The sequence below is a fragment of the Devosia sp. Z6_126 genome, assembly GCF_058133495.1.
The window spans coordinates 730879-787247 of the sequence record NZ_JBYUNO010000003.1; the positions used below are offsets into that span (position 1 = coordinate 730879).

Consider the following 56369-nt stretch of genomic DNA (forward strand, 5'->3'; position numbering starts at 1 on the left):
GTCGGTTCCCGAACGCGCCAAGCTCGACGGGCTCTATGAGTGCATCCTTTGCGCCTGCTGCTCGACCTCGTGCCCAAGCTACTGGTGGAACGGGGAAAAGTATCTGGGACCGGCGGCGCTGCTGCAGGCCTATCGCTGGCTCATCGACTCGCGCGACGAAACCACCCAGGAGCGGCTCGACGACCTCGAGGATCCGTTCAAGCTGTATCGCTGCCACACCATCATGAACTGCGCCAAGGTCTGCCCCAAGGGGCTGAACCCGGCCAAGGCCATTGCCGAAATCAAGAAGATGATGGTCGAGCGCCGCGCGGCGTGACGCATGGCACTGGAATGAGAAAACGGCGGGTCATGGACCCGCCGTTTTGCATTTGAAAGAACCTAGTTCGGCTCCACCAGCGCCACGGAGCCGGCTTCAAAGGCGGCCTTGCAATCGACGCTGTCATGCATGGCATGTTCTTCGAACCGGTTCAGCGCCGCCCCCGGCCCTTCAAAGCGCGGATCGTCGCATTCGTCGTCATTGGCGTATTCGGACGTGTTGTCGCCAAAATCGATGCCATCGGTGGGATAGGGTGCTCCGGCCTGGTAACTCGGCTGGTACACGGCGCGGATGGAAACCTTGCCCTCCCCTTCCAGCGTCCGGCAATCGGTGGCATCGGCCTGGATATCCTCAGGCAGCAGCTTCTTGCTCGTGCCTTCGCCGCGGAAGCGCGGATCATCGCATTCCCGGTCATTGGCCCAGCGGCTGGTATCGCTGCCATAATCGAACTGGGCGACGGGCGGGGGCGCATTGGGATCGCGCAGGGTGATGGTGCCGGCCTCAAAGGCGGCACGGCAATCGGCCGCGTCATGCATGCGGTCGACCTCGAGCAATTCGTCCGCGACACCGGCACCCTCAAAGCGCGGATCATCGCATTCGTGGTCATTGGCCCATTGGCTGGTGTTATCGCCAAAATCGGGCGCCGCGGGTGGATTGGCCGCATTCCCCTGCCGCAAGGTGATCCGCCCCGCTTCAAATGCCGTACGACAATCGGTGGCGTCATGCAGCCGGTCAGCCTCGAGCAGTTCGACGGCTACGCCTTGGCCCTCGAAACGCGGATCATCGCACTCGCCATCATTGGCCCATTCGCCGGCATCGTCGCCCCAGTCGACGGCGCCGGTATCAGCGGCGGTGCCGGCGGTGGGCGCGGGCTCAAGGGAATTGGAGAGCTTGTCGCCAAAGGCCGATCCGAGCGTGCTGCCCATCAGCACCAGGACGCAGGCGATGGCCGGCAATGGCTTGTTGATCGCTTTCACTGATCTCTCCTTTGTGCTCGCGGCAACTTAGCGCGAGTTGAGCCCGGCGCACAGCATGCGCGCGGCCGATAAACGGGCTAGCGACAGGCCGATCACCCGCGTGGATGGGCCTTGCGATAGCTTTCCAGCAGTCGATCGGTATCGACTGCCGTATAGATCTGGGTGGTTGAAAGCGAGGCATGCCCCAGCAGCTCCTGGATGGCGCGCAGATCCCCGCCCCGGCTGAGGAGATGGGTGGCAAAGGAATGGCGCAGCGCATGAGGCGTTGCCGATTGCGGCAAGCCAAGAGCGCCGCGCAATTGTTCCACCCGCAGTTGGATCAAACGGGGTGACAGCACGCCGCCTTTGACGCCGCGGAACAGCTGATCCTCGGGCCAGAGCTTGAACGGGCAAAGTTCGCGATAAAGCGCGATGGCTTTGTGCACCGGCCCAATCAGCGGCACCATGCGTGCCTTGCCGCCCTTGCCGGTGACGCGCAGCGCTTCCCCTTCGAGGTCGCCGGACTTGATCGCCAGCGCCTCCGAGATGCGCAGGCCCGCGCCATAGCAAAGCGAGAGCACTGCCATGTCGCGTGCCGCGACCCATGGTCGCTCTTCCATTTGCCCGGTGGTGGCAATGGCATCGCGCGCTTCGGGCACGGTCAGCGCCTTGGGCAGGCCCCGCGGCTGCTTGGGCGTGCGAATGACGTTAAGCGCTTCGGTGGCGAGCACGCCTTCACGCTCAAGGAAGCGAAAAAAGGATTTGAGGGCCGAGAGCACCCGGGCGAGCGAGCGCGAGCCTAGGCTTTCCGATCGGCGCTGCGCCATGAAGGCGCGGATATCGGCGGCCCGCAACTCCTTGAGGGTGAGGAGGGTCACCGGACCGCCGGTGTGACCGGCCAGAAAACTCAGGAACTGATCGAGATCGCGGCCATAGGCCTCGAGCGTGTTTTCGGCGAGCCGCCGCACCGCGCCAAGCTCGCGCTGCCAGAGCGAGAGCTGCAGGCGCACAAATTCGTCGGTAGCAAAAGCGGTGTCGGTCATGGCTTCAAGCTAGCCTGCGGGCGTTAGCAAAGGGTAGCGGCTTTGGCAGAATCACTTGCGCTTCCTATGTAGCGGATGCGAACAGAACAAGCACAAATGACCGAGCATCCAGATATCGTAGCGGTGATGGTGGGGGTAGCCGTTGAGGGCCCCTATTCCTATAGCGTGCCGCAAGGCATGCGGGTTGAACGCGGCTCGATCGTGGCGGTGCCGCTGGGCCCGCGCCTGACGCTGGGCGTCGTTTGGGGTCCGCCCAAGGATACGATCGCCCATAATCGGCTGCGCGCGATTGCCCAAAGCTATGACGTGCCCCCGCTGTCGGAAGAACTGCTCAAGCTCGTCGATTGGGTGGCGCGCTATACGCTGGCGCCGCCGGGACAGGTGCTGCGGGCGGTCCTGCGCTCGAGCGAAGCGCTCGATCCGCCCCGCCCGGTGATCGCTTATCGCCGAACCGGCTATGAGCCGGAAAAACTGACCGCGGCCCGGCTGCGCGTGCTCGATACGCTGACCGACGACATGCCCCTGCCCCGGGCCGCCCTGCTGGGTGCAGCCGGGGTGTCGCAATCGGTGCTGGATGGGCTCGAACGCGCCGGTGCCCTGGAAAAGCTCGAAATTGCGCCGCCGCCCGTGGCCTTGCCACCTAATCCGGATGAGGGCGTAGCGCGCCTCAACCCCGAGCAGCAAGCCGCACTCGAGCAGGTGACCGCGCTTGATCCCCATGAGTTCGGCGTGGCGCTGCTTGATGGCGTCACCGGCGGTGGCAAGACGGAAGTGTTTTTCGAGGCGGTGGCCGATACGCTGCGCGTGGGCCGGCAGGCACTGATCCTCTTGCCCGAAATCGCGCTGACCCACACCTTCCTTGATCGCTTCACCAAGCGCTTTGGCACCCGTCCGGCCGAGTGGCATTCGGAAATGACGCCGCTGCAGCGCGCCCGGGTCTGGCGCGGCGTGCTCGATGGCACGGTGCGTGCCGTGGTGGGGGCGCGCTCGGCCCTCTTCCTGCCGTTCCGGGAACTCGGCATGCTGGTGCTCGATGAAGAACATGACGGCGCCTACAAACAATCGGACGGCGTCAACTACCATGCGCGCGACATGGCCATTGTGCGCGCCCGCTTCGCCAAGGCGCGGGTGATCCTGTCTTCGGCCACGCCATCGGTGGAAACGCGCAACAACGCCAATGCCGGCCGCTATGCCCATGTGCTGCTGACGGCCCGCTATGCCGCGGCGAGCCTGCCCAATATCACCGCCATCGACATGCGCCTCGACGGGCCCGAAAAAGGGCAGTGGATCGCCCCGACCCTCGCGCGTGAAGTGTTTGCCGCGCTCGATCGGGGCGAACAGGCGCTGTTGTTCCTCAACCGGCGCGGCTATGCGCCGCTGACCCTTTGCCGCTCCTGCGGGCACCAATATCAATGCCCCGATTGCTCGGCCTGGCTGGTGGAACACCGGTTCCGCGGCGTGTTGATGTGCCACCATTGCGGCCATGAGATTCGGGCGCCAAAAAACTGTGCCGCCTGCGGCGATGTCGATGCCCTGGTGCCGGTGGGGCCGGGCATCGAACGCATTGCCGAGGAAGCCGCCGCCCGCTTTCCCGATGCGCGCCGGGTGATCCTCTCGTCGGACATGGGCACCAATGCCCAGTTGCGCGAGCGGTTCAGCGAGATCACCCGCGGCGAATATGACCTCATCATCGGCACCCAGCTGGTGTCCAAGGGGCATCACTTCCCCAAACTATCGGTGGTGGGGGTGCTCGATGCCGATCTGGGCCTTGCCCATGGTGATCCGCGCGCGGCCGAGCGCACCTTCCAGATTCTGACGCAGGTAGCGGGCCGCGCCGGACGGGCCTCGCAAATCGGCAAGGCGTTCCTTCAGACCTACCACCCCGATCATGCGGTGATGCGCGCTATGGTGACGGGCGACCGCGAGGCCTTTTATGCTCATGAACTGGCGGCGCGCGAAGCGGGCATCCTGCCCCCGTTCGGGCGGCTGGCGGCCCTGATCGTTTCAGCCAACGAGCATGACATTGCGATGAACTTCGCCAAGCGCCTGCTCTCGGCTGCCCCCATGACCGAGCGTGTGCGCTTGTTCGGGCCGGCCGATGCGCCGGTCGCCATGGTGCGCGGCCGCCACCGGGTGCGGCTGCTGGTGCAAAGCAGCAAGGAGTTCGACCTCTCGGGCTATGTGCGATTCTGGCTGCAAGGCGCCGAACGCCCGACCGGCAATCTGCGGGTACAGGTGGATATCGACCCCGTTAGCTTCATGTAGCCGTCACCATGATAAGCAAGGCAAAGAGCCGCGACCAAGCGACACACTGATGGAATTGCCATACCTGCGACACTTTCGCCGTCGTGGAATCCCCAGGGGGAGCCTTGCAAGGCGCGCGCCGCTTATGTTAGAGCGGGCCTGACTTCCAGGGAGCAGGCAGATTGCTCCTTTTTCAAGCAAGAACAAGCCTTGGCACCGTCCGGCTTTCCCCATCGGGACAGGCGGCGGAGCGAACGGGTAAACCAAGAGGGTGATGCGGCATTGGCAGCGCAGAGTGGAGTGCTTACCCAGATCGCCCGGCCATACGCGTCGGCTTTGTTTGATCTGGCGCAGAGCGAGAACCAGCTCGCTTCAGTCGAGACAGGACTGTCCGACGTTTCCCGGCTGATGAACGAAAGCGAGGACTTTTCCCGCTTCCTGCGTTCCCCCGTGATCACTGCAGAAGCCAAGTCAGTCGCGCTCGATGCCCTGCTGACCCGGGCCACGGTCAATCCGCTGGTCGCCAACTTCCTGCGGCTGGTCGCCAAGAATGGCCGCTTGTTCGCGTTGGACGGCATCATCACCATCTTCCGGGAACTGGCCGCCGCTGCACGCGGGGAAGTCACCGCGGATGTGGTTTCGGCAACCCCGCTCAGCTATGAGCAGGCCAATGCCCTGAGCGAGACGTTGCGCGCCCGGATCGGCAAGACCGTCACGCTCCATCAATCGGTCGATCCCTCGTTGATCGGCGGCCTTCAGGTGAAGGTCGGATCGCAGATGATCGATTCTTCGCTCAAGACAAAATTGACCGCGATGAAGATCGCCATGAAAGAGGTCGGGTAAATGGACATCAAAGCCGCGGAAATTTCTGCGATCCTCAAGGACCAGATCAAGAATTTCGGCCAGGAAGCCCAGGTTTCCGAAGTCGGGCAGGTGCTTTCCGTCGGTGACGGTATTGCCCGTGTTTACGGCCTCGACAAGGTGCAGGCCGGTGAGCTCGTCGAGTTCCCGGGCGGCATCAAGGGCATGGCGCTCAACCTCGAAGCTGACAATGTCGGCGTCGTGATCTTCGGCAACGACCGCTCGATCAAGGAAGGCGACGTCGTCAAGCGTACCGGCGCCATCGTGGACACCCCCGTAGGCAAGGGCCTGCTGGGTCGCGTTGTCGACGGCCTGGGCAATCCGATCGACGGCAAGGGCCCGATCGAATACACCGAGCGCCGCCGCGTCGACGTCAAGGCTCCCGGCATCCTGCCGCGCAAGTCGGTGCATGAGCCGATGTCGACTGGCCTCAAGGCCATCGACGCGCTGATCCCCGTTGGCCGTGGCCAGCGCGAGCTGATCATTGGCGACCGCCAGACCGGCAAGTCCGCCATCATCCTCGACACCTTCCTCAACCAGAAGCCCGCGCACGATGCCGGCGCTTCCGAGAGCGAGAAGCTGTACTGCATCTATGTCGCCGTGGGCCAGAAGCGCTCCACCGTGGCCCAGTTCGTGCGCCAGCTCGAAGAATCGGGCGCCCTGCCCTATTCCATCGTGATCGCCGCAACCGCTTCCGATCCCGCGCCGCTCCAGTATATCGCGCCCTTCACCGGTTGCGCGATCGGCGAGTTCTTCCGCGACAATGGCATGCATGCCGTGATCGCCTATGACGATCTGACCAAGCAGGCCGTTGCCTACCGCCAGATGTCGCTGCTGCTGCGTCGTCCGCCCGGGCGCGAAGCTTACCCCGGCGACGTGTTCTACCTGCATAGCCGCCTGCTCGAGCGCGCCGCCAAGATGAACGAATCGCATGGTTCGGGCTCGCTGACGGCACTGCCCGTGATCGAAACCCAGGCCAACGACGTGTCGGCCTATATCCCGACCAACGTGATCTCGATCACCGACGGCCAGATCTTCCTTGAGACCAATTTGTTCTTCCAGGGTATCCGCCCAGCCGTGAACGTTGGTCTGTCGGTGAGCCGCGTGGGCGGTTCGGCCCAGATCAAGGCGATGAAGCAAGTTGCCGGCTCGCTCAAGGGTGAGCTGTCGCAGTACCGCGAAATGGCCGCTTTCGCCCAGTTCGGTTCGGACCTCGATGCCTCGACCCAGCGTTTGCTGAACCGCGGAGCGCGCCTGACCGAGCTGCTCAAGCAGCCCCAGTTCAGCCCGCTCAAGACCGAAGAGCAGGTGGCGGTGATCTTTGCCGGCGCCAATGGCTATCTCGACTCCATCCCCGTTTCCAAGGTCGGCCATTTCGAGCAGACCGTGCTTGGCGCCATGCGCGGCAAGTATTCGGGGATCCTCTCGACCATCGCGTCCGAAAAGCAGCTGAGCGACGACACCCGCGCCAAGCTCAAGTCGGCACTCGATGACATCAAGAAGACCTACGCGGCCTAAAGCCTGCAAGGAGTTGACCGGCCCATGCCGTCGTTAAAGGACCTCAAGAACCGGATCGACTCGGTCAAATCGACCCAGAAGATCACCAAGGCCATGCAGATGGTGGCGGCGGCCAAGTTGCGCCGCGCCCAGGACGCCGCCGAAGCCGCCCGTCCCTATGCCGAGCGCATGGGCCGGGTGCTGGCGAGCCTTGGCGCGGTCTACGAAGGCCAGACCAATGCCCCGCCGCTGCTGGCAGGCACTGGCCGGGACCAGACCCATCTGCTGATCGTGGCCACAGGCGAACGTGGCCTCGCTGGCGGGTTCAACTCTTCCATCGCCCGTCTTGCCCGCGACCATGCCAACCGGCTGCTGAGTGAAGGCAAGACCGTCAAGATCCTCACCGTGGGCCGCAAGGGCCACGACATCCTGCGCCGCCAGTTCCCTGACCACATCATCGATACGGTCAGCTTCCGCGAGGTCAAGCAGGTCGGGTTCGCCCAGGCCAACCAGATCGCGCAGAACGTGCTGGCGCTGTTTGCCGCCGGCGAGTTTGACGTGGCAACGCTGTTTTATGCCAAGTTCGGTTCGGTGGTCAGCCAGGTGCCGACCGCAACCCAGATCATTCCTGCCCGGCTTGAAACCGTGGCGGGCGCCGAAGGCCAGCTGGCCGCTCCCGGCGTGATCTATGAATACGAGCCCAATGAAGAGGCGATTGTCGAGGACCTGCTGCCGCGCAATATCTCGGTGCAGATCTTCCGTGCACTGCTGGAAAACGGTGCCTCGTTCTACGGCGCCCAGATGAGCGCCATGGACAATGCCACCCGCAATGCCGGTGAAATGATCAACGCCCTGCAGCTGAGCTACAACCGCCAGCGACAGGCGCAAATCACCAAAGAACTCATCGAAATCATTTCGGGCGCGGAAGCGCTCTAACCTTCAAGCGAGGACGAACAAATGGCAGACACCAAGGTCGGTCGCGTATCGCAAATCATCGGTGCCGTTGTTGACGTCACGTTCGATGAGCATCTGCCCGCCATCCTGAATTCCCTGGAAACCACCAATAACGGCGCACGCCTGGTGCTCGAAGTTGCCCAGCATCTGGGCGAGAACACCGTGCGCACCATTGCCATGGACACCACCGAAGGCCTCGTGCGCGGCGCCCAGGTGATCGACACCGGCAGCGCAATCTCGGTTCCCGTTGGCGAAGCCACCCTTGGCCGCATCATGAACGTGATCGGCGAGCCCATCGATGAAGCCGGCCCGATCGGCGAAGTCGAGCGTCGCGGCATCCACCAGGAAGCCCCGAGCTTTGCCGAGCAGAGCCCGGAGTCGCAGGTGCTGGTCACCGGCATCAAGGTCGTGGACCTGCTCGCTCCTTACGCTCGCGGCGGCAAGATCGGCCTGATGGGCGGCGCCGGCGTTGGCAAGACCGTGTTGATCCAGGAGTTGATCAACAACGTCGCCAAGGCGCACGGTGGTTATTCGGTGTTTGCGGGCGTCGGTGAACGCACCCGCGAAGGCAACGACCTTTACCACGAAATGATCGAATCGGGCGTCAACAAGGACCCGCACGAGAACGGTGGCACCGCTGCCGGCTCTAAGTGCGCCCTCGTGTTCGGCCAGATGAACGAGCCCCCAGGTGCGCGTGCCCGCGTGGCGCTGACCGGCCTCACCGTCGCCGAGAACTTCCGCGACCAGGGTCAGGACGTGCTGTTCTTCGTGGACAACATCTTCCGCTTCACCCAGGCTGGCTCGGAAATGTCGGCTCTCTTGGGCCGCATTCCTTCGGCCGTGGGTTACCAGCCGACGCTGGCGACCGATATGGGTGCCATGCAGGAGCGCATCACCACCACCAACAAGGGCTCGATCACCTCGGTGCAGGCCGTGTATGTGCCCGCCGACGACTTGACCGATCCGGCACCCGCGACCTCGTTTGCCCACTTCGACGCCGTGACCGTGCTGAACCGCGCGATCTCGGAAAAGGGTATCTACCCGGCCGTGGATCCGCTGGCATCCAACTCGCGCATCCTTGACCCCAATGTGGTTGGTGACGAGCACTACCAGACCGCCCGCCGCGTGCAGGAAATCCTGCAGAAGTACAAGGCGCTGCAGGACATCATCGCCATCCTTGGCATGGACGAGCTTTCCGAAGAGGACAAGCTTACCGTCGCGCGCGCCCGCAAGATCGAGCGCTTCATGAGCCAGCCTTTCGACGTGGCCGAAGTGTTCACCGGCTCGCCTGGCGTGTTCGTGCAACTCGAAGACACCATCAAGGGCTTCAAGGGCCTGGTGAACGGCGAATACGACCACCTGCCCGAAGCCGCCTTCTACATGGTCGGCACCATCGAAATGGCAGTGGCCAAGGCCCAGAAGCTGGCTGCTCAGGCGGCCTAAAGCTAAACGGTCCGGGCGCCCTGCCCGGACCATTCTTTCTCCTCCTGCCCGACCAGTCGGGCGCGGACCGCCCAAAGGATTGCCGGCATGGCTGAAGGCCTCAAGCTCGAGATCGTTTCGCCCGAACGCCTGGTGCTGTCGCAGCAAGCGACCGCCGTTTCTGTTCCCGGGACCGAAGGCTATTTCACGGTAATGGCGGGCCATGCCCCGTTCATGACTACCCTGCGCACCGGCTTCATCACCGTCACCGGTGACGCGGGCGCCCAGGCCGTGTTTTTCGTACGCGGCGGCTTTGCCGATGTGTCACCCGAAGGGCTGACCATCCTTGCCGAAGAATCGGTGCCGTTTGCCGAACTGGGCCAGGAAGACCTGCAGGCCCGCATCCGCACCGCCGAGCAGACCCTGGCTGCCGCCAACACTCCCGAGGAGCGCAGCTTCGCCCAGGAAGTGGTCAGCGGTTTGCTGAACCTGGCGCAGGAAGCGTCCTATCTCAACGGCGCCCACGCCAACTAAACCAAAGCCCGGCACTGCCGGGCTTTTTAGTTCCTGAGATCCGTTTTCGCTTCAGCCGGCCAAGGCCGCAGCAACAAGCGCCTTGGCGTGCAGTTCGGTCGTGTCATAGACCGGCAAGGGGCTGGTGCTGTCATCGATCAGCATGTTGATCTCGGTGCAGCCCAGGATCACCGCATCGGCGCCGCGCGCCGCCAAGAGCTCGATGGCCGAGACGTAAACACGGCGCGATTCCTCGCGCACGATACCCCGGCACAGCTCTTCATAGATAATGCCGTGCAGATTGGTGCGCCCGACTTCGGGCACCAGCACCTCAAGGCCCCGTGCTACCAGCCGCTCGCGGTAGAACGGCATTTCCATGGTGAAGCGGGTGCCAAGGAGTCCTACTCGCTCCATGCCGTCCGCCTGCAGCGCATCGGCGGTGGGATCGGCGATATGGATAAAGGGCACGGTGATGGCCGCGGTGATGGCGTCGGCGACATGGTGCATGGTGTTGGTCGCCAGCCCAATCAGCTCGGCCCCTGCTCCTTCGAGCGCGCGGGCGCTTTGCGCCAAGAGCTCGCCAGCGCGGCCCCACTCCCCAGCGGCTTGCAACTGGGCAATGGGGGCAAAATCAAGGGAATGCAGGAGAATGGGCGCTGAATGCAGCCCGCCCCGTAGCCGGGCCGTTTCGCGGTTGAGAGCCCCATAGTAATGGGCGGTGGATTCCCAGCTCATGCCGCCGATGAGGCCGATGGTTTTCATTGCCGCTTAGCCGTGGGTGAAGCGCTGCGGGATATCGGCAAAGGCCTCGACGACCTTGTCATAGGCGTCCTTCTTAAACGGCACGATCAGGGATGGCAGACGCGATAACTGCTCCCAGCGCCATTCGTCGAACTCGGCCGGATGCTTGCCACCGCCGGGGGTCAACACATCGATCTCGCTGTCATTGCCGGTAAAGGCAAAAGCGAACCAGCGCTGGCGCTGGCCGCGGAACCGGCCCTTGAGCGCGACGCCGAGTTCTTCATCGGGCAAATCGTAATAGATCCACTCGGGCGCTTCGGCGAGCAGGCTGACCGTCGTGATATTGGTTTCCTCATGCAGCTCGCGCAGCGCTGCGCGCAGCGGATCCTCGCCCGCATCGATCCCGCCCTGCGGCATTTGCCAGGGCGAGCCGTGTTCGGCCGACTTTTCCGGGTCGTTCTCGAACTTGCGGCGGCCGATAAAGACATTGCCCTCCGCATTGAAGACGGCGATACCGACGCAATCACGATAGGGCAGGCTTTCGCGCGTGGGACGCTCGGACATGGAACAACTCTACTTCATCAGGGCCGTGGCCGGCACCAGCACAACACCGCGGCTTTCCAGTTCGCTGGCCCATTGGGCAATGGTGGAAACCGAAATCGGCAAGGCGCTTACAATACCAATTGCCGAACCATTCTCTACCGCTTTGGCTTCAAGGCTCCCCAGCGCTGACAGAATGGCTGCCTGGGCGGGATTGGCGTCGACCAGGAGATCGGCGCGGGCAAAGGGTACCTTGTTGCTGCCCGCCAACTGGGGGGCGAGTGAGCGATTGGAGGAGCCGTCATCCAGATAGCCCAGGCCACGGGCGCCCAGTTCCTCGACAACGGGGGCGAAGTCGGCGCCCGAGGCGGTAAAGCGCGCGCCCATATTGTTGAGCACCCCGGCATAACCGCCAAAGCGCGCCATCAGCCAGAACAGGCGATCAAGGTTGGACTGGGTGGTTTCGCCGGTGAGCAGGGTGTGGGGACCCGGATCGTTCTGGGGGAAGTCAAAGGGCTCGAGCGGGATTTCAAGGAGCACTTCATGGCCCGCGGCGCGGGCGGCGGCGACGGTGCTTTGCAACGTCTTGCCATAAGGGGCAAAACCGAGGGTGACCTCGTCGGGCAATTGCTCGATGGCCTGGAGCGAGCCCTGCTCGTTGATGCCAAGGCCCGTGACCACGAGCGCAATCCTGGGCTTGCCGCCCACCAGCGCATGGTCGACGGGGCGGGCATAGGCCTGGAACGGGGTTTGGCCGGTCGCTGAAATGCGCGGGATCGGACCTTCGGCCGTTTCTTCGCTGAGATCGGGCAGCACGCCGGCTGCACCAGGCGCGGCGGCGGTGGCGGGTGTTGGACTCGCGGGGGGCGCAGCGCCGGCGGCGAATTGTTCGGGATCGGCGGTGATAGTCACTGGACCCTGGGAGACTGAACTCGCGATGTCGTTGCCGGCGCGGGTATTGGTGATCGCCACTTCGCGGCTGGGGCGGCCGCCCTCAGGATCATCAACCAGCAAAAGCCGGGCGCCAATGCCTCCCGCCGCCAGCAGCAGCACGCCAAACAGCACCCGTGCTACGGGAAAACCGGGCCTTGCGGCCCCTGCGCGGCGCTTGCGGCCGGTCAGCGGCGTGCTGAGATCATTGGCCATTAGGGGGGTCCGGATGGAAAGGGTGGCGGCAAGCGGCGGGGCCAGGTGCCCCGCCATTCACCCGAGTTGAAGTTTATTCGGCACGCGGCGGATAGGCTTCGTTGGTTTCCTCGCCATTGATCAGGCGCAGCGCGAATTGCAGTTGCGCATCCTCGGCCTTGTCCTGAGGCACATAGACCGAGGAGCCGACCGTGGTTTCTTCCTGGCCTTCGACGGTGATGTGACCAGCAAGGCCCGCTTCACCAATGATCTCGTCGCGGCCCTGCAGTTCCTCGGGAACCACCTGGCGCACTTCGATATCGGGGGTGATGCCCAGCGCCTGGATGGAGCGGTTATTGGGCGTGTAGTAGCGAGCCGTGGTCAGCCGCATCGCGCCATCGGGCCCGAGCGAAATGATCGACTGCACCGAGCCCTTGCCAAAGGAGCGCGTCCCCACAAGGGTTGCACGCTTATGGTCCTGCAGCGCACCGGCGACGATCTCGGAAGCGGAAGCCGAACCACCGTTGATCAGCACCACAAGCGGCACATCGGCGATCTGGGCGTCCAGCGGATCGGGCTTGGCGTCGTAGCGCGCGCTTTCCTGTGGCAGGCGACCACGGGTCATCACCACGGCACCCTGCTTGAGGAAGGCGTCGGCGACATAAACCGACTGATCGACGAGGCCACCTGGGTTGTTGCGCAGGTCAAGGATGATGCCCTTGGGCGCCACGCCATCGCGTTCGGCATAGATGTCCTTGACCGCATTTTCGATGCCGACAAAGGCCTGCTCGGAGAAGCGCGACAAGCGCACCACGCCGATATCGCCCTCGAGCGACCAGCGCACGGCCCGCATGGCGATCACGGCGCGGGTCAACTCGAACTCGAGCGGCTCGTCGATGCCTTCACGCACAACGGTGATCTTGGTTGCGGTGCCGATCGGGCCGCGCATCTTGCCCACGGCTTCGTCAAGGCTGAGGCCCTGAACATCGGTGCCATCGATACGGACAATAAGGTCATTGGCCATGATGCCGGCCTGGGCCGCGGGCGTATCATCGATGGGGGACACCACCTTGATCACGTCTTCTTCCATGGTGACTTCGATGCCCAGACCCCCGAACTCGCCCGAGGTATCCTCGCGCATCTCGTCATAATCGGCTGGCGGCAGATAGCCCGAATGGGGATCAAGCGATGTCAGCATGCCCTGGATGGCGGCGCGGATCAGCTCCTGCTCATCGGGGGCATCGACATATTCAGAGCGGATGCGATCAAAGATCTCCCCGAAGAGATTGAGATCGGCATAAACCTCGAGCGGATCGCGGGGCGCGGCCTTTTGCTCTTCCGGCGTGGGCTCGGGCTCTTCCCCGCTGGGGGCAGGCTCGGCGTCTGGCGCCTGCTCAGGCGACTGATCGGGAGCGGGAACAGCGGGAGCCTCTTCAGCCGGGGCCGCGGGCGTTTGCTCGGCGGGGGGCGGCACCGGTGTTTCCTGCGCCTGAAGCGTCGAAGCAGGCAGCAGCAGCGCCAGCGTCAGGGCAGCGGCGCGATAGGTCGAAAGGCGCATGGGGGTTTCATCCACTTTGTGTCGGGTTTGCCCACCAGCCGGTGGGATCGAGAGGTTCGCTGTTGTGTCGCAGTTCAATATAAAGCGTCGGCTGGGCGTTGCCAGCACTCGTGGTCACCGTTCGTCCAATTGTGCGTGATCCCATTGTGCCCACCGGCTCGCCCATCAGGACGAACTGGCCAATGGAAACGGTCACCGTTTCCAAACCTGCCAAGAGGATCGTATAGCCCTGCCCGCTATTGAGAATGACGATTTGGCCGTAATTGAGGTAGGGGCCGGTATAGAGCACCCAGCCATCGGCCGGCGCCACCACCTGCGCTTCGGCCCGGGTCATCAACGATACGCCCTGCGAGATGCCGCCAAACCCGTCGCCCGCCCCGTAATCGACCACCTTGACCCCGTTGGCGGGCAAGGTCAGGAACCCCTTGGCACTGGCAAAAGGCACCGCCGGCTCGGTGCGGGCCGTGTTGGCAAGCGCGGTCTGGACCGCTTCGGGAGTCAGCACCGCATCCTCTCCCTCGACCGGGGGTGGTGTCGGGCCTTCCTCGATGCGGGCCGAAAGCTGGTCGATCAGTTCGCGTAGCGTTGTCGCGCGGGCGGCCAGCGCCATGGCTTCCTGTTCGGTCGCCTCAAGATCGGCCGACACAGCAGCAATGCCCTGGCTGCGCGCGGCAATCAGCGTCGCGATGCGCAATTGCTCTTCTTCGAGCACGGAATAATTGGCGCGCAGCGCCGCTTCTTCGGCGAGGGCCGCTTCCTTGATCTTGGTGAGTTCCTGCAGATCAGCGGTGACCGCGTCGGCCTTGGCGCGCAACTGGGGCACGATCGCGGCGATGAGAATGGCCGATCGCGCGGAGCCCAGGGCATCGGCGGGATCGACGATCAGCGCGGGCGGGGGGTTGAGCGAGATGCGCTCGAGTGCCGCCAGCACATTGGCCATTTCGGCATCGGCACCATCGAGCCGGCCGCGCACTTCGAGCTCCTGCACAATCAGGCCCGACAAGCGCTCCTCGATATCGGCCACTTCGATTTCGGCCAGCTTGACGCGCTGGGCTGCGGCGATGAGCGCCGCATTTTGTTGGGTGCGATCCCCCTGCATGGCGGCGATTTCGGCGCGCAACTCGTCGGCGCGCTCCTTGCTCATGGTGATCGAGGCTTCGAGCTTGGCGAGTTCGGCCTGAGTGGTCACCGGATCAGGAGGCAGCTCGGCAGGCGGCGGCGGCACGGCGGCGGGATCAACACCCAGCTCCGGCGTGGTTGGCGCGGCAGGAAGGGCCGCGTCGGGCACAGCTGGCAGCACCGGCGGGGCTGCGCCGGGCGAAATATCGGTGGGGGCAGCCGGAGGGGCGTCGGTGGGCAGCGACGGGGCAAGCTCGCCCTGGGGCGCCGGGCCCTGCGCCAGCAGCGACGGGGCCGGGCCCAGTGCTGCGGCGACAACTGCCAGCACCACACCCCATCTCGCGCCGGAGGAAACCGACATTGACTCTCCTAGCTCGCTTGCCCCTGGGGCGAATCACTTGGCTGCACCATAGCAAGCTCGACAAAAAACGCAGGTTAACACTGCTTAAGGAATGCGGGTCTCAGTCGCCGCGATGATAGGGATGGCCCGACAGGATGGTGGTGACCCGATAAAGCTGCTCGGCCAGCATGATGCGCACCAATTGATGCGGCCAGGTCAGCGGCGAAAAGCTCAGCACCAGATCGGCTGATTTGACGAAGTCGGGATCAAGGCCATCGGCGCCGCCCACCACAAAGCTGACCGCGGGGCGGCCCTCATCGCGCCAGCGCCCGACCAGGGCGGCAAAGGCTTCCGAGCCGATCGACTTGCCTCGTTCGTCGAGGGCCACAACAACCCCGGGCGGAATGGCCGCGCGGAGCGCCCGGGCTTCTTCGGTCTTGCGCGTGGCGGCGGCGGAAGCGCGCGACTCCGTCAGTTCCGTGACGTCGAACCCGGTCAGCGCCAGGGGCTTGCCGCTACCGACGGCGCGATCAAGATAGCGGCTGACCATTTCACGCTCGGGACCCGCTTTCATCCGCCCGACGGCGGCGATGCTCACGCGCATGGGGCTATTTTGCCCGGCAATGCGGGCAGATACGAAGGCGCGAGCGGGGGGAGTGGCCGAGGCATAGAGAAGTCCATTGAGGCATTGGGGCGGTCAATGGACCAGTACCAAGGCGGGGTAATGGCAGCGTGAAGGAAATTCGCTCGGCTAGCGCTGGCGGCGGCGCGGCAAAGCTACGCACCGCCCGGGCAAGCCGAACTGGGCTGGCCGAGCGATCTCGGCCAGCATGAGCGGGATTGGTCCGGCTTAGTGAGCGTCGGCGGCGAAATCGGCCTGCCACATCTTCTCGATGTTGTAGAACTCGCGCACTTCGGGGCGGAAGATATGAACGATCACATCCCCAGCATCCACCAGCACCCAATCGCAATGGGGCAGGCCTTCGATGCGCGGCTTGCCATAGCCAGCTTCGCGCAAGGCGGTAACCAGCTGATCGGCCACGGCGCCCACATGGCGTTGGGAGCGACCCGAGGTGACCACCATATGGTCGGCCAGGGATGACTTGCCGGTGATATCGACGGCGATGGTTTCCTCGGCCTTGGCATCGTCAAGGCATTCCAGCACGACATCGATCAACGCGCGCGTTGGCGCGGTTGGCGGCGTGGTCTGGGACGGGGAAAAGGTGTTGGGCAGCGTGGCCATCAGCAATGGCCTCCCGCCCATGCTCGCAGGGCATGGGTCATGCGTTGGGTCAGCATCCTTGGTTGTTGATCGGAATGTGCACGCGTCTTTGCAAACGGCAAGCAGTCGTTCCTGTTCTTGGGTGATCTATATCACACCGGCCTAATATGCGCTTTTGCAGCCCTGGGTGCAAGGTCGGGTGTTTATTTTGCCGTTTCACGCCCTCGCGCCCGCAGTTGCGAGGAAGAAAGCGTGGATTGCTTGCCGTGCAAATAAACCCAGGCCGGTGGCGGACGCAGGGCCAAAGTGCCTGCCTGGCTTTCGGGAATCCGGAAGGGCTGCAGCGCAAGCGCAGCGCGAGAAGCTGGCGCCACCCGATCGGCGCCGGGGCGCACATAAACGGCAATGGGCATGGTGGCGGCAATTTCCGTCCAGCGCTCCCAGCGATGGAACTGGGCGAGATTGTCGGCGCCCATGATCCAGACGAAGTGCCGATCCGGCAGGGTTCGGGACAAAAAGCGCACGGTCTGCCAGGAATAGGCAAAGCCGAGCGCCGCCTCAAAGCCGGTGACCCGGACGCGCGGATGAGCCAGCACCTGGCGGGCGGCTTCCACCCGGTCGCGGAGGGGCGCGAGTTCAGCATGGTTCTTGAGCGGATTGCCGGGGGTGACCAGCACCCAAAGCGCATCGAGCCGCAGCCGCACCAGCATCTGCTGCATCACGAGACGATGGCCGGCATGCACGGGATTGAAGCTGCCGCCGAACAAACCAATGCGCATGCCGCGCGCGGACGGCGGAATTTCGGTGACGCCGGCAATGCGGAGGGGTGGACGGTGGGTCAATCGACACCGCACCATCGGCCTGGGGCTCCCTCCCCCTTGAGGGGAGGGTTGGGGAGGGGGTGGTGCAGTGGATCACTGATGGACCCCCTCCCCCGGCCCCTCCCCTCAAGGGGGAGGGGAGCAACAAGCTCCGAGGATGGTGCCAAGACCAGAAAGTTCACGGCCGCAGCTGGCCGTTGCCGCGGACGCGGTATTGAAAGCTCGTGAGTTGCTCGACGCCGACGGGGCCGCGGGCATGCATCTTGCCGGTGGCGATGCCGATTTCGCCGCCAAAGCCGAACTCGCCGCCATCGGCGAACTGGGTAGAGGCATTGTGCATGAGGATGGCGGAATCGATGCTGTTGAAGAACAGCTCCACCGCCTCTGGGTCTTCGGCGATGATCGCCTCGGTGTGGTGGCTGGAATAATGCTCGATATGGGCGATGGCCGCCTCGATGCTGTCCACCACTTTAACCGAGATGATGGCGTCCTCGTATTCGGTGCGCCAATCGCTCTCGGTGGCGGGCTTGGCCTCGGGAATCAGCGCGCAAACCGTTGCGTCGCCCCGGATTTCGCAGCCCGCCCCCTGCAGAGCAGCGATGATCGGGCGCAGATGGGTGTCCACCACGTCGCGATGCACGAGGAGGGTTTCGGCGGCGCCGCAAATGCCGGTGCGGCGCATCTTGGCGTTGAGGGTAATTGCAACGGCCTTGTCGAGATCGGCTGAGCGGTCGATATAGACGTGCACCAGCCCTTCAAGATGGGCAAATACCGGCACCCGGGCTTCCGCCTGCACGCGGGCAACGAGGGTCTTGCCGCCGCGGGGCACGATCACGTCGATATTGCCATCTAGGCCCGCGAGCATCTCGCCCACCGCAGCGCGGTCGGTGGTGGGCACCAGTTGAATGGCCTCGACCGGCAGGCCAGCGAGGTGCAGCCCGTCGAGCAGGCAATCCACGATCGCCTGGGAGGAATAGAAGCTGTCCGAGCCGCCGCGCAGGATAACGGCATTGCCGGCCTTGAGGCAGAGCGCGCCCGCATCGGCGGTGACATTGGGACGCGATTCAAAGATGACGCCAATCACGCCCAAAGGGGTGCGGACGCGCTGGATATGCAGGCCATTGGGCCGGTCCCATTCGGCAATGACGCTGCCGACGGGATCGGGGAGTTCGGCAATGGTGCGCACAGCTTCCATCATGGCGTCGATGCGCGCATCGGTCAGCAGCAAGCGATCGAGAAAGGCCTTGGAAATGCCCTTAGCCGTGGCGGCTTCCATGTCGCGCCCATTGGCCTTGAGGATCTTGGCGCGATGGGCGTTGATGGCGCCCGCGGCGGTGAGGAGCGCGGTGCGCTTTTGCGCAGGCGTGGCGCTGGCCAGCACCCGGGCGGCGGCGCGGGCATTGCGGCCGAGCTCGGCCATGACGGCGGCGGTGTCGCCCTTAACTTCAGCCAGGCTCATTGACGGCTTCCTCCTTGGCGCCCACCAGCACGAGATTGTCGCGATGCACCAGTTCGGCGCGATGGCCGGTGCCGAGCAGTTCCACCACGGTGTCGCTGCGTTTGCCCATCACCAGTCGGGCTTCGTCGCTGTCGAGCCCCGCAAGGCCGCGCGCGATCTCAACGCCATCGGGATCGGTGACGGCAATGGCATCGCCGCGCTCAAAGCTGCCGCTGACCTTGGTCACCCCGATAGGCAGGAGCGAGCGGCCGGTGCGCAGCGCGCGCACGGCACCGGCATCCACCTGCAGCGTGCCCGCGACATGCAAGGTGCCCATGATCCAGCGCTTGCGCGCCTGGGCGCGGCTGTGGGCGGGGGCAAACAGGGTGTGGCGCGCGCCTTGCGCGAGGGCGCGCAGCGGATGGAGCTCTGTGCCCTTGGCGATGATCATGGCGGTGCCCGCCTGGGTCGCGATCTTGCCGGCTTCCACCTTGGTGGTCATGCCGCCACGCGAAAGGTGGCTGGCGGCGCCCCCCGCCATGGCTTCGATGGCCGGCGTGATGCTGGGAACGATCGGCAGATGGGTAGCACTCGGGTCCTTGGCGGGCGGGGCGGTGTATAGCCCGTCGACATCGCTGAGGAGTACGAGGCATTCGGCCTCGATCATGGTGGCAACGCGCGCGGACAGGCGATCATTGTCGCCATAGCGGATTTCGGCGGTGGCGACGCTGTCGTTTTCGTTGATGATCGGCACGGCGCCCAGGGTCAGGAGAGTGGTGATCGTGGTGCGGGCATTGAGGTAGTAGCGCCGCTCTTCGGTGATGTTGGGGGTGATGAGGATCTGGCCGGTGACGATGCCGTGCCGCCCGAGCGCTTCGGCCCAGGCCTGCGACAGGGCGATCTGGCCGGCGCTGGCGGCGGCCTGGGATTGCTCGAGGGTTAGAACCGGCGCTTCGAGGCCCAGCAGGCCCCGCCCCAAGGCAATAGCGCCCGAGGACACGATGACGATCTCGGTGCCGGCAGATTCAAGCTCGGCGAGATCATCGGCGAGACTCGCGAGCCACTCCGAGCGTAGTTGGCCGGATTTGTCGACCAATAGGGCCGAGCCGATCTTGACGGTGAGGCGCCTGAAGGGGGCAAGGGGGTTCATCGTGCGACGCCCTCGTGGTTCGAGGCTCGCCATGGGGCTCGCACCTCACCATGAGGGCTACCGGAGCAACTCGCAAACACCAGCGCCCTCCTCACCGTCATTTTAGGGGGCCCAATGGGGTTCTGCCTTGCGCCGGGCGGCTTCCGCCTTGGCGGCCTTTTCTTCGTCTAGCACGCCGATGACGCGATAAAGCACGGTGTCGACGCCCTGCCCCGTCACGCCCGAGACCTGGAGCACCTCGGCTTGGCTCAGCTTTTTCAAGAGCTTGACCTTTTCCTTGAGGTCGTCGGGCTCGATCGCATCGACCTTGTTGAGCACGACGATTTCGGGCTTGTCCCCCAGCAGTTCGTCATAAGCGGCCAGTTCGGTGCGAATGGTCGTATAGGCGGTCTTGATGTCGTCCTGGGTGCCATCGATGAGATGGATCAGAACGCCACAGCGCTCGATATGGCCAAGGAAGCGGTCACCGATCCCGGCGCCTTCGCTGGCCCCTTCGATTAGGCCGGGAATATCGGCCAGAACGAAATCGCGCTCGCCGATCGAGACCACGCCGAGATTAGGATGGAGCGTGGTGAAGGGGTAATCGGCAATCTTGGGCTTGGCGGCGGACACGGCTGCAAGGAAGGTGGACTTGCCGGCATTGGGCAGGCCGACGAGACCGGCATCGGCGATGAGCTTGAGGCGCAGCCAGATCCACTTTTCCGTGCCTTCCTGGCCCGGATTGGCGCGGCGGGGCGCCTGGTTGGACGAGGTCTTGAAATGGGCATTGCCAAAGCCGCCATTGCCGCCCGACAGCAGCACGACGCGCTGGCCGACCTCGGTCATGTCAGCGATGAGAGTTTCGTTGTCGTCTTCAAAGATCTGCGTGCCCACGGGAACGCGCAGGATCGTATCCTCGCCATCGGCGCCGGTGCGCTGCTTGCCCATGCCATGGGTGCCGGTCTTGGCCTTGAAGTGCTGCTGGTAGCGGTAATCGATCAGGGTATTGAGCCCATCAACGCATTCGATGATCACATCGCCGCCGCGCCCGCCATTGCCGCCATTGGGTCCGCCGAATTCAACGAATTTTTCGCGCAGAAACGAGACGGCGCCCGCGCCACCATCGCCTGAGCGAACATAAACCTTGGCTTGATCAAGAAACTTCATGGCTTGTGCGCCTTCCAGACGCCCTGCGTCAATTGAGTGTCGATATGCTCCACCTCGGCCTTGCGTGCAAGGCATAGGAGGCGGGAACGGCCAATCTCGGTAAAGCCGAGCTTGCGCTGGATCGCCAGCGAGGCCGCGTTGAAATGAAACACGCCCGAATACACAACCGGCGCGTTTGTCGCAGGAAAGAACCAGTCAAGGCTCGCCCGCACTGCCTCAGTCATGATGCCCTGCCCCCAAAAGGGGCGACCGAGCCAGTACCCTATAATGGGGCCTTTGGGGCCAAGATGAAAGCCCACATGCCCCGCCAAACCAAATCCGGGCAGGTCGATGGAGAAATTGGTGTCCTCAAGCGGCATCACCGGACGGCGCGTGCGCAGCCACGCCTTGGCATCGCTGACGCGATACGGGTATGGCACCCGCGCGAGATTACCCGACACCGCGAAATCGTTGAGATAGCGCGCAATCAACTCGGCATCTTCAGGCACTGGCTGGCGCAGCGTAAAGCGCGCGGTTTGCAGGGTAAGGGTCATTGGGCCATGCTCGAAAAATGATCGTGCATCATTGCGGCAAGTCCTGGCCGAGGAGCACGACGGGTTGACCCACCAGCGTGCCCGTTTCTTCGAACGCCTGCCCCAGTTCAACAAAGCCGACCTTGCGCAACACCGCGAGTGAGGCGCTGTTGCTGACGAGAGCCCGGGAGCGGAGCGCGGTAAAGCCGGACTGCTGTGCGGTCTGCACCACTGCCCGCGCCGCTTCCGTGCCATAGCCTTGTCCCCAGAAGGGCTCGCCCAGCCAATACCCCAGTGCGGGGGGTTGTCCGTCCAGCAGATGCAGCCCGATCGTGCCGATGAACCGACCCTCGAGCTCGATCGCCCAAGCCCATTCTTCAGCACTACGAGCAAGCTCCTCGACAAAAAAGACCGCGTCGCTTTCCCCGTACGGATTGGGAAGGCGGGTCAACACGGCAAGAAGGCGAGGGTTGTTGGCCAGTTCTGCAATGGCGGGCACATGCGCGAGCGCAGGCGTGGTCAGCACCAGCCGGGTGGTGGTGAGGGTCGCCGGAAGACGCTGACGTGGGCTGTCCATGTTGGGCTCCGAAAAAGCAAAAAGGGGAACCGGCGGACCGGTTCCCCTGTGCTTAGCTGTTGCGGCAGCGCCGAGGGACCTGTCCCCCGGCAGCTTGCGTGCAAACGGCCGGTTCTTACTCGGCGGCCAGCGCCGGCTCGACCGACACGAACACCTGCGACTTGGCGCGGGTGCGGAAGGCCACCTTGCCGTCAACCAGAGCATAGATCGTGTGATCCTTGCCCAAGCCAACACCAGTGCCAGGGTGCCACTTGGTGCCGCGCTGGCGGATAATGATGTTGCCGGCGATCACTTCTTCGCCGCCAAACTTCTTGACGCCAAGACGGCGTCCGGCGGTATCACGACCATTGCGGGATGAACCGCCTGCTTTCTTGTGTGCCATGGTGCTTGGTCCTTATTCCTGATCGGCCTTGGGAGCGGCCTTTTTGGCCGCAGTCTTGCGGGCCGGCTTTGCGGTTTCGCCAGCGGCGTCGTCGGCAGCAGGGGCTGCGGCGGCCTTGCGCGAGCTCTTCTTGGCGGGCGCGGCGGCCTCGGCCTCAAAGGTCTCGACAGCCGGGACGCCAGCCTGGTTCTGCTCGCCAGCCGGTGCGGCTTCGCTCACGCTGGGTGTTGCCGTTTCGGTACGGGCCGGAGCTGTCAGGTTCGGCTGGGCGCCACCGGTCAGGATCTCGGTGATGCGCACGGTCGAGAGCAGCTGGCGGTGGCCGTTGCGGCGACGGTAATTGTGGCGACGGTTCTTCTTGAAGATGATGACCGTCTTCTGCTTGCGCGTTTCCAGCAGTTCGGCAGCAACAATTGCGCCTTCCACCAGCGGAGCGCCAACTTCGCCATCAACCATCAGCACCTGGTCAAAGGTCACGATGGTGCCGGCTTCGGCATCGAGCTTTTCAATCTTCAATACGTCATTGGCGGCAACTTTGTACTGCTTGCCACCGGTTTTGATCACTGCGAACGTCATTCATCAACCGGGTGCGTCAAACATCCCGGTCCCTGTTGTCGCGCTTTGCGGCGCCGCGACTATTCCCCTGGGCGTTACACCCGGTGTCGCGGTCTTCAAACATACCGGCGATCAAACCGGTGGGGAGCCTTAAGCAGCGTTTTCAAACCAAAGCAGCGCACCGGTTTGAGCCGGCGCGCATCGGGTTGTGCTTATCATGGCAAATAACGGCAGAGTCAAGGCTTGCGGGGCGGCCTCACGCCGCCTCTTCCCCTTCGGGATACCAATTGGCCCGGCGAACTTCGACGCCTTCCCCCACCGCCGCTTCAAAGGCATCCAGATCGCTGCCGCGGTGGTGATAGGGATACACAATGCCCGGCTTGAAGGTGTTCACGGCCTCGGCGGCCTGCTCGGGCGTCATCGTATAGGGCAGGTTCATCGGCAGGAAGGCCACGGCGATGTTTTCGAGCGCCAGCATTTCGGGCGTGGGCTCGGTGTCGCCGGCGACATACACGATGTCGTCCCCAAACTTAATGAGATAGCCGTTGCCGACGCCTTGCGGGTGGTACTGCAGCCGGTCGGGCGAGGTGTTGTAGGCTGGGATGGCCGCGACGGGCAGACCGTTGAGCGAGCCCTCGTCGCCATTGGCCAGCGCCGTGGCATTGGCCTTGAGCGCCTCGGGCAACTTGTCGAACACTTCCTGGGTGGTCAGGATCGGAATGCCGCCGCCTGCAATGGCTTCGAGGGTGGGCACGTCGAAATGGTCACCATGGCCATGGGTGATCAACACCGCGGTTGGTGCGGGCAGCTCGGCGTAAAGCTCGGCACCGCCCACGGGATCCACATAGATCACCTGGTCGTCATAGCCGAGCACGAGGCTCGCATGGCTCACGGGATGGATGATCACATCGCCGCCCGAAGTCGCCAGGCGATCGCCATCAAGCGTGCCTGCTTCCTGAGCAAAAGCCGGAGCCAGAGCGCCTGCCGCCCATGCCACCAGCGGCAACGCCGCCATTCCCGCCATTACTTCCCGCCGCTTCGCCATTCGCCGTCTCCCTTGGGTTCGTTGTCGAGCCTCAACGTGAGGGGTAGCCGATTTGTTCGTTTCCGCACGACAATTTGAGCTAGATGCCGGAAACCCGCCGGCGCTCATGGATGGAGCCTAGCGGGAGTAACGCATCTCGGCCAAGTCGAGGTCACGAATGAGTTGCCGCGCGACCTCGCTTTTGAGCTTGCCGGTGCGCAGGCGCTGGCGGATTTCGGCGCGCTCGGCCCGCAAGGCGACAAGAACCAGCTCTTTTTCCACCCGCTCGTATTCGCTGCGCGAAATATCGAGCGCTTCCAGCTGCGAGTGGCCATCGAGCCGGCGCTGGTAGAGCTCGGCGAGCCGGGTGCCGACCGCCGCATAAACCGGGGCGTCGCTGCGCTCCTCGGGCACCTGGTCCAACGCCTTGCTTAGGGCCGCCAGGGCGGCGTCGGCCGCGGCACTGCGCGCATCGTCTTCCTGGGCCCGCGCACCCGATTCGGCCGGGACATCCAGATCGCGCAACAGGATGGGCAAGCCGATGCTGGCCACGATCAGGGAGGTGATGATGACGCCCATGGCGAGCAAGATCGCCAGATCGCGGGCGGGAAAGGCCGCCCCATCCAGCGTCGTGAGCGGCAGGGTCAGAATACCCGCCAGGGTAATGGCGCCGCGCACGCCGGCGAAGGACATGGCGGCGACCACACGCCAGTTGGGCGATTTGCGCGGCCCGGGCCCGCGAAAAAGTGTCAGCCGGAACGATACCCAGACCCAGGCGAAGCGCAAGGCGGCGAGGCCGACATTGATCGCCACGATGTAAATGGCGAGCCACCAGACTTCCGCATGACCAGTCAGAGCCACGGTTTCATGCGCCGCGCGGGCGATGCCGGGCAGTTGCTCGCCCAGCAGCACGAAAATCACGCCATTGGCGGCGAACTGGATCATGTCCCACACGGCATTTCGTCGAATGCGGGTGGTCGCGCGGGTGCGCCCCGACGCCTCGAGCAGGCTCATGGTCAGCCCCGCCGCTACCGCCGCAAGGATGCCCGAGCACTGCATATGTTCGGCGGCGAGATAGGCGGCAAAGGGGATGAGGAGGCTCACCAAGACCTTCGAGCCGGTGTCCTCACCCCAGCGCCCCGAGACCCGATCCTGGAGCCGGGTGATGAGCCAGGTCACGCCCACGCCGATGGCGATGCCCCCGAGCGCCAGCCACAGGAAGGTCAGCCCGGCATCATAAAGCGAGAAGGTGCCAGTGAGGGCCGCGGCACTGGCAAAGCGCAGGCAAACCAGGCCCGATGCATCATTGAGGAGGGATTCGCCATCCAGGATGTGCATCAGGCGCTTGGGGATCGGCACGCGCTGGGCAATGGCGGACACGGCGATAGGGTCGGTGGGCGACAGCACGGCGGCCAGAGCAAAGGCCACCGCCAGCGGCATGGCGGGGATCAGCCAATGGATGAAAAAGCCCATGCCCACCACAGTAAAGACCACCAGCCCAAGGGCCAGTTCCAGCACGGTGGAGGCGTCCTTGAGCAGATCTTCCTTGGGAATGCGCCAACCATCGAGAAACAGCAATGGCGGCAGGAAGAGGAGGAAGAACACGTCCGGATTGATCGTGATCCCCTGCCGCGTGCCGATGCTGAGCACCGCGCCAAAGGCAATCTGCACCAGGGGCACGGGAATGGGCCAGGGCAGCGCACGCGAGATGGCCCCGCTCAGCACCACGGCTAGCAATAGAACAAGGACTAGGGTGACGTCTTGCACAGCCTTGGCCTTTCACTGACAGGGGCGAACGTCGCCGCCCCGACCCGCGTTGCACCAAAAGAAAGGCAAACGCACTGCCGGGCGGGCGCCCAGCCCATTTCGGCGGCAGTCCTTAGTGCCCCGTGAGTTGAATGGCTTGGTGTTTAGCGGATGGGGGTGTGGCGAACTCCATCGGTTTGCTGCTTGCGGGGAGCAGAAGCACCACATAGGCTCCCCCTGCCGGACGGACACACAAGATGCCGCCGGCGACCCGTAACGGGAGGAACCCATGGATAGACGCAGTTTTCTGATGTCTTCGGTGGCGCTCGGCGCGCTCGCCGTAGCCCGCCCTGCCCTGGCGCAGGACCAATTGACCATTCTTGGATCGGTGCCCAATTTGGGATTTCCGTTCTTTGTGCATATGCTCAACCAGATCAAGGCCGAGGCCGGCAACCAGGGCGTTGCGGTGATCGAGAGCGACGGGCAAAATTCTGCGCCCAAGCAGACCGCCGACATTGAATCGGCCATCGTGCAGCAGGTGGATGCGATCGTCATTTCCCCGCTTGACGTCAATGCGCTGGCGCCCGCCATCGAGCAGGCCATTGCGGCCAATGTGCCCGTGGTGACCATCGACCGGCGCGTGGACGGGGTGGAAGGCATTCTGGCCCATGTGGGGGCCGACAATGTCAAGGGCGGCGAAGCCGAAGCGCAGGCGGTGGTGGACGCCTTCCCCGATGGCGCGACCATCTTCCACCTGCAGGGCCAGCCTGGGGCGGGTCCCGCTATCGACCGCAACAAGGGCGTGCACAATGTGCTTGATGGCATGGCCGACAAATACAAGATCGTCTTCGAGCAAACCGCCAATTTCGCCCGGGACCAGGGATTGGCCGTGACGGAAGCCGGGCTCGCGGCCAATGGCAAGCCCGATGCGATCATCTGTGCCAATGACGACATGGCGCTGGGCGCGCTCGAAGCCTGCGCCGCTCGCGGCTTCACCGACGTCAAGATCTATGGCTTTGACGCGCTGCCCGAAGCGCTGGCTTCGGTGCGCGACGGGGGCATGGCCGGCACGGTCGAGCAGTTCCCCGGCGAGCAATCACGCGAAGCGGTCAAGATCGCGGTGGCCTATGCCAAGGATGGCACCGCGCCGACCGAAACACTGGTGTTGCTGACCCCAGTGGTGATCTCCAAGGACAATCTGGACCAGGCCGAACGCATCGGCGAAGCCGGCTAAGCCGGATCCCGCCGGCCGGGGGCGAGGAGGCGCCCGGCCGGTTGCTTGCGCCAGACCCAGGAGGACAGGCCGATGGCAGCTCTTGCCACGTCACAGCCGTCGACGCCGCCCCTGCTCGAAGTGATGGGGATATCAAAACATTTTGCCGGTGTCGCAGCGCTCAGTGATGTGTCGCTAGATGTGCGCCCGGGCGAAATCCTGGGGCTTTTGGGAGAAAACGGCGCCGGTAAATCCACCCTGCTGAAAATCTTGTCGGGGGCGCAGCCGCCCTCGAGCGGGCGCATCGTTTTTGCCGGGCAGGATTATCGGCCCGCAACGCCCCAGGCGGCCAAGCGCGCCGGGATTGTGACGATCTACCAGGAACTGAGCCTCATCCCGACCCTGTCGGTGGCCGAGAACATCTTTATCGGTCGCGCACCGGTCGGACCGCTGCGCATCATCGACTGGCGCCGCATGCGCCAGGAAACCCGCAGCATCATCGCGCGGGTGGGGCTCAGCATCGACCCCGATACGCCGGTTTCGGCGCTGTCGGTGGCTGAACAGCAATTGGTCGAGATCGCCCGGGCGCTGTCGCTCGAAAGCCGACTGATCATCATGGATGAGCCGACCTCGGCCCTGACCGAGACCGAGGTCAGTCAGCTGCTCGCCATCATGGCCCGGTTGCGCGAGGAAGGCGTCGCCATCATGTTCGTCACCCACCGGCTCGAGGAAGCCTCGGCGATCTGCGACCGGATGACCGTGCTGCGCGACGGGCGACTGGCGGGGCATTTGCTGCGCGAAGGCGGCCCCATCCCGCTGCCGCGGATCATCGAGAAGATGGTGGGGCGCGCGGCCTCCGAGCTTTATACGCGGCCGGCGCAGCGGCATGCCGCGGGCGAGGTGCGTCTCAGTGTGCGCGGCTTGCAGACCATCCGCGATCCCGAGGCGCCCCATGCCATCGTGCTGGCAGGCATCGATCTTGATCTCAAGGCCGGCGAGATCCTGGGGGTGGCGGGGCTGGTGGGCTCGGGCCGGACCGAGTTGGCGCGGGCCATTTTCGGCGCCGACCGCATTGCAGCAGGCACAATGACGCTGGACGGGCAAACCATTGCCCCCGCCTCACCGGCCCACGCCATCGCGCTAGGGATCGGGCTGGTGCCCGAAGACCGCAAGCACCAGGCCATCTTTCCCATTCTCTCGATCCTGCAGAATTTTTCCATCGCCACTCTCGAGGCTTATTCCAATCGCCTGGGGATCATGACCGAGCGGCGCGAACGCCAGGCCTTGGGCGAGTTCAAGAAGATGCTCTCGATCCGCATGGCCTCGCCCGACCAGCCCATTGACGGACTCTCGGGCGGCAACCAGCAAAAGGTAATCCTCGCGCGCTGGCTGGCGCGTGACCCCAAGGTGCTGATTGTCGATGAACCCACCAGGGGTGTCGATGTTGGCGCCAAGGCCGAGGTGCACCAGATCCTCGTGCAACTCGCGGCGCGCGGGATCGCGGTGATGGTGATTTCATCCGAGCTCCCCGAGATCCTCGCGGTCAGCGACCGCATCGTCACCATGCGGCAGGGGCGCGTAAGCGGCACGATGCCCGCCAGCGAGGCGAGCGAAGAAAAGCTGATGGCGCTGATGGCGCTGGACCAGCCAGGGGGAGAACACCAATGAGCAGCACGACCGAACCGGTTCGGCGCAGCGGGCCCAATGGCTTTGCCATTGCCAAGCGCTTTGGTCCGCTGATCTTTCTGGTCGCGCTGATCGTGGTGTTCACCGCCATGAAGCCCAGCTTCATCGACCCCATCAATGTCTTCAACATCATGCGGCAAATCTCGATCACCGGGCTGATCGCGCTGGGCATGACCTTCGTCATCCTGACCGCGGGGATCGATCTCAGTGTCGGCTCGCTGCTGGCGTTCTGCGGCATGATCGCGGCCGTGGTGGCCAAAGGGGGTACGGCCAATTCGATGTCGCTGTCCGCTTCCGGATCTTCGGGGTTCGGCTGGTTTGCGGCCCTGCTTGCCGCGCTTGTGGTTGGCGCCCTGTGCGGCGCGGTGCAAGGGCTGACCATCACCCGGCTCAAAGTGCCGCCCTTCGTCGTGACGCTGGGCGGGTTGACGATTTTCCGCGGGCTCACGCTGACCGTCTCCAATGGTGGGCCGATTTCGGGCTTTGATGCGTCTATGCGCTGGTTTGGCACAGGGCTGGTTGGCCCGGTGCCGGTGCCGGTGATCATCTTTGCGGTGGCGGCGGTGCTGTGCCATCTTGTGCTGCGCTATACCCGCTATGGCCGCTCGGTATATGCGGTAGGCGGTAATGCGGAGGCAGCGCGGCTGTCGGGGTTGCGGGTCGATCGCATCCTTGTTTCGGTTTATGTGATCGTGGGATTCTTCTCGGGCCTTGCCGCCTTTGTGCTGGCAGCGCGGCTCAATTCCGCTGAAGCGGTGGCTGGGGCCGGCTATGAGTTGACGGTGATCTCGGCCGTGGTGATCGGGGGCACATCGCTGTTCGGCGGCATCGGCAGCGTGGGCGGCACGGTGATCGGGGCGGCACTGATCGGGGTGCTGCAGAACGGGCTGCAGTTCAACAATGTCTCATCCTACACTCAAAGCATTGTCATCGGGCTGATCCTGATCCTGGCGGTGGCGTTTGATCGCTGGCTCAAATCGCGGGCGCGGCTCTAGGCAGGCTCAGTCCGGGATGGGCAGGACCATCTGCTTGGGTGTGGCGGTGTTGCTGGGAGGCGTGAAGGCGGAGATGGTGACGCCCAGAAGGCGCACGGGTTTTCTGGGCGGAAAGGTCTGCGCCAGCAATTCGTCCACCGCTTGGGCCAGTTCGGCAGCGCTGCTGACCGGCTCGGGCCGGCTTCTGGCACGGGTAATTTGCTCGAAATCGGCGAACTTGACCTTCAAGGTGACGGTGCGGCCATAAAGCCCGCGCTTTTCGCCGCCCGCCCAGACCTTGTTGATCAGCGGGCGCGTCAGGGTACGCGCTTCATCAAGGGTGGTGATGTCCTGCCCGAACGTGTCCTCAGCGCCAATGGACTTGCGCTCGCGATTGGGTTTGACCTCGCGGTGGTCGACTCCCTGGGCGAGGTCGAACCAATATTGGGCCGAGCGCCCGAAATGGGCGACCATCTCGTCCATGCTCAAGGCGGCAAGATCGGCCCCGGTCATGATGCCAAGCCGGTGCATACGCGCTGCGGTGGCGGGACCGACGCCATGGAATTTTTCGATCGGCAGGGCGGCCACGAACTGGGCACCGCGCTCGGGGGGGATAACGAAATAATTGTTGGGCTTGCGGTAGCCGGAGGCAATCTTGGCGAGGAACTTGTTGTAGCTGATCCCCGCCGAGGCATTGAGGCCGGTGACTTCCTTGATCCGGCTGCGAATTGTATTGGCGATATCCCGCGCGAGGGTAATGCCCTGCTTGTTCTGGGTGACATCGAGATAGGCCTCGTCCAGCGACAGCGGCTCGATGAGATCGGTATGCTCTCGAAAGATCTCGTGGATCTGGGCGGAGACGGCGCGATACACGTCAAAGCGCGGCGGCACGAAGACGAGATCAGGGCATTTGCGCATCGCCGTGACGGAAGCCAACGCCGAATAAACCCCGAAGGCTCGCGCCTCATAGCTGGCGGCTGCCACCACACCCCGCGCGGCGCCATGACCCACCGCGACCGGCTTGCCGCGCAGCTCGGGATTATCGCGCTGTTCGACGGAGGCGTAGAACGCGTCCATATCGATATGTATGATCTTGCGGATGCTCACGAGGACGGCCTTGTTTCACCTGCCGAGCATAGGGGCGGAGCGGTCAGCCGGTGTCAGCAGCGTGGCCATGGCTATTTGGCCCACATATTGCGCATGCGCGCGCCAAGATCGGCCTGCACCGGCGTGGGGGTAAACCCGTCAGGCTGATAGGGCTTTACCGGCGGCCATAAAATATCCTCGAAACTGCCCAGCGTCGCACGCGGAATAAAGCGGGTGCGCTGGGCGTACAGATGCCGATCGCCATGGCGCGACTGCTGGGTGACGTAAAACCGTTGTGGCACCAGCAGATGCAGCTCGTCGCGGGCCCGGGTCATTGCCACGTAAAGCAGGCGCCGCTCTTCTTCCAGTTCATGGGTACTGCCGGTGCCCAGATCGGAGGGAATGCAGCCATCCACCACGTTGAGCACATGCACCGCCTTCCATTCCTGGCCCTTAGCCGAATGAATGGTGGACAAGATCAGATAGTCTTCATCGAGCAGCGGCACGCCGGCCTGATCGCTGGTGGCCTCGGGCGGATCGAGCGTCAGATCGGTCAGGAACCGCTCGCGGCTGGGATAGCCTGCCCCGATCTGCTCGAGTTGAACGATATCGGCCTGCCGGATGCTGGCATCCTCATAGGTGTGCTCCATGAGGGGCTCGTACCAGAGCCGGGCATAGCCCAGCTCGGCCGGCCAGCCGGCATCACGCCGGGACAGGCGCGTGACGAGTTCCACGAGCTCCTTCCAGCCCTGACCCGAGCGCGGAGGTTGGGGGATTTCTCCCAGAGCCCAAACGGGATCGGGCCCGGTCGCCAGCGCATCCAGCACCTTGCCGGCGGCCGCAGGGCCAATGCCCGGCAGCAGCTGGAGCACGCGGAACCCGGCCACCCGGTCACGCGGATTTTCCACCCACCGCAGCAGCGCCAGCAGGTCCTTGATATGGGCGGCGTCGAGAAATTTGAGACCACCGAATTTGACAAAGGGGATGTTGCGGCGCGTGAGCTCGATTTCGAGCGGGCCGGAATGGCTCGAGGTGCGAAACAGCACCGCCTGCTGCTTGAGCAAGACGCCGCCTTCGCGCGCTTCGAGCACCTTTTCAACGACGTAACGCGCCTGATCGGCCTCGTCGCGCACGGTGACCAGCAGCGGCTTGGCCTCGGACTGCCGCTCGGTCCAGAGATTTTTGGTGAAGCGCTCGCTGGCCTGCTCGATCACCGCATTGGCTGCGGCAAGGATCGGCTGGGTGGAGCGGTAGTTGCGATCAAGGGTGACGATGTCGGCCGCGGGCGAAAAAGCCGTGGGGAAATCGAGGATGTTGCGGACGGTCGCGGCGCGGAAGGAATAGATCGACTGGGCATCGTCACCGACGACGGTCAGCCCCTGCCCCTGCGGCTTGAGGGCGAGGAGGATCGAGGCCTGAAGCTGGTTGGTGTCCTGATATTCATCCACCAGCACATGATCGAACCGGCTGGCGAGATTGGCTGCGATGGCAGGCTCCTCCATCATCCCGGTCCAATAGAGCAGCAGGTCATCGTAGTCGAGCACGTTCTGCCCCTGCTTGGCAGAGACATATGAGGCAAAGAGGGCACGCAGCTCGTTTTCCCACATGGCGCACCAGGGGAAGACCGACTTCAGAACCTCGGCCAGATCACCTTGGGCGTTGACCACGCGCGAATAGATGGCGAGGCACGTGCCCTTGGTGGGGAACCGGCTCTTGGCGCCGCTCAAGCCCAGCTCGTGGCGCGCGAGGTTCATGAGATCGGCGGAGTCATCGCGATCATGGATGGTGAACGCAGGGTCAAGTCCGATCTGGACGGCATGTTCGCGCAAGAGGCGCGCACCAATGCCATGAAAGGTGCCGGCCCAGGCGAGAGCATCCCCGGCACCACCCGTATTGGTGCCGAGGACGCGCGCCAGGATCCGTTCGACTCGGCGGGTCATCTCGCCGGCACCCCGACGCGAAAAGGTGAGGAGGAGGATACGCCGTGGATCGGCGCCATTGACGACGAGATGGGCGACCCGATGGGCCAGAGTATTGGTTTTCCCCGACCCGGCGCCAGCAATCACCAGCAGCGGCGAAGAGCGATCAGCCCCAACCCCATGCTCCACCGCCCGGCGCTGCTCGGGGTTCAGGGTCTCCAGATATGAGGTATCGAACGCCACGAATCGCAAGGCTCCAGCTAGGCGGGCACCGAACCGTATTCCTGTTTTGTTCGCAAGAGCCGTGGCCAAGATGTCGCGGAAGCGCGGGCGTGTCGCGCTAGCCGAAGGTGTAATCGAACCAGATGTGATGCAGCTCCGCATCAATGCTGATGCCGCCCGAGCCGGTGATGCCCGCCAGCCCCCCGGTGCCACTGCCCTCGACAATGGCGAAGAATTCGTTGGCCCGATCACGCCCTTGCGTAGCGGCAGAATGGAGGAAATTGAAGCTGCCGCGCTTGTTGCCCAAGGAACCTTCGAAACTCTCCATGGCGAGGTACGACCCCACGCCCGAGACGCGATCAAAGGCGAAGGTGAAGATCGTGGTCGAGCGGCCGCTGACCTCGCCAGTGTAAAGCTTTTCCATCGTGCTCACCCCCACTGGCAAGCCGGTGACCACCGCGTCTGGCACATCCAGCTCTGCCTGCTGGAATCCCGAGACGGTGAATGTTCCCCTGACCTTCATTCCCAACCTCCCCTGCGGTTCTGCCTGCTATCATGCACGAGAACATTCAAAGAACAATACGGACGCGGCCGCGAGGTTCATTTGCCAAGGCGCGGGTTCCGACACCGGCATATTGCGGACATGGTTTATCCTCATGGGAACGCACAACCGGGGAAAAACCTGCCCGATCGGGTGTGACCTGCCGCGCGAGGCGACTATGGTCGCGCCAGCCGAACCCAAGAAGAAGAGCCATGTCCGAACTCGACAACCGCATTGCCGCCCAGATCGCCACCGAAGTGGGGGCCCGCCCGGCCCAGGTTGGTGCGGCGGTGGAACTGCTCGATGGTGGCGCCACGGTGCCGTTCATTGCGCGCTACCGCAAGGAAGTGACGGGCGGGCTCGATGATACGCAGCTGCGGCTCCTCGCCGAGCGGCTGACCTATCTGCGCGAACTCGAAGCGCGGCGGGCGGCGATCCTCAAATCGATCAGCGAGCAGGGCAAGCTCACCCCCCAACTCACCGCCTCCATCACGGGTGCGGCGACCAAGGCGGAACTGGAAGACTTCTACCTGCCTTTCAAGCCCAAGCGGCGCACCAAGGCGGAGATTGCGCGCGAGCGCGGGCTGGGACCACTGGCAGATGCCATTCTCGCCAATCGCAATGCCGACCCAGAAGCGCTGGCACAAGCTTACCTCAACGAACACGTACCCGGCACCAAGGAAGCGCTGGAGGGCGCGCGCGATATCGTGGTCGAGGGACTGACCGAGAACGCCGGCCTGCTCGGGCAATTGCGCAGCTATATGCGCGAGAAGGCGTTGCTGAGCGCCAAGGTGCTCAAGGGCAAGGAAGAGGCCGGGGCCAAGTTCTCGGACTATTTTGCCCATTCGGAACGCTGGAACAAGGTCGCCGGTCACCGGGCGCTGGCGATGATGCGGGGTCGCGACGAAGAATTTTTGAGCCTCGACATCGAGGTGGACGCGGACCTGCCCGACCCCGTCAAGCCGGCCGAGCGACTGGTGGCGGGCGCGCTCAAGGCGCAGGGCAATGGCGCCGGCGACCACTGGCTGCGCGAGGTTGCGGGCTGGGCCTGGCGGACGCGGCTGCGTGCGTCCTTGTCGGTGGACCTGATGGTGGAACTGCGCGAACGCGCCGAAGCCGAGGCCATTTCCGTGTTTGCCCGCAACCTCAAGGACCTGCTGCTCGCGGCACCCGCTGGCGCTCGGGCCACGATGGGGCTCGATCCCGGCATCCGCACCGGGGTCAAGGTCGCGGTGATCGACCCGACCGGAAAGGTGCTCGATACCGCAACGATCTACCCGTTCCAGCCGCGCAACGACGTGGTGGGGGCGCAAGCGGCCATCCAGGCGCTGATCCAGAAGCACCGGGTCGAACTGGTCGCTATCGGCAATGGCACCGGCAGCCGGGAAACCGAAAAGCTCGTGGCCGACCTCATCGAACGCCTGCCGGCGCCCAAACCCACCAAGGTGATCGTTTCGGAAGCGGGGGCTTCGGTTTATTCGGCCTCCCAGCTTGCAGCGACCGAGTTCCCCAATCTCGATGTGTCACTGCGCGGGGCGGTGTCCATTGCGCGGCGCCTGCAGGATCCGCTGGCCGAACTGGTCAAGATCGAGCCCAAGGCGATCGGGGTCGGACAATATCAGCACGATGTCGACCAGAACCGGCTCGGGCGCTCGCTCGATGCGGTGGTGGAAGACGCGGTGAACGCGGTGGGGGTCGATCTCAACACCGCTTCGGCGCCCCTCCTTGCGCGGATTTCGGGCCTTGGCGCCTCGGTTGCCGAAGCCATTGTCACCTATCGCGATGCCAATGGGCCGTTCCAATCGCGCAAGGCGCTGCTCAAGGTGCCGCGGCTGGGCCAGCGCACTTTCGAGCAAAGCGCGGGGTTCTTGCGCATCACCGACGGCACCGAGCCGCTCGATGCGTCCTCCGTTCACCCTGAGGCTTATGGCGTGGCGCGCCGGATCGTTGCGGCCTGCGGGCGGGATTTGCGCACGCTGATGGGGGACAAGGCGGCGCTAGCGGGGCTCGATCCCAGGAGCTTTGTCGATGAGCGGTTCGGGCTACCAACGGTGCGCGATATCCTGGCGGAACTGGAAAAGCCCGGCCGCGACCCGCGCCCGGCGTTCAAGACCGCGACCTTTGCCGAAGGCGTGGATGACATCAAGCATCTCAAGCCGGGCATGATGCTGGAAGGCACGGTGACGAATGTCGCCGCCTTCGGCGCCTTCGTGGATATCGGCGTGCACCAGGACGGGCTGGTGCATGTTTCCCAGCTGGCCGACAAATTCGTCAAGGACCCCCATGAGGTGGTCAAGGCGGGGGACGTTGTGAAGGTGCGGGTGGTGGAAGTGGACCTGCCGCGCAAGCGCATCGGACTGACCATGCGCAGGGATGGCGAGGCCGCCGCGCCGCGCGAACGTGGTCGCGAGCAACCAATGCGCCCCAGCCAGCGCCCGCCGCAGGAGGCCAAGCGCAGCACCGGCTCGCTGGGCGACATGCTGAGCGCTGCGATGCGCAACAAGAAGTAGCGCCGCCGACTGTGAGCCGGCGGCTAAATCAGAACAGCCGCCGGCGGGCGCGGCTACCAGCCGAAACAATGGGCACTACCGCAAGCAGGATCATGCCGACCATGCCCCCGATCGCCAGGAACCCGGCGGGGGTAATCTCGGCATCGACCTCAAGGCTTGCCCGGCCCCAGGCCCAACGGACGCGGGCCCGCGCCGGCGCATTGGGTGTTGCCCGAACCGGCACGAGCTTGCCGGCAGCCTCCTCGTCCATGATGAACTCCGTTGCTGAGAAAAGGAGCCGGGCACAGGGGCCCGGCCCATGCTGGCGTCAGGCGATGCCGGCGCCGCCGGTGACGCCAAACACTTCGCCGGTGATGTAGCTGGCTTCCTGGGACGCGAGCAGCACATAGATGGGGGCCAGCTCGACGGGTTGGCCGGGGCGGCCAAAGGCGCTGTCCGAACCCATCTGCATGACCTTTTCCTCAGGCTGGCCGCCGCTCGACTGCAGCGGGGTCCAGAAGGGGCCAGGGGCCACCGAATTGACGCGCACGCCATTCTCGATCAGCTGCTTGGAGAGGGCCTTGGTATAGGCGACGATCCCGGCCTTGGTGGTGGCATAATCGAGCAGGATGGCGGAGGGCTCATAGGCCTGGATCGAGGCCGTGGTGATCACGGCGGCGCCGGGCTTGAGATGAGGCACGGCGGCCTGGGCGATCCAGTGCATGGCGTAGAGATTGGTCTTCATCGTCTTGTCGAAATCGGCCGAGGTGACCTTGTCAATCGACTCGCGGTTCTGCTGCCGGCCGGCATTGATGACGAGGATATCGAGCCCGCCCAGCCCCTCGACGGCCTGGCTCACCAGCTGCTGGCACCAGTTTTCATCGGTGATGTCGCCGGGAAGCGCGATGGCTTTGCGCCCTTCGGCTTCGATCAGCTTGATCACCTCCTGCGCGTCGGCGGATTCGGCTTCGAGGAAGGAGATCGCAACGTCGGCGCCTTCGCGCGCATAGGCGATGGCAGCAGCACGGCCGATGCCGGAGTCGCCGCCGGTGATCAGCGCCTTGCGGCCCTTGAGCTTGCCCGAGCCCTGGTAGGAGGTTTCGCCGTGGTCGGGCACCGGATCCATCTTGCCGGCGAGGCCGGGCACGGGCTGCGGCTGGCGGGGAAACGGGGGCTTGGGATATTGGCTGCGCGGGTCCTGCATGGTGAGGCGGTCGGTCATGGCTCTCTCTCGAAGTGGGATGCCATGACCAACGATGGGTGCGGGCGTGAGTTCCGCAACAGGAGCGCACGGCAGCTTGCGATGGCGCTCGACCTTTCGGATTGAAAAGTCCCGGACAGACGCGGTGCCTGCCCGGGTAGAGTTGCTTAGTACAGCACGTTCTGCGCTTCGGGCTGGTCGATATTGTCCTTGGTGACAAGGACGACGCCGGTATCGATCTGCTCCTCGAGGGTTTTGCCGCCCAGAAGATCGAGCACGGCCTGCACGCCCAGCTCGCCCATCTGATAGGAGCCCTGGACGAGAATGCCAGAGAGCGTGCCGTCCTTGACAAAGGCCTGGAGGTCCTCGTTGCCGTCAAAGCCGATAGCGGTGAGCTGGCCGGCCTTGCCGGCCTGCACGATGGCGCGGCCCATGCCGATGGCGGTGGGCTCATTCGCGCCGAAGATCGCCACCAGGTCGGGATTGGCGGCCAGCACGTCGGTGGTCTGGTTGAGCGCGGTGGCCATCTGGGACTGGGAGTAATAGGGGCCGACGATTTCGAGCTCGCTATTGCCCTTGAGATATTCGGTGAAGCAGCCGACGCGGCCGATTTCCGAGCCAACACCGGCGACATAAGACATGACCGCAACCTTGCCGGTGGTGCCGGCGCCATCGATCACCGCCTGAGCAGCCATTTCGCCCGCCTTACAGTTGTCGGTGGACAGGAACGTCTGGTAGAGGCCTGCGCCGCTTTCGCCCAAGGCGGAGTCGATGATGGCGACGGGAATGCCCGCTTCGTTGGCGCGGCGCACGACCGGCACCAGTGCTTCGGGGTCGGAAGGGGCTAGGACGATGCCCGCGACGCCGCGATTGACCGCGTTTTCCACCAGGTTAACCTGGTCGGCCACTGCGGCTTCCGAAGCGGGGCCGTCAAAGCTCAGCGTATGCTCGGCATTGCCTTCGAGTGCGGCGGCAGCGCCCTTGTTGACGTTCTGCCAGAAGTTCGAGTTGGTGGTCTTGACGATCACCGCGATTTCGCCGGCCGAAGCCGCGGGGATGGTGAGGCAAAGCGCGGATGCGACGGTGCCAAGCAGGACAGATTTCTTCATGTTACTCCTCCGGTTATGAAGTTTTTGGGTAGGCGTCGTGATGCGCCGGTGCGGCTTACCCGCCCGGGCACATGGGTCATGGCCGAACCACGGCCTTGATCAGGCTTTCGCGGTCTTGGGCCAATTCGGCAAAGCGGCGGGGCAGATCGACAAGGGCGATCTCTTCGGACAAGAGGGCTGATGTATCGATCTGCCCCGCCCGAATCGCGGCCATCACCCGCTCGAAATCGGCGCGCAGGGCATTGCGGCTGCCGACGATACGGGTTTCGCGCTTGTGGAACTCGGCGTCGCTGAAGCGGATGTCGTCCTTGACGACGCTGACCAGCACATAGGTGGACCCATGCGCAAGGAGAGCAAAGCCGGCCTCGATGGCGCGAGCGGAGCCCGTGGCATCGAACACGACATCGAAACCATCGGCGAGATCGCCAGCAAGAATGCTGCCAGGATCGCTATGGAGATGCTCAAAGCCAAAGCGCTTGCCGGCCAGCTCCAGCCGCCGCGAACTGAGATCGAGCAGGTGCACTTCGGCACCCGCGAGCCGGGCGAATAGCGCCACGCCCAGTCCGATCGGGCCGGCGCCGGTCACGAGCACACGGTCGCCGGCGGCCAGTTCCGAGCGGGCCACCGCATGGGCGCCAATGGCGAGGAACTCGACCATGGCCGCCTGCAGATCGGAGAGACCGGTGGCGGGATAAAGATTGCCGACCGGCACGGCGATGCGGCTGCACAGGCCGCCGTCACGATGCACACCGAGAACTTCAATCCGGGTGCAGCAATTGGGCTTGCCCCGGCTACAGGCGCGGCAGGTGCCGCAGGAGACATAGGGGTTGATGACGACGAGCTCGCCCGCGGCCATGTCCCCGGCCGCCTCGACCAGCCGACCCGAGAGCTCATGCCCGATCACCCGTGGATATTGCAGATAAGGGTGCTTGCCCTCAAAGATATGGTAATCGGTGCCGCACAGCCCGACAGCTGCAATGTCCACCAAGGCCCAGCCTTCCGGCGCCTCGAATGGACGGGGAAGCTGGCGCAGCTCGAACAGTCCCGGCTCCACGCAGGTGCCGGCGGTCATGGTGCCCAACGCGTTGACCTGAACGGCTTCGTTCATTGCAGAACTCCTTGCTGGCGCGACTGCCAGTTGTCGGGCAGCGCGCCCTTGATGATAAGGCTGAGCACGTCGTCCTTGCTGACCTCGCCAATCGCATGCGAGCCCACTTTTTCACCGCGGTTCATCACGACGACCCGATCGCAAAGGTCGAACACGTCGTGCATGTCGTGGCTGATGAGAAAGATGCCGAGCCCCTCGTTGCGCAGCTGCTTGATGAGTTCGCCCACCATCGCCGTTTCCGCCGGCCCGAGGGCAGCCGTGGGCTCGTCCATGATGAGGATCTTGGCGTCGAAATAGATCGCCCGGGCAATGGCGATGACCTGGCGCTGGCCGCCCGAAAGGCGCGCCACAGCATCAGTCAGGTTGCGGAAATTGGGGTTGAGCCGCGCCAAGACACGCTTGGATTCCTCGAGCATGCGCTTGTCATCGAGATTACCCCAGCGCGTGCGCAATTCACGCCCGAGAAAGAGGTTGGCCGGCGCATCGAGATGTTCGGCCAAAGCCAGGGTCTGGTATATGGTTTCAATGCCCTGGTCGCGGGCATCGGTGGGGGAGTTAAGGGAGGCGACTTCCCCCCGGATGCGGATTTCGCCCGCGCTCGGGGTCATGGCGCCCGAAAGAATGCGCATCAGGCAGGACTTGCCCGCGCCATTGTGGCCGAGCAGGCCGACCACTTCGCCGGCATGCAGATCAAGGCTGACCCCGTTGACCGCGCAAACGCCGCCAAAGTGCTTCTCGATATTGATCATCTCAATCAATGGCGTGGTCATGGCCTGCCCCTGATGTGACGCTGGTGTTTGCTGGGAGATGATCATCGGTGGCGCAACTGATCGATAAAGACAGCCAGGATCACCACGATGCCGATGACGATCTGCTGGATGAAGGATGAAACACCGGCCATGTTGAGGCCATTGCGCAGCACGCCGATAATGAAGGCGCCGATCAGGGTGCCCGAAATGGTGCCGACACCACCCATGAGGGAAGCGCCGCCGATCACGGCCGAAGCGATGGCATCGAGCTCGTACATCACCCCTTCATTGGGCTGGGCGGTGACGAGGCGCGACATCAGCACATTGCCCGCAACGCCGGCGAGACCGCCCGACAGCATATAAGCGGCGATCTTGGTGCGATCGACATTGACGCCGGCCAGCCGCGCCGCTTCCTCGTTGGAGCCGGTGGCATAAAGATGCCGGCCCAGCGGACGGCGGCGCAGCACATAGGCGGCGATGAGGGCGATGATGACGAGAAGAATGACCGGGTAAGGGATACCCGGAAAGACGACGCGCGACAGGCCATTGGGCAGCTTTTCGACCATGCGCCAAAGCGCGCCATTGCCCAGCCACGCAAAGGCCTCGCCCAGCTGCGAAATCGGCGCGGCGCCGGTCAGCTGCAGCGCAGTGCCGCGCGCGATCAACATCATGCCGAGTGTGGCGACAAAGGGCGTGATCTTGAGCTTGGTGATGACGAGACCATTGGCGAGGCCGCAAAGGGCCCCTACCCCGACGCCGGCCAGCATGCCGAGCGGCACGGGAACGCCGGCCTTGACCAGCATGCCGGTAGCCGTGCCCGAAAGGGCGAGCACTGCGCCCACGGACAGATCGATGCCGCCGGTGATGATCACCATGGTCATGCCAATGCCAAGAAGCGCGATGACCGAGGTCTGCAGCAAAACGGTCAGGCCGTTATTCACCGACAGAAAGGCTGCATTGCCGAAGGCGAAGACCGCGATCAGGATCGCCAGCGTGAACAAGGCGGAGAGCTTGTGCAGCGTTTCCCCGTTGATCCGGCCCGTGGGCCAGGATGTGCCGGTGGTGCTTTGGACGGCCGCCATGACTCTCCCAACTTTTCTGTTTTAAATTATTGAAACCAGCCTTTCGCCATTGCCTCTGCCCTGTCAATTGTTTTTAATGATTGTCGACAAATGTACTGGGGGCGCCTTGGGTGGCCAGAACTGACGAGCGCTTTCGCGAAGCTTTCAACAGCTTGCTGGATCGGTGCGAGGCGCTTGTACCAGGCGACCAATTGCCAGCCGAACTGGCGCTGGCGGCCGACCTGGAGGTCAGTCGCACCGTGGTGCGGGCCGCGCTTGAGCGTATGCAGGCCGAAGGCTTGATCGAGTGGAACGGCCGGCAAAAGACCTTGGTGCGTTTGCCCAAGCCGACCGACAGGCTGGCGGTGCAGGCCGACCAGATTTCCCTCGATGAACTTGAACGGCAGTTTCTTGACTGGATCTTGCGGTTCGACGTGGCGCCCGGAACCGCGCTCAACGTCACCTATCTGGCCAAGACCTTCCGGGTCACTGCCTATGGCCTGCAGGAGTTTCTGGCTTCACTCAGCCGTTTTGGGCTGGTGCGGCGGCGCCCAAGGGGCGGCTGGGAGCTGGTGGGGTTCACCCGGGACTATGCCGTTGAACTGTCCGACTTCCGCATGGTGCTTGAGCTCAATGCGGTTTCCCATGTGATTTCCCTGCCGCCGAGCGATCCGATCTGGGATCGGCTTGCCGTGCTCGAGGCGGATCACCGGCAACTCGCCGCTGAGATCGATACGCGCTACCACGATTTTTCGCTGCTCGATGAGCGCTTCCACACCACGATTGGCAAAACGGTGCGGAACCGCTTTGCCAGCGAGTTCCAAAAGGTCATCACCCTCGTTTTTCACTACCACTACCAGTGGGACAAAAAGGACGAGCGCGAGCGCAACACGGCTGCGGTGGGCGAGCATTTGCGGCTGATTGAGGCCTTGCAAGCGCGCGATGAGCAGGCAGCCCTCGCAGCTGCCCGGGAGCATCTGCAGACCTCCAAGCAGACCCTGCTCAATTCGCTCCGCATTCATGCCCTGCCCTGATAGCGGCAGTGCCGGGCCTACCTCTCCCGCGTCAGTGCAAGCGCCTTGCGAGCGGTGTCTTCGTCGCAGACCAGGGCGCTGCCCATGCGGGAGCGAAGGGCCCCGGCAATAGCGGCGGCCTTGGACAAGCCGCCGGCGGCAAAGATGACACGAGGCACCTTGGCCAGGATGGCGAGGGGAAGAGCAACGGCCCGACTATTGATCTCGTGATCGATCAGGGCGCCGTCCCGGTTGATGAACTGACCCAGAACATCCCCAACCGCCCCGGCGGCGAGCAGTGACTGCAGCTCCACATCCTGAGGCAAGCCATAGCGCATCAGCAGCGAGCGATCCGACAGATCGCCGATACTGACCAGGATGATGTCGTTCTTGGCGATCCGCTCAAAGGCACTCTGGAATTCGCGCTGGTTGAGGATCGCATCGCGTGACTGCGCACTGTCGGCATAAACCGGCGCGGCGAGATAAGCGCATTCGGCGTTGAGTTGGCGCGCCAAATCGCTGGCAATATCGAAAGTGTTGATGGCCAGCCCGCGGGTAAGGCCACCGATCACCGAGCTGACGCAAAGCTGCGGATATTTGGCGGCGGGCACGAAGCGCACCATTTCGCGCAAGGTCGCGCCCCAGGCGGTGCCGACGCCCGAGACCTCGTTGCTGCTGAGGAGCTGCATCAGATATTGCGCGGTGGCTTCCCCGATCAGCACCGGCACCATGTCGGGGTCCTTGGGCGTGGGCAGGATGATGGCGCGCTCAAGGTCAAACTCGCCCACCAGTTCCTGCTCGAGCTCGATGCAGCTGGTGAGGCTGGTATTGAGCGTGATGGTCACAAGCCCGGTGCGCCGCGCAACATTGATCAGCTTGTTGATGCGCGGCCGATTGGTGGAGAGAAGATCGGCTATCTCGGCCTGCGTGCGCCCTTCCTTGAAATAAAGCCAGGCGACTCGCACCAAGGTTTGGTCAAAAGGATGCTCGCCTGGCGTCAATTGCATGGAAGATCTCTACCCGTCTGGCCGTAACACGGTCAGGCCTTTACCACACTTGCACAGTGGACCAGCTCAGTTTCACTGTGCAAGCGCCTGCGGTCACTGCCATGGCCAACTATTGCGTGGCAATACGCTGGGTGGTTTTGGCGTTGAACTGGTGCAAGGCCGCGTGCTCTGCCCAAAGGGTAATGGTCTTGCCGTCCTTGATTCCGCTGGCATCGTCGAGGCTGGCGACCAGCGGATCGGCATAGCCGTCCAGTCGTAGGTGCACATGGAACTCGTTGCCCAGCGGCTCCACCAGTTCCACGACGCCCGTGAAGCTGATGGCAGGAGCCGCAGGCTGGACCAACGAAAGCGAGTCCGGACGAACGCCCACGATGTCGGCTGCAGAATCATAGATGGGATGACCGGCCGCAGCCGATCCCAGCGCCTTGATCGGCAAAAGGTTCATCGGCGGGGAGCCGATAAAGCTAGCGACAAACAGGGTCGCGGGGGTCTGGTAGACCTCCATGGGCGTGCCGATCTGCTCGATCCGGCCGGCATTCATCACCACCAGCCGGTCGGCAAGGGTCATGGCCTCCATCTGGTCGTGGGTGACGTAAATGGAAGTCGTGCGCAGGCGGCGCTGCAGCTTGCGGATTTCCACCCGCATCTGCACGCGCAGTTTGGCGTCGAGGTTGGACAAGGGCTCGTCAAAGAGGAACGCGGCAGGGTTGCGGACAATGGCGCGCCCCATGGCCACGCGCTGGCGCTGCCCGCCCGAAAGCTGTCCAGGACGGCGATCGAGCAAGGGGCCGATCTCGAGAATGCGCGCGGCTTCTTCCACCCGGCTGGCAATATCGGCCTTGGAATAATGGCGATTGCGCAGGCCGTAGGAGAGGTTCTCGCGCACCGACATATGCGGGTACAGCGCGTAGTTCTGGAACACCATGGCGATGTCCCGATCGGCCGGTTCGACCGTGCTCACATCCTTGTCGCTGATGCGCAGAACGCCCGAGCTGATCGATTCGAGCCCGGCCACCATGCGCAGCAGCGTCGATTTTCCACAACCCGAGGGCCCCACCAGGACGATCATCTCGCCATCCTCGATGCTGAGGCTAACCCCTTTTACCGCCTCAACATTTCCGTAGCGCTTGCGCAGGTTTTCAAGCTCGATGCTGGCCATATCCGGTCTCCTCCAATCACTGTCTTACATTTGTAACATGACGTTGACACTATTCAAGGGTCCCGCTAGCGTTGCTCATGCTCCGTTAGAGAGCTGACTGGCCGCCCAGTCTGGGCGAACCCCAATGAGGAGGGCTTAATGAAGATTTCCAAGTCCAGATTGCCTGGCTTTATCAACGCTGCTGCGGGCCTCGTGACCGCTTCGGTGTCGGTTCTGGCGCTGACCGCTCCCGCCATGGCGCAGGATCGCATCACCATAGAGTGGTGGCATGCACTGGGTGGGCGCCTGACGCCCATCGTCGACGAGCTCGTCACCAAGTTCAACGACTCCCAGGACGAGTTTCAGCTGGTTGCCACCAACAAGGGCAATTACGAAGAAGCCATGGCTGCCATGATCGCGGCTTACCGGGTCAAGCAGCACCCGGTGCTGTCGCAGACCTCAGAGCGCACCTTCCTGACCATGATTCATTCCGGCGCCACGAAGCCGGTGCCCGAGCTGATGGAAGAGCAGGGCTACGAGATCGACTGGAGCAATTTCGTTGCGCCAGTCGCTGAATACTATTTCCAGGATGGCAAGCCGGCAGCAATGCCGTTCAACTCCTCGACGCCAGTGTTCTGGTACAATGCGGACCACTTCAAGGCCGCCGGCTTTGATGCACCGGGCGAAACCTGGCAGGAAGTTGAGCAGCAGCTTTATGCGATCAAGGAGCAGGGCATCAATGATTGCTCGATGGCCCTGGCGCGCGACTTTGTTTGGAGCCTGATCGAGAACTATTCGGCCATGCACGACCAGCAATATGGCACGCTGGCCAATGGCTTTGATGGGCTGGCAACCGAGTTCACCTTCAACAAGAGCCCGCTGATTGTTGGCCAGCTCGAGCGCCTGGACAAGTGGATGGACGATGGCGTCCTCCAGATCGCCGGCCAGGGCCTCAACCCCGAAGAGCTGTTCATCTCGGGCAAGTGCTCCACTATCACTGCCTCCACCGCGGCGCATGCCGGCGTGGAAGCGGGCGCGCAGTTCAACTGGGGTGCCACTTATCTCCCCCACGAAGAAGGCGTTGAGCCCAAGAACAGCACCATCGGTGGGGGTGCATTGTGGGTCTTGGCCAACAAGAGCGAAGAAGAATACAAGGGCGCCGCAGCGTTCCTGAACTTCGTGGCTTCCCCGGAAATCCAGACCTGGTGGGCTGGTGCGACCGGCTATGTGCCCGTGACCAACCAGGCCTATGACAAGTTCAAGGCGGACGGCTACTACGACGAGCATCCGACGCGCGAAATTGCCATTCTCCAGCTCAACCGCGGCACCCCGACCGAAAACTCGCGCGGCTTCCGCTTTGGCAACCACAACCAGATCTTCGAGATCATGAACCAGGAAATCCAGGGCGTCTGGACGGGTCAGCAGACTCCCCAGGAAGCATTGGACAAGTCCGTTGCTCGCGGCAACGAGGTCCTGCGTCAGTTCGAGCAGCTCAATGCCAACAAGTGAAGACGTCATTCTAGCAGGGAGCGCCTCCGGGCGCTCCCTCAGCTTTGACCTGCGCGGCATGGTGGCAGGGCTCCTGCGTCCGTCCGATGCCGGGCTCAAAGCCAACCATTTCAGGCGGCCTGGCCTGGCTGCCGCGCTGCTGGCGCCGCAGCTGCTGATCCTGCTGTTTTTCTTCTTTATCCCGTCCTACAAGGCGCTCTCGCTGGCCTTTGTGCAGGTGGATCCGTTTGGCGGCAACACGATGTGGGTGGGCCTTTCCAACTTCACCCAGCTGTTTTCCAGCGCCGAATATCGCGCCAGCGCCTCCTTCACCGTGTTTTTCACCGTGGTGACGAGCGTTGCTACGCTCCTGCTCGCCGGCATCTTTGCTTTCGCCACCGACTTCGTGGTGCGCGGCAAGGGCATCTACAAGAGCATCATCCTTCTCCCCTATGCCATTGCCCCCGTGATTTCCGGCGTGCTCTGGGCCTTTCTGTTCAACCCCGCCGTGGGCCCGATCGCGCAGTTCCTCCATTCGCTCGGCATTCCTTGGGACCCCAATCGCCGTCCGGCCGATGCCCAGACGCTGCTGATCATCGCCGCGGTGTGGAAGCATATCTGCTACAACTACATCTTCCTGGCCGCCGCCTTGCTGGCCGTCCCTACCTCCCTGCTTGAAGCGGCCACGCTCGATGGCGCCAAGCCCCTGCGCCGGTTCTTTACCGTGTCGCTGCCGCTGGTGACGCCGACCATCTTCTTCCTGATCGTCATGAACTTCGTTTACGCGATGTTCGAGACCTTCGGCATTGTTGATGCGGTTACCAGAGGCGGTCCGGCAGCAGCCACCAATATCCTGGTCTACAAGGTCTACCAGGAAGGCTTTGTGCAGCTGAACCTGGGTTCATCGGCCGCCCAGTCGGTGGTGCTGATGATCGTGGCGATTGCCTTCACCGTCCTGCAGTTCCGCGCCCTTGAGCGCAAAGTCAATTACGGGGTCTGAGCATGATCCAGAACCGGACCCTCACCATTGTCTGCCATGGCATCCTGATCTTTGGTGCCTTGCTGGTCTGTCTGCCGCTTTACTTCGCCTTTGTGGCCAGCTCGCACACGCTTCAGGAAGTGCAGCAATCCCCTTTCCCGGTGCTACCGGGGCTGCACTTCTTTGACAATGTCGCCCAGGCCTGGAACGAGGGCAATTTCGGCCGGCTGTTCCTCAACTCGATCATCGTCACCTGCGGCATCGTGATCGGCAAGCTTGCCATTTCGCTGCTGGCGGCCTTTGCCATCGTTTACTTCCGCTTTCCCTTCCGGATGACGGCGTTCTGGCTGATCTTTGTGTCCCTGATGCTGCCCGTGGAAGTGCGCATCATCCCCACCTATGAGGCCGTTGCCGACGTGGCGGGGCCCCTGCGCTGGGTGGTCGATATTTCGGGCCTGTCCGGGTTGATCGCCTCCCTGACCGGTTACCGGGTCGAGACCGCGCTCAACTGGAGCCTCGTCAACACCTATCAGGGCCTGATCCTCCCCCTGATTGCCTCGGCTTCGGCGGTGTTCCTGTTCCGCCAGTTCTTCCTCACCGTGCCCGAGGAGCTCTGCGAAGCGGCGCGCCTCGACAAGGCGGGACCCATGCGGTTCTTCTGGGATATCCTGCTGCCGCTCTCCAAGGCCAATATCGGCGCGCTGGCGATCATCCTCTTCATCTTCGGGTGGAACCAGTATCTCTGGCCCCTCCTCTTCACCACCGACAAGAGCATGGCCACCGCCGTGCTTGGCCTCAAGCAATTGGTGCCAGTTGCCGATGCGGAACCGGCCTGGAATCTGGCCATGGCCGCGGCGTTCTTCGTCATGTTGCCCCCCGCCGTCATCATCCTGGCGATGCAGGGCCTGTTCACCAAAGGACTTGTCGATTCCGGCAAGTAAGCTTCAACCAAGAGGGTATCTGAAGTGGTTCAAATCGTGGGTCACCGCGGCGGTCGCAACGTGTGGCCAGAAAACAGCCTGGGCGGCTTCGAGAAGGTGCGCGCGCTCGGCGTCGATGCCGTGGAGTTCGATATCCACCTGACCAAGGCGGGCGAGCTCCTGTGCATCCATGACGCCACGCTCGAGCGCACGACGCTGGGCACCGGTCTTGTGGCCGATCTGCCGGTGGATGGGCGCAAGAACGTGATCTTGCGCGACAGCGACAGCGAGCACATCCCGACTTTCCGCGAAGTGCTCGAACTGTTCGCCGACAGCACGCTCGAACTCCATATCGAGCTCAAATCCGATCACGACCACAAGCCCTATCCGGGCATTGTGCCCGCCGTGCTCGCCGAGATGGAGCGCTTCAACTTTGGGGATCGGGCCGTGCTCACGAGCTTTGATCCCGATGTGCTGCGCGACATCCGCACAGCGGTGCCCAATGGGCGGCGCCTCGCTTCGATTGACCGGCACTCGGCCGAGCGCCTCGGCGGGCTGCCGGCAGCGCTCACTATGCTCGGCGAACTCGTCGAGATCGTCGCGGTGGAACGCAGCGTCCTCCTCGAAAATCTTGATTTGGTGAAGTCCATCGTGCCGATGAACCGATGGGCGGTATGGATGTGCAACGATGCCGAAAGCATCGAATACTGGCTGCAGCAGCCCGTGTTTTCCATCACCTCCGATGTTCCCGATCTCGCCATTTCCGTAAAGGAAAAGCTTCGTGGCTGATTCAATACTCGACGCCGACGGGGCCGCGGCCGGCCCCATTATCTTGCACAACACCGACCTCGTAATCTTCGATTGCGATGGAGTGTTGATCGACAGCGAGATCATTGCCAGCCGCACCATGGCCGAAGCCCTCACCGATGCGGGCTTTCCCATGACGCAAACCGAAGCCCATGTGACTTTTACCGGCAATTCCGAGCGGGACACCAAGGCTTATCTGACTGAAAAGCTCGGCGTCACGGATCTCGACGCGCTGTTCACCGCCTGGGGCAAGCGCCTTTACAAGGGCTTTGAAGCCGTCGAAGAGATCGAGGGCATTGCCGATGTGGTGACACGCCTCAACCGCCCGATCTGCGTGGCCTCCAACAGCTCGCTTTACCGGCTGACTCGCAGCCTTGGGCGCGTCGGGCTCTGGAAGGCCTTTCATGGTCATGTGTTCAGCGCTGATCACGTTGCCCATCCCAAGCCGGCACCGGATTTGATGCTGCACTGCGCCGCTGAAATGGGGGCCGATCCGCGCCGCTGCATTATGGTGGATGACAGCCCCCACGGGGTCGAAGGCGCCCTTGCCGCCGGCATGATCGCCATCGGCTTTGTGGATCTGCGCGATCCCCGAGGCAAGCGGGCCGAAGTGCTGCGCGAAGCGGGGGCGCATCTAGTCGCGAAGGGCAGCGGCGAATTGCAGGCCTGCCTCGAGCAAGCAGATCTGCTGCTCGGCAACAGTTCTGCCCGCCCTCAAGACGCTACCCTGGGCTCTGGCTCAGAGGCTCGCTAACAGGTCCCATGCCCGACCGCCCCTCGCGTGGCCGGGTATCCAGGCTCGAAATGCCCGAGCCCTACCAGTTGCTTTCCAGCGCTTCGCGAGCCTGATCGTCGCTCCAGCTGGCGGGCACCCAAACCCCGATCTGCTTGCCTTCGCGCTCGATATGAGCGTGCCGCATCGGCGTCGCGCCCGTAGCGCCAGGGCTTTCGTCATGCTCGTATTCGGCCAGCTCGTGGCTGAATTCCTTGCCGTGCCAGTCGCCGTGATGCAACCATCGGCCAGTGAATTTTTCTGGGAGTATGCTCATGCTCAACCTCGTTGTTATTTCCACAACGCCAATCCCTTTGATCCGGCTCCGTCAAAAAGCGTCACGCCAAGGCGTAAGCAAAGATAAATGCTATGCCATTTGGACCCCGGGCCTAGTGAAAGCCGGTGAAGATGACAGAAGAGGGCAAGCGCTAGATTGCCAAGCGGCGCCTCTCGATAGTATGCCGGCTGCAACAGCGCTATCGGGGTCCACAAAATCTACCAGCCAAAGAAAATCGGCCTGATCGGTGCGGGAGCCATCGGGCAGTCGCTTCTGAGCGCCCTTCGGACAATGGCCGAAATTGAACTCGCCTTTGTGCTGGTGCGCGACGCGCAAAAGCTGGAAGGCCTCAAGATCGACCCCAGACTGGTTGTCACTGAGCCAGAGGCGGCCTTCGAGCGGGATGCCGATCTTGTGGTTGAGGCCGCGATGCCGGCGCTAGTCTCGGCGCTGGCGCCAAGATTTCTCGAGCGCGCCGATTTTTGCGCCTTCAGCTGCTCGGCTATGGCCGATGCGCAAACAGACAAATCGGTCCGTGCTGCCGCCGCCAGCTCTGGACGCCAGTTCTATGTTCCCCATGGGGCGATTTTGGCGCTGGACGGCATCGCTGATGGGCGCGAGCTTATCGAGAGCGTCACCATTACCACCACCAAGAGCGGCAAGAGCCTAGGCGTCGATCCGGCGGGCCGAGGGGTGCTGTTCGAGGGGCCCGTGCGTGAGGCCTGTCGGTTGTTTCCCCGCAATGTGAATGTGCATGCAGCCATCGCCCTCGCCGGTATCGGCTTTGACCGAACAATCAGCCGGATCGTCGCGCAACCCGATCTGCCGACTAATGACCATCGCATCGAAGTCACCGGGACCGGATTCAACTGGGACATCAGCGCGTCCTCGCGCTCGCTCGGGGGCGTTACCGGCTCATACACGCCCCACTCCGCCGTGGGCTCGCTTCGCCGCATCCTGGGTGGGACCGGCGTGACGCTCGTTTAGTGGCCGTGACGAGCGATCGTATTAGTCCCAGAGCCGTGATGACCCACAACAAAAAGCTGGCTAAGAGATAGTCACCCGAGCCCCTGGAGCTCATCTTCCCGCCTCCCTGTCCAGGTCTGCCCAAATCAAAGCGCCATTCGGTCGAGAATAAAGGACGTTGCATGTCGATTCAGAGCAAGTTCAGCAAGTTGGGCACCCAGAATGCCCCGGGGCAGGAAACCCGTCAGGCTATCTCGGGAACCGAGGGTTTCCTGAGCGGAGAAAAACTGACGGGCACTCCAGTCGATTTCTCCCATGGCGATGTGGATGCCCATGAGCCCACGCCTGGAGCGCTGGACCTGTTCAACGCCGGCGTCGCCAAGGGCGGCTCGCAGGCCTATACAGAATATCGTGGCTCCGGCGAAATCCGCGAGGAGGTCGGCGCAAAACTTGCCGAGTTCACCGGCGCGAGGGTGGAGGCGCGCGACGGGCTGATCATCACCCCCGGCACCCAGGGGGCGCTGTTCCTCGCGGTCGCCGCCACCATGGTGCGCGGCGACAAAGTCGCGATCGTCCAGCCCGATTATTTCGCCAACCGCAAACTCGTTGAATTCTTCGAGGGCGAAATGGTGCCCGTGCAACTGGGCTATCGACAAGCTCCAGCGGGGCAAGCCGGACTGGATCTCGACCAGCTGGAAGCCGCCTTCCAGGCCGGCGCCAAGCTTTTTCTCTTTTCCAACCCCAACAATCCCGCCGGCGTCGTTTATTCGAGCGACGAGATCGCCAGTATCGCCGCCCTCGCCACACGCTATGGCGCCAGCGTGATCGTGGATCAGCTTTATTCGCGGCTGCTTTATGAGGGCGTCGCCTATACTCATCTGCGCGCAGGCGCGGTCGACGCCGAGAACGTCGTGACCATCATGGGGCCATCCAAGACCGAATCCCTCAGCGGCTATCGCCTGGGCGTCGCCTTTGGCTCGAGCGAAATCATCGAGCGCATGGAAAAGCTTCAGGCGATCGTGTCCCTGCGCGCCGCCGGCTACAACCAGGCCGTGCTGCGCAGCTGGTTTGATGAGCCCGCCGGCTGGATGGACGACCGCATCGCCCAGCACCAGGCCATCCGCGACGATCTGGTGGAGCAGTTCCGCTCCATCGAGGGCTGCTTTGTCCGCACGCCCGAAGCGGGCAGTTACCTCTTCCCGCAATTGCCCGAACTGAGCATCGAGCCGGCGCAGTTCGTGACCGCGCTGCGCGTGCTGGCTGGTGTGACCGTGACACCCGGCACCGAGTTCAGCCCCCATTCGGGTGCCAGCATCCGGCTGAACTTCTCCCAGGATCATGCCGCGTCGGTCGCTGCCGTCCAGCGGCTTGCCACGCTGGTGGAACGCCATCGGGGTTAGAGCGTAAACTCGCGTCAAGCTGGGCAAATAGTGGCGGGCTCGAGAGATTGGATTGACCGCGCTGATTGGGCCTGATGAAGTAAAACTTACAGGCAGCGGCGCAGCTTAGCTGCGCTCTGCCGCCCACACCGCAATAATAAGCTGCCCAATATGGGCGCGACCGGGAGACCACCAAGATGAAGCGAATTGTAACGGGACTGCTGCTGGCATCCACTTTCCTGGGCTCGTCGGGGCTGGCTTTCGCCCAGCAGACGACGCTCACCATCGAAAGCTGGCGCAACGACGATCTGCCCATCTGGAACGAAAAGATCATTCCCGCCTTCGAGGCCGCTCATCCCGAGATCAATGTCGAATTCGCGCCCCTGGGCCCGACTGAATACAATTCGGCTGTCGGCGCCAAGCTGGAGGCGGGTACCGCCGGCGATCTCATCACCTGCCGCCCCTTCGATCTGGCGCTCGCCCAGTTCACCCAGGGCTATCTGGCGCCGCTCAACGACCTGCCGGGCATCGAGAATTTCTCCGATGTCGCCAAGTCTGCCTGGACCACCGATGATGGCGCCACGACTTTCTGCGTGCCCATGGCTTCGGTGATCCATGGGTTTATCTACAACAAGGACATCTTTGCCGAACTGGGCCTCGAAGTGCCCGCGACGGAAGACGAGTTCTTCGCCGTCCTCGACGCCATCAAGGAGGATGGCACCTATACGCCCCTGGCCATGGGTACCAAGGACCAGTGGGAAGCGGCCACCATGGGCTATTACAACATTGCCCCCAATAGCTACAAAGGCGAGGAAGGCCGCCTGGCGCTGATCGCGGGCGAGCAGAAGCTGACCGATCCGCAATGGGTCGAGCCCTACACGACCCTCGCGCGCTGGAGCGACTATCTGGGGGACGGCTTTGAAGCCCAGACCTATCCCGATAGCCAGAACCTCTTCACCCTCGGTCGCGCCGCCATCTTCCCAGCCGGCTCGTGGGAAATCTCCGTGTTCGAGCCGCAGGTCGACTTCGAGATGGGCGCCTTCAAGCCACCGGTGAAAGCCGCCGGCGACACCTGCTACATCTCGGATCACAACGATATCGGCCTGGGGCTCAATGCCGCTTCGCCCAATGCGGAAGCGGCGCGCACCTTCCTATCCTGGGTCGCCTCCACCGAGTTCGCCGAAATCTATGCCAACGCTTCGCCCGGCTTTTTCAGCCTGAACTCGGCGGCCGTGCCGCTCGAGAACGAACTGGCCCAGGAATTCGTCTCCTGGCGCGAGGATTGCGAGACCACCATTCGCCACCCAGCCGCCATTTTGGGCCGGGGCGAGCCCAATCTCGACATCGAGACCTGGCGTGAATCGGCCAATGTGATCAACGGCACCACCACTCCGGAAGATGCCGCCAAGATCACCCAGGATGGCCTCGCCTCCTGGTATGAGCCGCAGCAGTCCAACTAAGCGCCTATGACCATGGGGCTGCGGAGGCTTGATCCTTTGCAGCCCTTTTTGCTCGCCGCCCCCGGCCGCACTGGAACAGCATGACCGTCGACGCCCCCTCCCCGCTCCCTGCCGTTTCGTCCAAGCCGCGGCGCTGGCACATTCTGATGTTTCTGGCGCCGGCACTGCTGGTCTATACGGTGGTGATGATTTACCCGCTGCTCGAAACGCTCCGGCTCTCGCTGTTTGTGGCAGGTCCAGAGGGGCAGCGTTTTGTCGGCCTCGACAATTTCAACCGCCTTCTGGGTGACCCGCGCCTAGCCGCGAGCTTCTGGAACGCGCTGTCGAACAACTTCATCTTTTTTGCCATTCACATGCTGGTGCAGAACCCCATCGGCATCCTGCTGGCTGCACTCCTGTCCATGCCCGGACTTCGCCTGCGCGGCTTTTACCGCACCGCCATGTTCGTGCCGACCATTTTGTCCTTTGTCATCATCGGCTTTATCTGGAAGCTGATCCTGTCCCCGCTGTGGGGCGTGTCGCCCTATCTACTCGATCTGGTCGGGCTCAAGCACCTGTTCGCGCCCTGGCTGGGCGAGGCGCATTCGGCGCTGATCACCGTGTCGCTGATCTCGGTTTGGCAATATGTCGGCATTCCCATGATGCTGATCTATGCCGCACTGTTGTCGCTCCCCGATGATGTGATCGAGGCGGCAGAGATCGATGGCGTCACCGGCTTTTCGCAGTTCTTCAAAATCCAGCTGCCGCTGATCCTGCCGACCATCGGCATCATCTCGATCCTGACCTTCGTCGGCAATTTCAATGCGTTCGACCTGATCTATGCCGTCCAGGGCGCCATTGCCGGGCCGGATGGATCGACCGACATCCTGGGCACGCTGCTCTATCGCACCTTCTTTGGCTTCCAGACCCAGCTGGGCGACCGGCATCTTGGCGCCACCATCGCAACGCTGATGTTCTTCATCATCCTGGCCGGCGTTGCCGTTTATCTCTTCGGCATCCAGCGCCGCATGCGCCGGTACCAGTTCTGATGGCCCAGACCCGCACGTCCCTCCGCAGCCAGATCGCGGCCCATGCCGTCCTCATTACCTATACGGTGATCGCGCTGTTCCCCGTGTTCCTGATCATCGTCAACTCGTTCAAGTCCAAGCGCGCGATCTTCAACTCGCCCCTCGAAGTGCCGACGCCCGAAACCTTCACCCTGATCGGCTACGAGACCGCGCTTGGACAGGGCAATTTCCTGCTCTACTTCTCCAACAGCTTGCTGGTGACGGTCGCGTCGCTGTTTTTCGTGCTGCTGTTCGGCGCCATGGCCGCTTTTGCGCTCTCGGAATACCGCTTCCGTGGCAACACGCTGATGGGGCTATACCTCGCGCTCGGCATCATGATCCCAATCCGCCTTGGTACCGTCGCCATCCTGCAGCTGATGGTGGCGGGCGGGCTGGTCAACACGCACTGGGCGCTGATCCTCGTTTACACCGCCCAGGGTCTGCCGCTGGCGATCTTCATTCTCTCGGAATTCATGCGGCAGGTCTCGGATGATCTCAAGAATGCCGGCCGCATCGACGGGCTGTCGGAATACAAGATCTTCTTTCGCCTGGTGCTGCCGCTGGTGCGCCCGGCCATGGCAACCGTCGCCGTCTTCACCATGATCCCGATCTGGAACGATCTGTGGTTCCCGCTGATCCTGGCCCCGGGCGAGGCGACCAAGACCATCACCTTGGGCTCGCAGATCTTTATCGGGCAATATGTCACAAACTGGAATGCGGTGCTGGCGGCGCTGTCGCTGGCGATCCTGCCGGTTCTGGTTCTTTATCTTATCTTCTCGCGCCAGCTGATCCGCGGGATTACCTCGGGTGCTGTGAAATGACCGATCAACCTGTTCGCGTGCTTGTTGCCGGCTTGGGAACCATGGGGCGCAGCCATGCGCTGGCTTATCACAATGAACCCGGTTTCGAGATCGTGGGCGTGGTGACCCGCAGCGGCAAAGTGCCCGAAGAGCTCAAGGCCTATCCGCATTTCGCCGATTTCTACGAGGCGCTGGCGGCGACCAAGCCAGAGCTCGCTTCCATCAACACCTATACCGACACCCACGCCCCCTATGCCATCGCGGCGATGGAAGCAGGCGCCCATGTGTTTCTGGAAAAGCCGATCGCCGCCACGGTGGAAGACGCCCGCCGAGTGGTGGGAACGGCGAAGAAGCACCAGCGCAAGCTCGTTATCGGCTATATCCTGCGCCACCATCCGTCCTGGATCGACTTCATTGCCAAGGCGCGCGAACTGGGCCCGCCTTATGTGTTCCGCCTCAACCTCAACCAGCAATCGGCCGGCTCGTTCTGGAAGGTACACAAGACCTTGATGGAGTCCACTTCGCCTATCGTAGACTGCGGCGTGCATTATGTCGACGTCATGTGCCAGATTACCGATGCCAAGCCCGTGCAGGTGCGCGGATTGGGCGTGCGGCTGACCGACGAGATTGCGCCCGAGCAGTTCAACTACGGGCATCTGCAGGTCGCGTTCGATGACGGCTCGGTTGGCTGGTACGAAGCGGGCTGGGGCCCGATGATCAGCGAAACCGCGTTTTTCGTCAAAGACGTAATTTCGGCTAAGGGAGCGGTGTCGATCGTCATGGACGAAGGCGCACGTTCCTCGGACCATTCGACCCACACCAAGACGGCACGCATCCGCACCCACCATGCCGAACTGCAGGCCGATGGCAGCTTTGCGCGCGCCGATGAATGGCTGTCCACCGAAGATGAGCCCGGCCATGATGAGCTCTGTGCACGCGAGCAGCGCTTCATGCTGCGGGCCATCCGCGAGGACATCGATCTCTCCAAGCACAATGAAGACGCGGTGCGCTCGCTCGAGATCGTCCTCGCCGCCGACCAGAGCGCGCGCGAAATGCGCGCCATCGACCTTTAGGACCAGACATGGCTGACATTGCTACCCGCCTGCGCCTCAATGCCGTGACCAAGAGCTTTGGCTCGACCGAGGTTATCCGCGGCG

The 56369-nt window shown here is 63.4% G+C and carries 55 protein-coding genes (2 of these 55 only partly in view); 24 read left to right on the forward strand and 31 right to left on the reverse strand.

What is annotated here, in order from left to right:
* Window positions 1-316 carry the 3' portion of a succinate dehydrogenase iron-sulfur subunit gene (locus AC3YOG_RS15740; protein ID WP_127754204.1) on the forward strand. It extends 467 nt beyond the left edge of the window, so the window shows 316 of its 783 coding nt (coding positions 468-783); the start codon falls outside the window, past its left edge; the stop codon is at window positions 314-316.
* 62 nt (window positions 317-378) lie between these two features.
* Here the strand turns inward: AC3YOG_RS15740 and AC3YOG_RS15745 are convergent, their stop codons facing one another.
* Window positions 379-1293, reverse strand: a complete 915-nt coding sequence (locus tag AC3YOG_RS15745; protein ID WP_489935741.1) for a hypothetical protein — start codon at window positions 1291-1293, stop codon at window positions 379-381.
* A 92-nt stretch (window positions 1294-1385) separates the two neighbouring features.
* Window positions 1386-2315 carry a tyrosine recombinase XerC gene (locus AC3YOG_RS15750; RefSeq protein ID WP_489935742.1) on the reverse strand — a complete coding sequence of 310 codons (930 nt, stop codon included), beginning with the start codon at window positions 2313-2315 and terminating at the stop codon, window positions 1386-1388.
* A gap of 96 nt (window positions 2316-2411) precedes the next feature.
* Between AC3YOG_RS15750 and AC3YOG_RS15755 the strand changes: the two genes are divergently transcribed.
* From AC3YOG_RS15755 to AC3YOG_RS15780, 6 genes are all read left to right on the forward strand, one after another.
* Window positions 2412-4580 carry a primosomal protein N' gene (locus AC3YOG_RS15755; RefSeq protein ID WP_489935743.1) on the forward strand — a complete coding sequence of 723 codons (2169 nt, stop codon included), beginning with the start codon at window positions 2412-2414 and terminating at the stop codon, window positions 4578-4580.
* A gap of 261 nt (window positions 4581-4841) precedes the next feature.
* Window positions 4842-5402: a F0F1 ATP synthase subunit delta gene (locus AC3YOG_RS15760; protein ID WP_489888513.1), complete on the forward strand. Its 561-nt coding sequence runs from the start codon at window positions 4842-4844 to the stop codon at window positions 5400-5402.
* A complete protein-coding gene (gene atpA, locus AC3YOG_RS15765; RefSeq protein ID WP_172124509.1) occupies window positions 5403-6938 on the forward strand; it encodes a F0F1 ATP synthase subunit alpha in 1536 nt (511 codons plus the stop codon).
* 24 nt (window positions 6939-6962) lie between these two features.
* Complete coding sequence (locus AC3YOG_RS15770; RefSeq protein WP_489935744.1) at window positions 6963-7853, forward strand: F0F1 ATP synthase subunit gamma; 891 nt, start codon at window positions 6963-6965, stop codon at window positions 7851-7853.
* 21 nt (window positions 7854-7874) lie between these two features.
* Entirely contained in the window at window positions 7875-9314 is a 1440-nt protein-coding gene (gene atpD, locus AC3YOG_RS15775; protein WP_127754211.1) for a F0F1 ATP synthase subunit beta, read from the forward strand.
* 87 nt (window positions 9315-9401) lie between these two features.
* A complete protein-coding gene (locus AC3YOG_RS15780; protein WP_489888512.1) occupies window positions 9402-9827 on the forward strand; it encodes a F0F1 ATP synthase subunit epsilon in 426 nt (141 codons plus the stop codon).
* A gap of 51 nt (window positions 9828-9878) precedes the next feature.
* Here the strand turns inward: AC3YOG_RS15780 and AC3YOG_RS15785 are convergent, their stop codons facing one another.
* The 17 genes from AC3YOG_RS15785 to AC3YOG_RS15865 all read right to left on the reverse strand — a co-directional run bounded on the left by AC3YOG_RS15785 (window position 9879) and on the right by AC3YOG_RS15865 (window position 25823).
* Window positions 9879-10568, reverse strand: coding sequence for an aspartate/glutamate racemase family protein (locus AC3YOG_RS15785; RefSeq protein WP_489935745.1), 690 nt, complete (start codon window positions 10566-10568; stop codon window positions 9879-9881).
* A 6-nt stretch (window positions 10569-10574) separates the two neighbouring features.
* The gene (locus AC3YOG_RS15790; RefSeq protein WP_127754214.1) at window positions 10575-11111 is read right to left on the reverse strand and encodes an RNA pyrophosphohydrolase; all 537 of its coding nucleotides are present in this window, start codon (window positions 11109-11111) and stop codon (window positions 10575-10577) included.
* Window positions 11112-11120: 9 nt separating this feature from the next.
* Window positions 11121-12233 carry a divergent polysaccharide deacetylase family protein gene (locus AC3YOG_RS15795; protein ID WP_489935746.1) on the reverse strand — a complete coding sequence of 371 codons (1113 nt, stop codon included), beginning with the start codon at window positions 12231-12233 and terminating at the stop codon, window positions 11121-11123.
* Window positions 12234-12306: 73 nt separating this feature from the next.
* Window positions 12307-13770, reverse strand: coding sequence for a S41 family peptidase (locus tag AC3YOG_RS15800; RefSeq protein WP_172124521.1), 1464 nt, complete (start codon window positions 13768-13770; stop codon window positions 12307-12309).
* A gap of 7 nt (window positions 13771-13777) precedes the next feature.
* Window positions 13778-15250, reverse strand: coding sequence for a murein hydrolase activator EnvC family protein (locus AC3YOG_RS15805; RefSeq protein WP_489935747.1), 1473 nt, complete (start codon window positions 15248-15250; stop codon window positions 13778-13780).
* Window positions 15251-15350: 100 nt separating this feature from the next.
* Complete coding sequence (rlmH, locus tag AC3YOG_RS15810) at window positions 15351-15833, reverse strand: 23S rRNA (pseudouridine(1915)-N(3))-methyltransferase RlmH (RefSeq protein WP_489935748.1); 483 nt, start codon at window positions 15831-15833, stop codon at window positions 15351-15353.
* Window positions 15834-16079: 246 nt separating this feature from the next.
* Window positions 16080-16472 (reverse strand): ribosome silencing factor, encoded by a 393-nt coding sequence (rsfS, locus tag AC3YOG_RS15815; protein WP_172124527.1) that lies wholly within the window; start codon window positions 16470-16472, stop codon window positions 16080-16082.
* A gap of 182 nt (window positions 16473-16654) precedes the next feature.
* On the reverse strand, window positions 16655-17293 hold the full coding sequence (locus AC3YOG_RS15820) for a nicotinate-nucleotide adenylyltransferase (protein WP_489935749.1): 639 nt from the start codon (window positions 17291-17293) through the stop codon (window positions 16655-16657).
* Between the two features lie 157 nt (window positions 17294-17450).
* Complete coding sequence (locus AC3YOG_RS15825; protein WP_489935750.1) at window positions 17451-18731, reverse strand: glutamate-5-semialdehyde dehydrogenase; 1281 nt, start codon at window positions 18729-18731, stop codon at window positions 17451-17453.
* On the reverse strand, window positions 18718-19860 hold the full coding sequence (gene proB / locus AC3YOG_RS15830; protein ID WP_489935751.1) for a glutamate 5-kinase: 1143 nt from the start codon (window positions 19858-19860) through the stop codon (window positions 18718-18720). Before proB ends, AC3YOG_RS15825 begins: the two co-directional genes overlap by 14 nt.
* Before the next feature lie 102 nt (window positions 19861-19962).
* The gene (gene obgE / locus AC3YOG_RS15835) at window positions 19963-21006 is read right to left on the reverse strand and encodes a GTPase ObgE (RefSeq protein WP_489888502.1); all 1044 of its coding nucleotides are present in this window, start codon (window positions 21004-21006) and stop codon (window positions 19963-19965) included.
* Window positions 21003-21539, reverse strand: coding sequence for a GNAT family N-acetyltransferase (locus AC3YOG_RS15840; protein ID WP_489888501.1), 537 nt, complete (start codon window positions 21537-21539; stop codon window positions 21003-21005). Before AC3YOG_RS15840 ends, obgE begins: the two co-directional genes overlap by 4 nt.
* Before the next feature lie 28 nt (window positions 21540-21567).
* Window positions 21568-22095: a GNAT family N-acetyltransferase gene (locus AC3YOG_RS15845; RefSeq protein WP_489935752.1), complete on the reverse strand. Its 528-nt coding sequence runs from the start codon at window positions 22093-22095 to the stop codon at window positions 21568-21570.
* A 115-nt stretch (window positions 22096-22210) separates the two neighbouring features.
* A complete protein-coding gene (gene rpmA / locus AC3YOG_RS15850) occupies window positions 22211-22477 on the reverse strand; it encodes a 50S ribosomal protein L27 (protein WP_127754225.1) in 267 nt (88 codons plus the stop codon).
* A gap of 12 nt (window positions 22478-22489) precedes the next feature.
* Window positions 22490-23053, reverse strand: coding sequence for a 50S ribosomal protein L21 (gene rplU / locus AC3YOG_RS15855; RefSeq protein WP_489935753.1), 564 nt, complete (start codon window positions 23051-23053; stop codon window positions 22490-22492).
* A gap of 235 nt (window positions 23054-23288) precedes the next feature.
* A complete protein-coding gene (locus AC3YOG_RS15860) occupies window positions 23289-24077 on the reverse strand; it encodes an MBL fold metallo-hydrolase (protein WP_489935754.1) in 789 nt (262 codons plus the stop codon).
* Between the two features lie 117 nt (window positions 24078-24194).
* Window positions 24195-25823, reverse strand: coding sequence for a Na+/H+ antiporter (locus AC3YOG_RS15865; protein WP_489935755.1), 1629 nt, complete (start codon window positions 25821-25823; stop codon window positions 24195-24197).
* A gap of 268 nt (window positions 25824-26091) precedes the next feature.
* On the opposite strand from AC3YOG_RS15865, the gene AC3YOG_RS15870 reads away from it, so the two are divergent.
* The 3 genes from AC3YOG_RS15870 (at window position 26092) to AC3YOG_RS15880 (ending at window position 29696) form a co-directional block, all read left to right on the forward strand.
* Window positions 26092-27036: a substrate-binding domain-containing protein gene (locus AC3YOG_RS15870; protein WP_489935756.1), complete on the forward strand. Its 945-nt coding sequence runs from the start codon at window positions 26092-26094 to the stop codon at window positions 27034-27036.
* Between the two features lie 72 nt (window positions 27037-27108).
* The gene (locus AC3YOG_RS15875; RefSeq protein WP_489935757.1) at window positions 27109-28683 is read left to right on the forward strand and encodes a sugar ABC transporter ATP-binding protein; all 1575 of its coding nucleotides are present in this window, start codon (window positions 27109-27111) and stop codon (window positions 28681-28683) included.
* The gene (locus AC3YOG_RS15880) at window positions 28680-29696 is read left to right on the forward strand and encodes an ABC transporter permease (protein ID WP_489935758.1); all 1017 of its coding nucleotides are present in this window, start codon (window positions 28680-28682) and stop codon (window positions 29694-29696) included. The genes AC3YOG_RS15875 and AC3YOG_RS15880 overlap by 4 nt, the downstream gene beginning before the upstream one ends.
* Window positions 29697-29702: 6 nt before the next feature.
* Here the strand turns inward: AC3YOG_RS15880 and dinB are convergent, their stop codons facing one another.
* The 3 genes from dinB to AC3YOG_RS15895 all read right to left on the reverse strand — a co-directional run bounded on the left by dinB (window position 29703) and on the right by AC3YOG_RS15895 (window position 33425).
* A complete protein-coding gene (dinB, locus tag AC3YOG_RS15885) occupies window positions 29703-30782 on the reverse strand; it encodes a DNA polymerase IV (protein ID WP_489935759.1) in 1080 nt (359 codons plus the stop codon).
* A 71-nt stretch (window positions 30783-30853) separates the two neighbouring features.
* A complete protein-coding gene (locus AC3YOG_RS15890; protein ID WP_489935760.1) occupies window positions 30854-32923 on the reverse strand; it encodes an ATP-dependent helicase in 2070 nt (689 codons plus the stop codon).
* A 97-nt stretch (window positions 32924-33020) separates the two neighbouring features.
* Window positions 33021-33425 (reverse strand): DUF3224 domain-containing protein, encoded by a 405-nt coding sequence (locus tag AC3YOG_RS15895; RefSeq protein ID WP_489935761.1) that lies wholly within the window; start codon window positions 33423-33425, stop codon window positions 33021-33023.
* A 230-nt stretch (window positions 33426-33655) separates the two neighbouring features.
* Between AC3YOG_RS15895 and AC3YOG_RS15900 the strand changes: the two genes are divergently transcribed.
* Entirely contained in the window at window positions 33656-35953 is a 2298-nt protein-coding gene (locus AC3YOG_RS15900) for a Tex family protein (RefSeq protein ID WP_489935762.1), read from the forward strand.
* A gap of 28 nt (window positions 35954-35981) precedes the next feature.
* Here AC3YOG_RS15900 and AC3YOG_RS15905 read toward each other — a convergent pair whose 3' ends face one another.
* The 6 genes from AC3YOG_RS15905 to AC3YOG_RS15930 form a co-directional block, all read right to left on the reverse strand.
* Window positions 35982-36203: a hypothetical protein gene (locus tag AC3YOG_RS15905; protein WP_127754235.1), complete on the reverse strand. Its 222-nt coding sequence runs from the start codon at window positions 36201-36203 to the stop codon at window positions 35982-35984.
* 57 nt (window positions 36204-36260) lie between these two features.
* The gene (locus AC3YOG_RS15910) at window positions 36261-37154 is read right to left on the reverse strand and encodes an SDR family oxidoreductase (RefSeq protein WP_127754236.1); all 894 of its coding nucleotides are present in this window, start codon (window positions 37152-37154) and stop codon (window positions 36261-36263) included.
* Window positions 37155-37300: 146 nt separating this feature from the next.
* Entirely contained in the window at window positions 37301-38242 is a 942-nt protein-coding gene (locus AC3YOG_RS15915; RefSeq protein ID WP_489935763.1) for an ABC transporter substrate-binding protein, read from the reverse strand.
* 76 nt (window positions 38243-38318) lie between these two features.
* Entirely contained in the window at window positions 38319-39314 is a 996-nt protein-coding gene (locus AC3YOG_RS15920; RefSeq protein WP_489935926.1) for a zinc-binding alcohol dehydrogenase family protein, read from the reverse strand.
* Window positions 39315-39346: 32 nt separating this feature from the next.
* Window positions 39347-40120 carry an ATP-binding cassette domain-containing protein gene (locus AC3YOG_RS15925; protein ID WP_489935764.1) on the reverse strand — a complete coding sequence of 258 codons (774 nt, stop codon included), beginning with the start codon at window positions 40118-40120 and terminating at the stop codon, window positions 39347-39349.
* 41 nt (window positions 40121-40161) lie between these two features.
* Complete coding sequence (locus tag AC3YOG_RS15930) at window positions 40162-41181, reverse strand: ABC transporter permease (protein WP_489935765.1); 1020 nt, start codon at window positions 41179-41181, stop codon at window positions 40162-40164.
* Between the two features lie 110 nt (window positions 41182-41291).
* Between AC3YOG_RS15930 and AC3YOG_RS15935 the strand changes: the two genes are divergently transcribed.
* Complete coding sequence (locus AC3YOG_RS15935) at window positions 41292-42194, forward strand: GntR family transcriptional regulator (protein ID WP_489935766.1); 903 nt, start codon at window positions 41292-41294, stop codon at window positions 42192-42194.
* 17 nt (window positions 42195-42211) lie between these two features.
* Here the strand turns inward: AC3YOG_RS15935 and AC3YOG_RS15940 are convergent, their stop codons facing one another.
* Together AC3YOG_RS15940 and ugpC are read right to left on the reverse strand one after the other, a co-directional pair.
* A complete protein-coding gene (locus AC3YOG_RS15940) occupies window positions 42212-43180 on the reverse strand; it encodes a sugar-binding transcriptional regulator (protein WP_489935767.1) in 969 nt (322 codons plus the stop codon).
* A 109-nt stretch (window positions 43181-43289) separates the two neighbouring features.
* Window positions 43290-44339: a sn-glycerol-3-phosphate ABC transporter ATP-binding protein UgpC gene (ugpC, locus tag AC3YOG_RS15945; RefSeq protein WP_489935768.1), complete on the reverse strand. Its 1050-nt coding sequence runs from the start codon at window positions 44337-44339 to the stop codon at window positions 43290-43292.
* Between the two features lie 138 nt (window positions 44340-44477).
* Here ugpC and AC3YOG_RS15950 point away from each other — a divergent pair, with 138 nt between their 5' ends.
* From AC3YOG_RS15950 to AC3YOG_RS15970, 5 genes are read left to right on the forward strand one after another with little or no spacing between them, the layout of a single operon-like run.
* Window positions 44478-45827, forward strand: a complete 1350-nt coding sequence (locus tag AC3YOG_RS15950) for an extracellular solute-binding protein (protein WP_489935769.1) — start codon at window positions 44478-44480, stop codon at window positions 45825-45827.
* 58 nt (window positions 45828-45885) lie between these two features.
* Window positions 45886-46806 (forward strand): ABC transporter permease subunit, encoded by a 921-nt coding sequence (locus AC3YOG_RS15955; protein ID WP_489935927.1) that lies wholly within the window; start codon window positions 45886-45888, stop codon window positions 46804-46806.
* A 2-nt stretch (window positions 46807-46808) separates the two neighbouring features.
* Window positions 46809-47726, forward strand: coding sequence for an ABC transporter permease subunit (locus AC3YOG_RS15960; protein WP_489888493.1), 918 nt, complete (start codon window positions 46809-46811; stop codon window positions 47724-47726).
* A gap of 24 nt (window positions 47727-47750) precedes the next feature.
* The gene (locus AC3YOG_RS15965; protein ID WP_489935770.1) at window positions 47751-48494 is read left to right on the forward strand and encodes a glycerophosphodiester phosphodiesterase family protein; all 744 of its coding nucleotides are present in this window, start codon (window positions 47751-47753) and stop codon (window positions 48492-48494) included.
* The gene (locus tag AC3YOG_RS15970) at window positions 48487-49266 is read left to right on the forward strand and encodes an HAD family hydrolase (RefSeq protein ID WP_489935771.1); all 780 of its coding nucleotides are present in this window, start codon (window positions 48487-48489) and stop codon (window positions 49264-49266) included. Before AC3YOG_RS15965 ends, AC3YOG_RS15970 begins: the two co-directional genes overlap by 8 nt.
* 61 nt (window positions 49267-49327) lie before the next feature.
* Here the strand turns inward: AC3YOG_RS15970 and AC3YOG_RS15975 are convergent, their stop codons facing one another.
* Entirely contained in the window at window positions 49328-49561 is a 234-nt protein-coding gene (locus tag AC3YOG_RS15975) for a hypothetical protein (protein ID WP_489935772.1), read from the reverse strand.
* Window positions 49562-49819: 258 nt separating this feature from the next.
* Between AC3YOG_RS15975 and AC3YOG_RS15980 the strand changes: the two genes are divergently transcribed.
* The 7 genes from AC3YOG_RS15980 to AC3YOG_RS16010 form a co-directional block, all read left to right on the forward strand.
* Complete coding sequence (locus AC3YOG_RS15980) at window positions 49820-50548, forward strand: aspartate dehydrogenase domain-containing protein (RefSeq protein WP_489935928.1); 729 nt, start codon at window positions 49820-49822, stop codon at window positions 50546-50548.
* 161 nt (window positions 50549-50709) lie between these two features.
* On the forward strand, window positions 50710-51927 hold the full coding sequence (locus tag AC3YOG_RS15985; protein ID WP_489935773.1) for a pyridoxal phosphate-dependent aminotransferase: 1218 nt from the start codon (window positions 50710-50712) through the stop codon (window positions 51925-51927).
* Window positions 51928-52103: 176 nt separating this feature from the next.
* Entirely contained in the window at window positions 52104-53366 is a 1263-nt protein-coding gene (locus AC3YOG_RS15990) for an ABC transporter substrate-binding protein (protein WP_489935774.1), read from the forward strand.
* A gap of 80 nt (window positions 53367-53446) precedes the next feature.
* Window positions 53447-54394 carry a carbohydrate ABC transporter permease gene (locus AC3YOG_RS15995; protein ID WP_489935775.1) on the forward strand — a complete coding sequence of 316 codons (948 nt, stop codon included), beginning with the start codon at window positions 53447-53449 and terminating at the stop codon, window positions 54392-54394.
* Window positions 54394-55233: a carbohydrate ABC transporter permease gene (locus AC3YOG_RS16000; protein WP_172124587.1), complete on the forward strand. Its 840-nt coding sequence runs from the start codon at window positions 54394-54396 to the stop codon at window positions 55231-55233. The genes AC3YOG_RS15995 and AC3YOG_RS16000 overlap by 1 nt, the downstream gene beginning before the upstream one ends.
* Complete coding sequence (locus tag AC3YOG_RS16005; RefSeq protein WP_489935776.1) at window positions 55230-56285, forward strand: Gfo/Idh/MocA family protein; 1056 nt, start codon at window positions 55230-55232, stop codon at window positions 56283-56285. Before AC3YOG_RS16000 ends, AC3YOG_RS16005 begins: the two co-directional genes overlap by 4 nt.
* Before the next feature lie 8 nt (window positions 56286-56293).
* Window positions 56294-56369: the 5' portion of an ABC transporter ATP-binding protein gene (locus AC3YOG_RS16010; RefSeq protein ID WP_489935777.1), read on the forward strand. Its footprint extends 938 nt past the window's final position; only the first 76 of its 1014 coding nucleotides appear in the window; its start codon is at window positions 56294-56296; the stop codon falls past the right edge of the window.

What these genes read in the sequence shown, in the direction of transcription:
- AC3YOG_RS15750 (WP_489935742.1), bottom strand. Translation starts at nt 2,315, where the DNA reads ATGACCGACACCGCTTTTGCTACCGACGAATTTGTGCGCCTGCAGCTC.
- AC3YOG_RS15755 (WP_489935743.1), top strand. Translation starts at nt 2,412, where the DNA reads ATGACCGAGCATCCAGATATCGTAGCGGTGATGGTGGGGGTAGCCGTT.
- atpA (WP_172124509.1), top strand. Translation starts at nt 5,403, where the DNA reads ATGGACATCAAAGCCGCGGAAATTTCTGCGATCCTCAAGGACCAGATC.
- AC3YOG_RS15770 (WP_489935744.1), top strand. Translation starts at nt 6,963, where the DNA reads ATGCCGTCGTTAAAGGACCTCAAGAACCGGATCGACTCGGTCAAATCG.
- atpD (WP_127754211.1), top strand. Translation starts at nt 7,875, where the DNA reads ATGGCAGACACCAAGGTCGGTCGCGTATCGCAAATCATCGGTGCCGTT.
- AC3YOG_RS15780 (WP_489888512.1), top strand. Translation starts at nt 9,402, where the DNA reads ATGGCTGAAGGCCTCAAGCTCGAGATCGTTTCGCCCGAACGCCTGGTG.
- AC3YOG_RS15785 (WP_489935745.1), bottom strand. Translation starts at nt 10,568, where the DNA reads ATGAAAACCATCGGCCTCATCGGCGGCATGAGCTGGGAATCCACCGCC.
- AC3YOG_RS15790 (WP_127754214.1), bottom strand. Translation starts at nt 11,111, where the DNA reads ATGTCCGAGCGTCCCACGCGCGAAAGCCTGCCCTATCGTGATTGCGTC.
- AC3YOG_RS15795 (WP_489935746.1), bottom strand. Translation starts at nt 12,233, where the DNA reads ATGGCCAATGATCTCAGCACGCCGCTGACCGGCCGCAAGCGCCGCGCA.
- AC3YOG_RS15800 (WP_172124521.1), bottom strand. Translation starts at nt 13,770, where the DNA reads ATGCGCCTTTCGACCTATCGCGCCGCTGCCCTGACGCTGGCGCTGCTG.
- AC3YOG_RS15805 (WP_489935747.1), bottom strand. Translation starts at nt 15,250, where the DNA reads ATGTCGGTTTCCTCCGGCGCGAGATGGGGTGTGGTGCTGGCAGTTGTC.
- rlmH (WP_489935748.1), bottom strand. Translation starts at nt 15,833, where the DNA reads ATGCGCGTGAGCATCGCCGCCGTCGGGCGGATGAAAGCGGGTCCCGAG.
- rsfS (WP_172124527.1), bottom strand. Translation starts at nt 16,472, where the DNA reads ATGGCCACGCTGCCCAACACCTTTTCCCCGTCCCAGACCACGCCGCCA.
- AC3YOG_RS15825 (WP_489935750.1), bottom strand. Translation starts at nt 18,731, where the DNA reads ATGAGCCTGGCTGAAGTTAAGGGCGACACCGCCGCCGTCATGGCCGAG.
- proB (WP_489935751.1), bottom strand. Translation starts at nt 19,860, where the DNA reads ATGAACCCCCTTGCCCCCTTCAGGCGCCTCACCGTCAAGATCGGCTCG.
- obgE (WP_489888502.1), bottom strand. Translation starts at nt 21,006, where the DNA reads ATGAAGTTTCTTGATCAAGCCAAGGTTTATGTTCGCTCAGGCGATGGT.
- AC3YOG_RS15840 (WP_489888501.1), bottom strand. Translation starts at nt 21,539, where the DNA reads ATGACCCTTACCCTGCAAACCGCGCGCTTTACGCTGCGCCAGCCAGTG.
- AC3YOG_RS15845 (WP_489935752.1), bottom strand. Translation starts at nt 22,095, where the DNA reads ATGGACAGCCCACGTCAGCGTCTTCCGGCGACCCTCACCACCACCCGG.
- rpmA (WP_127754225.1), bottom strand. Translation starts at nt 22,477, where the DNA reads ATGGCACACAAGAAAGCAGGCGGTTCATCCCGCAATGGTCGTGATACC.
- rplU (WP_489935753.1), bottom strand. Translation starts at nt 23,053, where the DNA reads ATGACGTTCGCAGTGATCAAAACCGGTGGCAAGCAGTACAAAGTTGCC.
- AC3YOG_RS15860 (WP_489935754.1), bottom strand. Translation starts at nt 24,077, where the DNA reads ATGGCGAAGCGGCGGGAAGTAATGGCGGGAATGGCGGCGTTGCCGCTG.
- AC3YOG_RS15870 (WP_489935756.1), top strand. Translation starts at nt 26,092, where the DNA reads ATGGATAGACGCAGTTTTCTGATGTCTTCGGTGGCGCTCGGCGCGCTC.
- AC3YOG_RS15875 (WP_489935757.1), top strand. Translation starts at nt 27,109, where the DNA reads ATGGCAGCTCTTGCCACGTCACAGCCGTCGACGCCGCCCCTGCTCGAA.
- AC3YOG_RS15880 (WP_489935758.1), top strand. Translation starts at nt 28,680, where the DNA reads ATGAGCAGCACGACCGAACCGGTTCGGCGCAGCGGGCCCAATGGCTTT.
- AC3YOG_RS15895 (WP_489935761.1), bottom strand. Translation starts at nt 33,425, where the DNA reads ATGAAGGTCAGGGGAACATTCACCGTCTCGGGATTCCAGCAGGCAGAG.
- AC3YOG_RS15900 (WP_489935762.1), top strand. Translation starts at nt 33,656, where the DNA reads ATGTCCGAACTCGACAACCGCATTGCCGCCCAGATCGCCACCGAAGTG.
- AC3YOG_RS15905 (WP_127754235.1), bottom strand. Translation starts at nt 36,203, where the DNA reads ATGGACGAGGAGGCTGCCGGCAAGCTCGTGCCGGTTCGGGCAACACCC.
- AC3YOG_RS15910 (WP_127754236.1), bottom strand. Translation starts at nt 37,154, where the DNA reads ATGACCGACCGCCTCACCATGCAGGACCCGCGCAGCCAATATCCCAAG.
- AC3YOG_RS15915 (WP_489935763.1), bottom strand. Translation starts at nt 38,242, where the DNA reads ATGAAGAAATCTGTCCTGCTTGGCACCGTCGCATCCGCGCTTTGCCTC.
- AC3YOG_RS15920 (WP_489935926.1), bottom strand. Translation starts at nt 39,314, where the DNA reads ATGACCGCCGGCACCTGCGTGGAGCCGGGACTGTTCGAGCTGCGCCAG.
- AC3YOG_RS15925 (WP_489935764.1), bottom strand. Translation starts at nt 40,120, where the DNA reads ATGACCACGCCATTGATTGAGATGATCAATATCGAGAAGCACTTTGGC.
- AC3YOG_RS15930 (WP_489935765.1), bottom strand. Translation starts at nt 41,181, where the DNA reads ATGGCGGCCGTCCAAAGCACCACCGGCACATCCTGGCCCACGGGCCGG.
- AC3YOG_RS15940 (WP_489935767.1), bottom strand. Translation starts at nt 43,180, where the DNA reads ATGCAATTGACGCCAGGCGAGCATCCTTTTGACCAAACCTTGGTGCGA.
- ugpC (WP_489935768.1), bottom strand. Translation starts at nt 44,339, where the DNA reads ATGGCCAGCATCGAGCTTGAAAACCTGCGCAAGCGCTACGGAAATGTT.
- AC3YOG_RS15950 (WP_489935769.1), top strand. Translation starts at nt 44,478, where the DNA reads ATGAAGATTTCCAAGTCCAGATTGCCTGGCTTTATCAACGCTGCTGCG.
- AC3YOG_RS15955 (WP_489935927.1), top strand. Translation starts at nt 45,886, where the DNA reads ATGGTGGCAGGGCTCCTGCGTCCGTCCGATGCCGGGCTCAAAGCCAAC.
- AC3YOG_RS15960 (WP_489888493.1), top strand. Translation starts at nt 46,809, where the DNA reads ATGATCCAGAACCGGACCCTCACCATTGTCTGCCATGGCATCCTGATC.
- AC3YOG_RS15975 (WP_489935772.1), bottom strand. Translation starts at nt 49,561, where the DNA reads ATGAGCATACTCCCAGAAAAATTCACTGGCCGATGGTTGCATCACGGC.
- AC3YOG_RS15985 (WP_489935773.1), top strand. Translation starts at nt 50,710, where the DNA reads ATGTCGATTCAGAGCAAGTTCAGCAAGTTGGGCACCCAGAATGCCCCG.
- AC3YOG_RS15990 (WP_489935774.1), top strand. Translation starts at nt 52,104, where the DNA reads ATGAAGCGAATTGTAACGGGACTGCTGCTGGCATCCACTTTCCTGGGC.
- AC3YOG_RS15995 (WP_489935775.1), top strand. Translation starts at nt 53,447, where the DNA reads ATGACCGTCGACGCCCCCTCCCCGCTCCCTGCCGTTTCGTCCAAGCCG.
- AC3YOG_RS16000 (WP_172124587.1), top strand. Translation starts at nt 54,394, where the DNA reads ATGGCCCAGACCCGCACGTCCCTCCGCAGCCAGATCGCGGCCCATGCC.
- AC3YOG_RS16005 (WP_489935776.1), top strand. Translation starts at nt 55,230, where the DNA reads ATGACCGATCAACCTGTTCGCGTGCTTGTTGCCGGCTTGGGAACCATG.